Genomic DNA, 56548 nt, shown 5'->3' with positions numbered 1-56548 from the left:
CCTCCCCTCGACCCAGGTCGCCTTTCACCAATATCTGATAGCCCTGGTCTGCCTGCTGCCCTGGCTGGTGCGCCACGGTCTGCGCCAGTCCCTGATGACGAACCAGCTGCGCCTGCACCTGCTGCGGGTCGCCCTTGCGGTGACCGGCATCCAGTTCTGGCTCTGGGCACTGGCGGTCCCCGTCCCCATCTGGCAGGGGATCGCGCTCTTGATGACCTCCCCCCTGTTTGCCACCCTGGGATCAGCCCTCTTTCTCAAAGAGCAGGTGAGCCGGGCCCGCATCCTGGCCACCCTGGCCGGCTTTGTCGGCGCCATGCTGATCCTGGCCCCCTGGACCGACGACTTCACCCTGGCCTCCCTGCTGCCGGTGGCGGCCGCCCTCTTCTGGGCAGGCTACTCCTTGCTGGTGCGCTATCAGGCGGCCAGCGAGTCGTCCCACACCATCGTCGTCTACCTGCTCGTCTTCAGCACCCCGTTCAACGCCATGCTGGCGATCCCTGAATGGCAGTGGCCGAGCGAAACCCAGTGGCTGCTGGTGGCCGCCTCGGGCGTACTGTCGGCACTGGCCCAGATGTCCATCGCCCGCGCCTACAGCGTGGCGGAGGCCTCCTTCGTGCAACCTTTTGATTTTGCCAAGCTGCCCATTAACGTGCTGGCCGGCTGGCTGGTATTTGGCTGGGCGCCCCCCGGTCGCTTGTGGCTGGGGGCGGCCATCATCATCGGCGCCATCACCCTGCTCACCCATCTGGAGCAGCGCGCCCACCCACCCACTTCCTGAGGTACGCCATGCGTGCCTCTTTTTTTGCTCACCCGGATCAGCCCTGCTGACCACCGACCTCAGGAGAGATCAGATGTTTGGAACCGCCACCCGCCCCACTGCGACCCGCGCCCTGCTGCTGGGATCAGGCGAACTCGGCAAGGAGGTCGCCATCGAGCTGCAGCGGCTCGGTATCGAGGTGATCGCCGCCGACCGCTATGCCAACGCCCCCGCCATGCAGGTGGCCCACCAGGCCCGCGTGCTGGACATGCTGGATGGTGCCGCCCTGCGCGCCCTGGTGGCCGAGGTCAAGCCCGACCTCATCATCCCCGAGATTGAAGCCATCGCCACCGACACCCTGGCCGCCCTCGAGCAGGAAGGGGTCAAGGTGGTGCCCAATGCCCGCGCCACCCAGCTCACCATGAACCGGGAGGGGATCCGTCGCCTCGCCGCCGAAACCCTGGGACTGCCCACCTCTGCCTACCGCTTTGCCCAGAGCAAGGAGGAGTTTGTGGCCTCCGTCGAGGCCATCGGCTTGCCCTGCGTGGTAAAACCGGTGATGAGCTCCTCCGGCAAGGGGCAGAGCCTGCTGCGCGACCTCGCCAGGCTGGATGAAAGCTGGACCTATGCCCAGGAGGGGGGCCGTGCCGGTCGTGGCAAGGTGATTGTCGAAGGCTTCGTTCCTTTCGAGTACGAGATCACCCTGCTCACGGTGCGCGCCGCCGATGGCATCCACTTCTGCGAGCCTATCGGCCATCGTCAGGAGGATGGCGACTACCGCGAATCCTGGCAGCCCCAGGCCATGAGCGAGCTGGCCCTGGCCCGCTCCAAGGAGGTGGCGGCCAAGGTGGTCGAAGCCCTTGGCGGCTACGGTCTGTTCGGGGTCGAGCTCTTCATCAGGGGTGACGAGGTGTGGTTCAGCGAAGTCTCCCCCCGCCCCCACGACACCGGCATGGTGACCCTGATCTCCCAGGATCTCTCCGAGTTCGCCCTGCACGTGCGCGCCATCCTGGGGCTGCCCGTCGGCACCATCACCCAGTACGGTCCGAGCGCCTCTGCCGTGGTGCTGCGGGAAGGCCACAGCCAGGATATCCGCTATCAGGGGATTGGCGAGGCACTGGCCCTGGTGCCGGGTGCCCAGTTGCGTCTCTTTGGCAAGCCGGAGATCGCCGGTCGTCGTCGCCTCGGGGTGGCGCTCGCCCGTGGACAGGATTGCCAGGAAGCCGTGGAGCAGGCCAAGACGGTGGCAGCCCGGGTAGAAGTACTGTTCTAGGCAATCCGCTTTACCACGCAAAAACAAACGTTTATCTGCGTGATCCGGCGCAAGGGGCAGGTGACTGCCCCTTTCCCATTGAAGCACCGGGCTTATAATCCCCCCTTCACCTATGTCAGGAGTACAAGATGTTAACTGCCGTGATCTTCGATATGGATGGTGTTCTGATCGACTCGGAACCCTTCTGGCAACGGGCACAGATGGCCGTCTTCGCCGAACTGGGCCACTTCCACACCGAGGAGGACTGCAACTCCACCATAGGGGTGCGCATCGATCAGCTGGTGGCCCACTGGTACCGGATCCGCCCCTGGAGCAGCCCCAGCCAGGAAGAGGTAGTACAGCGCATCCTGGATCAGGTGATCGCGCTCATCCTGCAAGAGGGGCAGCCCAAGGCCGGGGTGCTGGAAGCCCTCGACCTCATCGAGGCCCAAGGGCTCAAGATCGGGCTCGCCACCTCCTCCCCGTTTGCCATGGTCGAGGCGGTGCTCGGCAAACTCGGCATCCAGGACCGTTTCATGGCGGTCCACTCCGCCGAGGTGGAGCGCTTTGGCAAACCCCACCCGGATGTCTATATCCACGCCGCCGAGAAGCTCGGCGTCGAGCCTGTGCACTGTCTCGCCATCGAGGACAGCTTCACCGGCCTGCTGGCAGCCAAGGCAGCCTCCATGACGGCGCTGATCGTGCCGGACCCGGCGCTGGTCGGCGATCCCCGTCTGGCCATCGCCAACCACGAGCTGCGCTCTCTTGCCGAGCTGAACGCAGAGATGCTGGCCGGCTGGGTCAAGTAGGCAACACTGACTGACCTCCTGCCTCCCTTGAGCCCGCTCATAAACGTGCGCTTGCTCGCGGTTGCGCCGCCTTGTGGCGACTAGAATCAGCAGGAGCACAGAGACGGCCCACGGGCCCGAGGAGGTCACCATGATCGAGTACACCAGCAAGCGTATCGTCTGCCCCCACTGCGGCCACCACACCCGGGTCGAGCTGGATGCCAGCCAGGGGGATCAGGAGTTCTACGAGGATTGCATGGCCTGCTGCAACCCCATCCACCTGCGGCTGCACCGGGATGAAGCCCGCGACTGCCTGCAACTCTTCGTGGATGCCGACGACGAGCAGCTGTTCTGAATTCCCCTGTCCAGACACAGACAAAAACAAACGGGACCCTGTGGGTCCCGTTTGTTCTGGTGCCATCGTCAGGCTGGATCACGCCTCCCTCAAGCACGCCGCCTTCGCCGACGTCATGGTCGGAACAAACTCCACCACCTGATAATCGGCCGCCTCTGCCTGCTTGAAGGGATCCTCTGCCAGCATCGCCTCCAAGGCGTCTCGGCTCACGCCCTGCGCCAGTATGACGCCCCCGACTCGGGGTACCCGACGCCCGGACGCCAGAAAATGGCCTGCGGCATATTGCCGCTCCAGCCACGCAATGTGGGCCGGGATCAGGGCATCGATCTCCGCCAGCGGTTTCACATAGGTCAATGTCACGACAAACATAGAGAAGTCTCCAAGGCTCTGGGGCGGCGCCTCTTCCACAAGAGGGCGCCTTTCCCGTGATGCCGCCCTCCTCTTCGAACCCTGGGGGCAGCGCTCAGGTGGTTACTGGCGCGCCGCCAGCACCCGCTCCACCGTGTCGACGATGGCCTGGGTCTGGGGGTCAATCTCGATGTTGGTCTGCCAGCCGGCCTTGACCCAGCCCAGGTTGGTCCGGGCCAGGGTCTCGGGGATCAGGTTGACGCAGAACTCCCTGGCGCGTACCTCGCCCACGGTGAGGCTGATGCCGTCGATGCCGATGTAGCCCTTGGTCAGCACGTACTTCATGAGCGCAGGATCGAGGCGATACCACACCTGGCGGTTGTTGGGGGTGTCGATGACCGAGGTCACCTCGGCCGTCCCCATGATGTGGCCGGACATGGCATGGCCGCCAATCTCGTCCCCAAAGCGGGCGGCCCGCTCCACGTTGACCTTGTCACCCACCACCAGTTGCCCAAGGTTGGTGAGGCGCAGAGTCTCTTGCATCAGATCGAAGCTGACCAGATCCCCCTCCACCCGGGTGACGGTCAGGCAGCAGCCGTTGTGGGCCACCGAGGCCCCCAGGGCCAGCCCCTCGCCCCAGGCCGGGCTCGGCATGCGGATCACGTGGGTGCGAAAATTGGGCAGTGAATCGATGGCCACCAGTTCGGCGGTCCCTTGTACGATGCCGGTGAACATGAGTCTCTCCAGGCTGTGAAAATTGTCGGCAGGTTACCCCCGGCCACCTTGCAAGACAAGGGTGCCGGCTGACAAGGAGAAGCGCGATCGCTATAGTGACCCCAATCAATCCAGACTGAACGAGGAAACAAAAATGCAGGTATATCAATGCTGTGAAGCCATTCGCATCGCCTACAACCAGATTGGCTCCGGCGAGCAGGGTTATGTGCCCCAGGCCATCGCCGCCAGCATACGGGCGCTTAACGCCGTGGCCTCCGACGAGCGGGTACCGGCGGATCTGCGCGAGCAGGCGGCCTATGCCGCGGCCAACCTGCTGATCAGCGATCACGAAGACGCCTGATCCCGGCTACAAATCTGCCGCCGACCTTCCCCGTTGGCGGTTTTTCAGGCTAGAATGACACCCCCGCATTTTGTCTCCTCAGGACGAGGAGGCAAAAGCCCATCTCTCTTGCCCGCTCTTTCTCTTTTATCTGATCCACTCGGAGGTGTCAGTGCAACGTTATTGGTCCGAGGCGAAGCAGCTCGTTCGTCTAGCCAGCCCCATTCTGGTCGCCCAGGTGGCCCAGATCGCCATGAACTTCGTCGATACCGTGATGGCGGGACAGGTGAGCGCCGTGGATCTTGCCGCCGTGTCGGTGGCGTCCAGCTTCTGGTTGCCGATCATCTTGCTGGTGCAGGGCATCATCATGGCCCTCACCCCCATCGTTTCCCAGCTCAACGGCGCCCGCAAGCAGGACGAGGTGCGCCCCGCCGTGCACCAGGGCTTCTGGCTCGCCCTCATCGTCACGCCCATCGCCATGGTGGCACTCTACTTCAGCCCCCTGGCACTGCAATTCATGGACGTGGATCCCGTCATGGCGGCCAAGACTGCCGGCTACCTGCACGCCATCCTGTGGGGCCTGCCCGCCTTCGTGATGTTCCAGGTGCTGCGCAACTTCAGTGAGGGGCTCTCCCACACCATGCCGACCATGGTGATCGGTTTCGTGGGGCTCGCGGTCAACATCCCCGCCAACTACATCTTCATTCACGGCCACTTCGGCATGCCGAAACTCGGCGGCGTCGGCTGCGGCGTGGCCACTGCCATCGTGCTCTGGGCCATGCTGCTGGCGATGATCGTCTATGTGAAGTGCTCTGCCCACTTCAAGCGCATCAACCTGTTCGCCCAACTGGCACGCCCCAACGGCAGCCGGATCTGGCGCCTGTTCCGCCTGGGGTTTCCCATCGCCATGGCCATCTTCTGCGAGGTGACCCTGTTTACCGTGGTGGCCCTGATGCTGGCACCCTTCGGCGCGGAGACGGTGGCGAGTCACCAGATTGCGCTCAACTTCTCCAGCCTGGTCTTCATGCTGCCCCTGTCCATTGGTGTCGGCGTGACCATCCGGGTCGGTCACAACATAGGGGAAGGTCAACCGGATCAGGCCAGGGTCGCCGCCCGCACCGGCCTGATGCTGGGCATGGGAGTCGCCGCCGCAACCGCCGCCCTCACCGTGCTGCTGCGCGACCCCATCGCGGGGATCTACACCGACGACCTGCAGGTGATCGGCCTCGCCGCCACCCTGCTCTTCTTCGCCGCCATCTACCAGATCTCCGATTCTGTACAGGTGGTGGCCGCGGCGGCCCTGCGCGGTTACAAGGATACCCAGGCCATCTTCTACGTCACCATCGTCGCCTATTGGGGGCTGGGTCTGCCCACCGGCATGATCCTGGGGCTGACCGACTGGGTGGTACCGCGCATGGGCCCGCAGGGCTTCTGGATAGGCTTCATCGTCGGTCTCACCTCCGCCGCCCTGATGCTGGGCGCACGGCTGCGCGTCATCTACGGCCGCTTCGCCAGCCCCGCAGCCTGCACCGCCCTCTCCCGGGCGCAATAGGGCGCGGCCAGGGGCACGGGGAGCCGCACTTTTGGGGCGGCTCGCCTGTAAAATCAACAGGCTGCACAAGAACTGGGCAAACAGTCTCCTTTGTGCATGTCCCTTGTTGACAGCCTTGGGGGCCATGGGTAGTATGCCGACCACGCCAGCAGTGCTGGCGGGATAAAACGGGTTTTCAACCCGGTTTATGAAGTGGGTTTATAGCTCAGTTGGTTAGAGCACTACCTTGACATGGTAGGGGTCGTTGGTTCGAATCCAATTAAACCCACCACTTTTCGTGATGCGTCCTTAGCTCAGCTGGTTAGAGCACCACCTTGACATGGTGGGGGTCGGTGGTTCGAATCCACTAGGACTCACCATCACGAAACCCTGTTATGCGTCCTTAGCTCAGCTGGTTAGAGCACCACCTTGACATGGTGGGGGTCGGTGGTTCGAATCCACTAGGACGCACCATAACAGTTTGAATAAATTGCAGATATGAATTTGATGTGGGTCTAAAGCTCAGTCGGTTAGAACAGTACTTTGACATGGCGTAGGCAATGTCGTTGGTTCGAATCCGGTTGAACACAGATGTGGGTTTATAGCTCAGTTGGTTAGAGCACTACCTTGACATGGTAGGGGTCGTTGGTTCGAATCCAATTAAACCCACCACTCCCCTGCAATGACACACAAAGTCGCCTTGCGCACCCTGCGTCCTTAGCTCAGCTGGTTAGAGCATCACCTTGACATGGTGGGGGTCGGTGGTTCGAATCCACTAGGACGCACCAGATTTGAAAAGCCCGCTTGATAGCGGGCTTTTTGCATTGGTCGGCTCTGACATCCGCTCTCCCCCGTCATCTGCCTCCTGTCCCCTCTGGCCCACGGGCCGCCATTGTCGTGCCATGGCCGCCGCGTTTACCTCGCTTCGTCAGAAGAGATCGAGCTGCTGGCCGCAGATCCGCTCGAACGACTCCCCCACAAAGGGAAGGATGGCGTCGGCGATGGGCCTGAGCTGCTTGTCGATGTAGTGCTCGTAGTCGACGGCGCTGCGCCGGTACTCCAAAGGCTCGGGGCCGTTCAGGGTCATCAGGTAGGCGATGGTGCCCCTGTGCTGATAACGCTGGGGCAGGCCGCGGCGCAGATTCTCCTCATCCGCCAGGCGCGCCGCCCGCACATGGGGCGGCACGTTCTTCTGATACTCCTCGAGTTTCTGGCGCAGCCGCTTGCGGTAGATGAGCAGATCGTCGTGACGGCCGGCCCGGGTCTCGTCCACCATGGTGCGCACATAACTGCTGGGATCCTGGTCGTGGAACACCATTTCGTAGAGCCGGGTCTGGAATGCCTTGGCAAGGGGTGTCCAGTCGGTGCGCACCGTCTCCAGCCCCTTGAACACCAGGTGCTCCCCTTCCCCTTCGCCCACCAGTCCCGCATAGCGTTTCTTGCTCCCCTTCTCCAGCCCGCGAATGGTGGGCATCAGGAAACGGCGGTAGTGGGTCTCGTACTGGATCTCCAGATGGCTCGGCAGGTCGAACTCCCGCCTTATCAGCGCGGCCCAGTTGTCGTTGATCATCTTCGCCAGTCGCTGGCCAATCTCGTCCGCCTGTTCGAGACGGATATCGCTCCCCAGGTGCACGAAGGTGGAGTCGGTGTCCCCATAGATCACCTCGAACCCTTCTGCCTCTATCCACTCCCGGGTCTGCTGCATGATGCCGTGGCCCCGCAAGGTGATGGAGGAGGCGAGCCTCGGGTCATAGAAGCGGCAGCCCCCCGACCCCAGCACCCCGTAGAAGGAGTTCATGATGATCTTGATGGCCTGGGAGAGGGCCTTGTTACTGGCGGCCTTGGCCCGATCCCGCGCCGCCCAGAGGGTGGCGATGAGATCCGGCAGGAAGTGGCGGGTTCGGGAGAACAGGGCGCCGCGAAAGCCTGGAATGGCGTTATCCGGGTGTTTGAGCCCCTCCACCAGCCCCATGGGGTCGATGCAGAAGGTGCGGATGATGCTGGGATAGAGGCTCTTGAAGTCGAGCACCAGCACGTGGCGATAGAGCCCCGGCTTGGAGTCCATCACATAGCCGCCGGGGCTTGCGAGCCCGCCGTCTGCCGGCAGGTTGGGCGCCACATAGCCACCGCGGTGCAGCCGTGGCAGATAGAGGTTGGTGAACGCCGCCACCGACCCGCCCACCCGGTCGAGCTCAAGACCGGTGAGGGAGGCGCGCTCGATGGCGAAGGGGATGAGGTGGCAGAAATCGAAGATCTCCCACACCAGCCTGCAATCTTCCAGGTTGTAGCGGGCCAGCGCCTCCTTGTCGGAGTGGAACAGCTCGGTGATCTTCTCCCCCCGGTTGGCCACGTCCTCGATGTCCTTGCCCCGCCCGAGCAGCTCGCTCGCCACCGCATCCAGGCTGTAGCTCGGGAACTGCCAGGTGGCGCTCTTGAGGGTATCGATGCCGTCCAGCACCATGCGCCCCGGGATGATGACGTTGCCGCTCTGGGGGTCGTTTCGGGACGAGCGCCAGAAGCAGAGCTCCCGCCCGCGCCCGAGCCGCAGCCGCCGCTTGTGGAGTTCGGCGCGGCGCAGCAGCAGGCGAAAGTCGAAATTCACCACGTTCCAGCCGATGACGAGATCGGGATCGTGCAGGCTGAACCAGCCCTCCAGGGCACCGAGCAGGGCTGGCTCGTCCGCCACCCACTCGACGGGGGTCTCCCAGTCCTGCGAGTCCGGCTCCGGGGCACCAATCATGATGACCCGCGCGTCCTCTTCGCTATGAAGCCCCACCGAGAAGAGAGTGCCATCCATGGCGCACTCCACGTCCAGGGAGACCCAGGAGAGGGTCGGCGTCACCGCCTGCGGCGCACAGCGCGCCTCGTTTACCTCCCAGTAACCCTGCCTGCCCCCCTTTCGCCTCGCCTTGCCGTCAAAGCGCATCCCGGCGGTGATGAAGCGCTCCATGAGAAAGCGCTCGGGCAGGCGGACATCCGCCTCGAAGTGCTCCAATCCGCGGATGAGCAGCAGCTCGATGGCGCGGTGGAAGGCGCTCAGGGTGGCAAAGTAGCAGCCCACCACCCGGCTCCCCTCGAAGGTGTGCATGGGGAGGCGGCGAAAACGCCCCCTCACCCCGGCCCCCTTGAAAAGCTCTGCCGCCTCCTCCAGGTGGCGTTCCGGGAGGAAGAAGACCGGCTCCTGCCCCGGCACCACCACCCGTACCGGTCCCTGTGCGCTCCAGAGCCACATCACGATCTCGGTACGCCCCTGCACATCCCGACCATGGCGGGTCAGGATGAAGCCGTCGAGCGGCGGGGTCACGGGAGGGAGGGGCTGGATGTCGGTCATGCAGGTGGTCGGGCTCAAGAGTGGGATGGGACTATTGTACGTTCATACAGTACCCGGCTGCAATTGCCGGGCTGGGCCCTCAGGGCAGGCGCTGTGCCCCGTCTTTGCCATCCGGCGCCGGATTGGGGCATAGTAACCTCGGCATCACTCACAGGCACCGGGCGAGACGGCATGTCCAACTTCCGGCAGACGCTGCGGCCTGCGCGCGCCAACCTTTTCCTCGACAAGGAGCACCCCATGACACAACAGTGGCAACGCATTGCCTCCCGCCTCACCGATGTGGGCGGCATCCCGGTGGCTCGCGCCATCCCGGTCAAGGAGCGGCGCACCATCGGGCCCTGGTGTTTTCTCGATCATATCGGCCCGACCCGCTTTGCCCCCGGCGCCCCCGGCATGGATGTGGGGCCCCACCCCCACATCGCCCTGCAGACCTTCACCTGGATGCTGGAGGGGGAGATCCTCCACCGGGACAGCCTGGGCAGCAAGCAGGTGATCCGTCCGGGCCAGGTGAACCTGATGACCGCAGGACGGGGCATCGCCCACACGGAGGAGTCGGTCCCGAACCAGCCCGATCTGCACGCCGCCCAGCTCTGGATAGCCCTGCCAGAGGCGGATCAGCATACCCCGCCCCGCTTCGATCACTACCCGACGCTCCCCCGCTGGCAGCAAGGGGAGATCACCCTCACTCTGCTCATCGGCGAGCACGGCAGCCGGCGCGCCCCCACCCTGCACTTCTCCCCCATTCTGGGGCTGGATCTGCACGCCCCCGAGGGAGGCGAGATCACCCTTCCCCTGGATCCCGCCTTCGAGCACGGCCTCTTTCCCCTCGCGGGGGAGACCATCGTCGCAGGGGAGGCCCTGGCCCCGGAGCAGCTGCTCTACCTGCCCCCCGGCAACCGGGAGGTGGCGCTGACCCTGCGCCCGGGCGCCCGGCTGCTGCTCATCGGCGGCGAGCCCCTGCCCAAACCGCTGCAGATCTGGTGGAACTTCGTGAGCGTCGACAAGGAGGCCATTCGCACCGCCGCCGCCGACTGGGAGAGCGGTCATCCGCGCTTTGGCGAGGTGACGGGTTACCAGGGGCCCCGTCTCAAGGCGCCACCCCTGACCGGGCTCTGAGCCAGGGTCCAAAACAAAAGAGCGCCCATGGCGCTCTTTTTGATTGGAATGAAGGCCCGTCAGGACTCCTCTTCCTGCTCCGCCTGCAACCTGGCCCGGCGGGCCATGGCCTCCTCCTGGGCACTCTCTATCTCGTGCAGCACGCCATCCAGATCGATGGCCTCCCGGCTCTCTTCGAACAGGCCGGTGAGCTCGGTCTCGGGGCCCAGCTTGCCATCCTCGAACAAGGACCACATCTCCCGGGCATACCGGGTCTTGAGCAGCTCGGGGGCATACATGCCGTAGTAGTTGCGCATGTTGTCGACATCCCGCTCCAGCATGGCCCTGGCCTGGTTGTTGGCGGCGGCATCCACCACCTGGGGCAGGTCGATGATGACGGGCCCCTCTTCGTCCACCAGCACGTTGAACTCCGAGAGATCCCCGTGAATGAGCCCGGCGCAGAGCATGCGCACCACGTAGCGGATCACCTTGCCATGATCCACCAGAGCCTGCTCACGGGTCAGGGCCACGTCGTTGAGACGGGGAGCGACGTTGCCGTCGGCGTCGGTGATGAGCTCCATCAGCAGCACGCCATCGAGGCAGACATAGGGCCTGGGCACCCGCACCCCGGCCGCCGCCAGCTTGAACAGGGCATCCACCTCGGTGTTCTGCCACACCTCTTCGTGCTGCTTGCGACCGTACTTGGAGCCCTTCTCCATGGCGCGGGCATCGCGGCTGCTGCGTACCCGCCGCCCTTCCTGATAGACCACGGCCTGCTTGAAGCTGCGCTTTGACGCCTCTTTGTAGACCTTGGCGCAGCGGATCTCGTCGCCGCAGCGCACCACATAGACGTCGGCCTCTTTGCCGCTCATCAGCCGGCTGATGACATCGTCCACCAGGCCGTCATCAACCAGAGGTTGGATTCGATTTGGAATTTTCATGACCGCCCTTTTACCCTATTTGCACCTTGTTTGCACCTGTTTGCTGGTGGCCTGCCACCCCTGTCAGAAACGGCCCGCAAGGGGGCCGTGTCGATCAAGGTTCCGGTGGCAGCCCCTGGCGGATGCGGCGGATCCCCGCCTCGTAGAGACCGTCCTCGCCCTGATCGTGCTCCTGGGTTTCGAAGATCTTGAGAAACCACATGTACTGCTCGGGGAAGCGGCCAAGCTGCTGCTCCACCATGCGGTTCATCTGGTTGACGTCCGCCACCAGATCCGCGGTGGGATAAGGATCGAACGGCGCCTCGATCTCCAGCCGGTAGCACCCCTCGTCCTCGTCGTAGCAGGCCAGAATGGGCACGGCGCGGGCACCGGTCAGCTTCACCAGCTTGGGCAGGGCCGGCAGGGTCGCCTTGGGGTGGTTGAAGAAGGGCACGAAGAGGCTCGCCTCCCGGCCGTGATCCTGATCCGGCAGATAGAAAAAGCTGTCGCCGCTGCGCAGGGCCTTGATGGCGGGCTTGATGCCGACGCTGCGCTCGTAGATACGCCCACCCTTGCTGCGCTCGCGGTTGATGTACCAGTCGAACACCGCATCCTTGGGGCTTTTCATCATGGTGCACATCTTGATCCCCTGGAGGGGGAAGTAGCGGCCAATCATGTCCACCGCCCAGGTGTGGGGCACCACGAAGATCATGGGGCGACCGGCTGCCCGCTCCGCCTCCACGTGCTCCCAGCCGCTCACCTTGACGCGCCCCTTGAGGAAGTCGGGGCTGCGCCAGGTCAGCTCGCCAAAGCCCAGGAAGGTCTTGAGCCCCACCCGGATGGATTTCAGCAGCAGGGCCTGACGGCCCGCCTCGTCGAGATGGGGGAAGCAGATCTTGAGGTTGGTGTCGGCGATGTAGGCCTGCTTCCTGGAGACGCGCAGCAGCAGGGGGGCCAGGTAGTCGGCCAGCTTGTCCCGTGCCCTTGCCGGCACCCAGGCCAGCAGGGAGAGCAGAGCGACGGCCAGCCAGCTGCCCCACAGACGGGGGTGCAGCAGGCGCGGATGAAAAGAGGTGTCAAACACCGGATCTTGTGCGGACATGGTCGCCATCGAATCATCAAAACAGAGCGTCATTTTAGTGATCCTGACAACTTTTTCTACCCTGCCCTGCACAGCGCCCCCGCGCCAAGTCACTGATCAGACAAGTTAGAAATAAAAAGTGGCCCGCTTGGGGCCACATTTTTGCACCGGGTGAGCGCAAGGCTCAGGGGTGAGGAGCAAGGCCCCGGCGGATGCGCCGGATCCCCTCTTCGTAGAGGCCATCCGGCCCCACCTGATCCTCACGGGTGTCGAAGATCTTGAGGAACCACATGTACTGGCCCGGGTGGCGGCAGAGCTGGCGCTCCACGCTGTCGTTCATGCGGCAGGTATCCGCCATCAGATCCCCGCTCGGGTAGTCGGCGTAGGGAGCCTCGACCTCCAACCGGTAGCCGTGCGCCTGCTCGTCATAGCAGGCCAGCACCGGCAGGGCCCGGGCGCCGGTCAGCTTCACCAGCCGTGGCAGGGCCGGCAACGTCGCCTTGGGGTGGTTGAAGAAGGGGGCGAACAGGCTTGCCTCCCGGCCGTGATCCTGATCCGGCAGATAGAAGAAGCTCAGACCGGATTTCACCGCCTTGATCACCGGCTTGATGCCGGCGCTGCGCTCATAGACGCGGCAGCCGTGCCGGGCCCGCGCGCCGTTGATGTGCCAGTCGAACACCGGGTTGCGGGCGCTCTTCATCATGGTGCACATGGGCAGGCCCCGCTGGGCAAAGTAGTAGCCCGCCGCGTCGATGGGCCAGCTGTGGGGCACCACCAGGATCACCGGTCGGCCAGCGGCCTGCTCCGCCTCGATATGTTCCCAGCCGCTGACCTGGATCCGCCCCATCACGTGGGCGGGGCTGCGCCAGGTGAACTCGCCAAAGCCCAGCAGGCTCTTGAGGCCGACCCGGATGGAGGTCATCAGGATGGCCTCCCGCTCGGCCTCGCTCTTCTCCTTGAAGCAGATGGCGAGGTTGGTCCTGGCGATGTAGATCTGCTTCTTCGAGATGGCGCATACCAGGGGCGTCAGAGCATCGGCCAGGCGATCCCGCCAGCGCGGGGGCACGAAGGCGAGCACACCGATGGCGCCGAGGGCGAGCCAGCTCAACCAGTAACGGGGGTGCAGCAGACGAGGCTGGAATCGGGCGTCAAACACGGGATCAGATGAGGACATGGGGCACGACAAAACAATGGGAAGATAAAGTGGCGCGCATCGTGACAGGTATTACCAGTTAACGCCAACTGAATGTCGCCTGTATGGGCAACTATTTAAGCCACTTCACGGATTGACAAAATTAATCTGCTTCATTTGATTCCCCTCTGTGTCACTGCATCACGAACGGCAGACCCCGCACGGGCGGGGTCGATGACGAGGGGGGATGAAAACCTTGTGCCTAGCGGCGTGCGGGCTGCCCCGGCAGGTCATCCTGCACCGCCGGCAGGAAGAACATCAGGTAACGCAGGGCCACGTAACCCACCACCAGGGTGGCCACCCCCAGCTCCAGATAGGCCAGCTGATGGAGCTGCTCGGCATAGCGGGCCGCCTCCGGCCACTGCGACAGCAGGTGACTCACCTTGAACAGGGCGGTGGCCCCGATCACCAGGGGGAAGGTGAAAGCGGCGTAACCCGGCGAGAACGGCAGGCGCAGCAGCTTGATGAAGGCCAGGTAGATGATGCCGGTCATCAGCACGGCGATCCCGAGCAGCACCGCCACCAGCAGCAGGGAGGGATCCTGGCTCACGGTGAGGTAGCCGGCCAGCGACAGGCTCGCCGGGGCGGCCAGGATGGCGATAGTGGGCTTGGCGGCATCCGGCACCTCGTGGCTGAAGATGAGGCGATAGAGCATCAGCGGCAGCATCAGGCCGTAGCAGGCCATGCCGAACCAGAGCAGGCCGGTGGCCAGGGATGCGAAGGGACCGCCCGGGTAGGCCACGTCAGCCACGATGATCCCCACCGGCGGCACAAACCAGCTCGGCACCATGTGATGGATTTCGAACGCTCTGGCCCTGTGCCAGACGAAAGTGGCGAGGAAGACGAGGTGGATGATGACCGCAAACAGCCAGAGCCCCTGCCCCAGGGTCGGGGCGAGCAGGCCGACCGCCTTGGAGACCACCATGGTCCCCATGGCGTAGGTGGGCACCACGCTGCCCACCACGGGATGGGCGAGATCCTGCCACAGCAGGCGCGGGTGGATCAGAAACTTGAAGGTCAGGACGAGGAGCAGCACGGCGGCGATGGCGGCCCCCAGCAGTTGCAGACGGCCATCGAACTGACCGGCATTTTCCCAGCACCAGCCGAGGCTGGCGATCCCCAGAGCCAGACCGGCCATGGGGGTCGGGGCGGCGGCCAGGGAGCGGCGGGTTCTTGCGATCATGGCGAATACCCTCTTGATGATGACGATGGGCATAGGATAAAGGGGGTCTATCGTTTACGATATCTAAATGAATTGAACTTAGCGTTTAGGAAAATCAAACGATATGAAGCTCACCCTGCAACAACTCAAGGTGTTTGCCACCATCGCCCGCCACGGCAACCTGGGGGGCGCCGCCAATGAACTTTGCCTGAGCAAGGGGGCCGTCTCCCAGTCGCTGCAGGAGCTGGAGCGCCAGCTCGCCACGCCCCTGTTCGACCGGGTGCACCCGAGGCTTCAGCTCAACAGCGAGGGGCGCCTGCTGCAACCGGCCGCCGAGGAGCTGCTGACCCGGATGCAGGAGATAGAGCAGCTCTTCAGCCCCGATGCCGAGCCGAGCGGCCAGCTGCACCTCGGGGCCAGCCAGACCATCGGCAACTACCTGCTGCCCGCCCTGCTGGCGGAGGGGGCCCAGGAGCTGGGAGCCGCCCCCAGGGTCACCATCGCCAACACCCACCTCCTGTGCCATGCCCTCGCCCACTTCGAGCTGGATCTCGCCCTCATCGAGGGGGAGAACCACCACCCGGACCTGGTGAGCGAACCCTGGCTGGAGGACGAGATGCTCATCATCGCCGCCCCCGGTCACCCCCTGGCGGATCAGCTCGAGCTGCCCCTGCGCCGGCTTGCCGGGGAAACCTGGGTGCTGCGCGAGGCGCAATCCGGCAGCCGCGAGCAGTTCGAGCAGCAGCTCCAGCCCCACCTGCCCCGCTGGCAGGCGGGGATAGAGCTCAATACCCTGGAGGCGGTGATGCTGGCGGTGGAGAAGGGGCTCGGCATCTCCTTCATCTCCCGCCTCGCGGTGGCGGACCGGCTGGCACAGGGGCGCCTGGTGGCCCTCACCCCGAGTCGCCGCTTCCCCCGCCAGCTCTCCCTCGTCTGGCACAAGCAGAAGTTCCACTCCGTCGCCCTGCGCCGCTTCCTGGCCTTCTGCCGCGCCCAGACCCTGGCGTGAGAACCCCTTCGGATACGACAAGGGCGCCATTGGCGCCCTTGTCGTTCAGCCGATGCTCCCCTCGACCCTCAGCCCTTCCCCGGCCTCAGCCGGCGAGTCCCCCTTCAATCCAGCCGAGCACCTGCCGGGTCACGGCCTGGGGCACCCAGGGGGAGTCCAGCAGCCGGTGGCGCAGGCAATCGGCGAAGTGATCCGCCTCGTGCTGCATGCCGCCCCCCTCCACCGGCAGATAGATGTCCGCCGGCCAGATGACGGGGGCAGGCCCCCCTTGCCAGCGAATGTGCTGGGGATTCCACCACTTGCCCTCGATGACCAGGCGCCACCCCTCCCCGGACAAGGACGCTTCCCGCTCGAGATCCTCGATGATGGAGGCCCCGAGCTCGGCCCGAAACGGCTCATCGAACGTGAAGCTGGCGGTGAGATCCACCTCCCCCGGAGCCCGCGTCAGCGTCACCTCGGGGGCGGGGCAGCCCAGCCCCAGCCGATGGCAGAGGGCGGCATGGAGCCAGAGGGGATAGACCCCCACGTCCCAGGCGGCGCCGCCGTCGAGGGCAGGATCGAACAGCTTGCCCACCCTGGGCTGGGTCGAACCGAACGCCGCCCGCAGCTCGCGCGGCGGCGGCAGCAGGGGCAGGCGCTGCAACAGGGCGCGCATGGCGGGGAAGCACATCACCTTCATGGCCTCGAGCAGCAGCAGGCCCCGTGCGTGGGCGAGCGCCACCAGGGCGTCCCAATCCGCCACCCGGGTCACCGCCGGTTTTTCCACCAGTACGTGCTTGCCCGCCAGCAGCATCTGCCTCACCAGGCCCGCGTGCTCCGGGTGGATGACCGCCACATAGACGGCCTCCACCTCGGGGCTGGCGGCCAGGGCCTCATAGCTGCCATAGGCGTGGGGCAGCCCCAGATCCCGGGCGAACTCGTCCGCCCGTCCCTGGTCCCGGGCGGCGATGGCCACCACCTCGGCTCCCCTGGCGTGCCCGTTCACATCGCGGCAAAAACGCCGGGCGATGGCCCCCGCCCCGGCAATGCCAAAGCGCAGGGGCGCCCTTGTCTCGTCGTGCATCGTCTCTCCTTGCTACCCAATGGTGGACCCCGGCATCACGCCGGGCGCGGGCTCCCGGCCAGGCTGCGCAGCCAGCTTAACTCCTCGCCCCAGATGGACTCGTCGATGGTCTCGAGGATAAGCGGGATGCCGTCGAAACGGTCGTCGTTCATGATGTGGTGGAACACCGCCTCGCCGAGGTTGCCCTCCCGCAGGCTGTGGTGACGGTCGACCCGACTACCGAAGGTACACTTGGCGCCGTTGATATGCATCCCCTTGAGGTACTCGAACCCCACGATGCGGTCGAAGTCGGCAAACACCGCCTCGCACCCCTCGGGGGTACGCAGATCGTAACCGGCGGCGAAGGCGTGGCAGGTGTCAAAGCAGACGCCGACCCGACTCTTGTCCTCTACCCCGTCGATGAGGGTGGCCAGGTGCTCGAACGACCAGCCGAGGTTGGTGCCCTGGCCGGCGGTATTCTCGATCACCGCCGTCACCCCTTCGCTGCGCTCCAGCGCCCAGTTGATGGACTCGCTCACGAGCTTGAGGCTCACCGCCTCGGGGATCTGCTTGAGATGGCTGCCCGGGTGGAAGTTCAGGTAGCACAGCCCCAGTTGCTCGCAGCGCTTCATCTCGTCCAGAAACGCATCCCGGGACTTGGCGAGGGCGTCGGGGTCGGGATGACCCAGGTTGATGAGGTAGCTGTCGTGGGGCAGGATCTGCTCGGGACGAAAGCCCTCCTTCTCGCAGGCGGCCTTGAAGGCGCGAATACTGGCCTCGGAGAGGGGCGCCGCCTGCCACTGGCGCTGATTCTTGGTAAACAGGGCGAAGGCGTTGGCCCCGATGGCTTTGGCCCGGGCGATGGTGTTTTCCACCCCGCCCGCCGCACTGACGTGGGCTCCGATAAATTTCATCTCATCTCCTGTGCACTGTGACCGGGTGCCTGCCACACTGGCCACCGCACCCGTTGCCGGGGCGCCATTATGCCCAAGCCAACCCCTTGCGCCAAACCGGGATTGTCGATGGGGGCAATGGAAAAGGCGCCCGAAGGCGCCTTGATGAGAGACAGAACATCCCTGTCCGTCAATAGGCCAGACCGGCCCCGTAGGGATAGAGCGGGCTTTGTGAGTCCTTGGCCACGTCCGGGGACTGGGCCAGCACCGCCTGCCAGCTCGAGGGCAGCTCGAAGGGGAGCTTGCCACGTGCCTTCTGGGTGCCGCTCATGACATCGAACAGGGCCTGATCCAGGGCGCCGAAGTTGGCGAGCAGCACCCGGGCCGCCGGGGCCACCTCGGTCAGGATGGCGGGCCTGTCCAGATAGACGGAGAGCACCAGGGGCACCCCGGCCTGCTCGATGGCCTGGATGGCGGCATAGTCATCCGCGCCGCGGTAGACCCCTTCGTGGGCCGTCTCCTGCACCACCTGAGCATTGCTGGCAAAGCCGAGCTGGCCGAAGTGGATGCTGCCAAACGGGAAGCGGGGGTCCTGCTCGCCCGGGGCGTTGACCCGCACGATGGCAAGCTCCGCGTCGGCCAGGTTCGTCACCACCGTATAGCCGTTGGCCCTGGCCACCTCGGCGTTGACATTGTGCAGATAGACCCGCTTGCCGTCCGCCTTCAGCGGCAGCAGGGCCCCCTCGTTCTTCAGCAGCACGTGAGACGCCGCCTGGGCGGCCTGGGCCTCCTGCTGGAACTCGGCCTTGCCCACCAGGGCCACCGCGGCCTCGGCATCCACATAGGGATTCTCGAAGAGCCCGAGGGCAAACTTCTGGGCCAGGATCCGCTCGGCCGAAGTGGTGATGGCCGCCTCGGTCACCAGACCGCTCTGCACCGCCGCCAGCAGGGGAGCCGGATCTTCCACGCCACCGAACTGATCCACCCCGGCGTCGATGGCCTTGGCATAACGCTCGGCCTTGGTGAGCTTCTCCACGCCCCAGGACATGCCAAAGGGCACGGTCCAGGGGCTCACCCCGGCATTGACTTCATCCTGGGTCAGCCCCTGCTCGCAGCGGCTGTCACAGTCATTGACGATGCCCCAGTCGCTCAGCACCACGCCGTCAAACTTGAAGTGGCCCCGCAACAGATCCGTGATGATCTGGCGGTTGAAACCAAACCCCACCTCCTCGACGGGCTGCCCATCCTGGGTCAGGCCCAGGGGCATGGCGTAATAGGGCATCACGGCGGCCACCCTGGCCTCGAAGGCACCCTCGAAGGGCACCAGGTGGTAAGCAAACTGGCCGCCGGGGTAGACCTGCTCCTTGCCCCAGGGGTTGTGGGCATCCAGCCCGTCCTTCTGGGGACCGGCCCCGGCGAAGTGCTTGACCACGGTGACCACGCTCTCCTTGCCTATCCCCTCGCTCCCCTGCTGGAAGCCCTCGATGTAGGCCTTGACCAGGGACTTGGCGAGCAGGTTGTCTTCCCCGAAGGTGCCGTTGATGCGGCCCCAGCGCGGCTCGGTCGCGAGATCCGCCTGGGGCGAGAGGGCCTCGTGGATGCCGACGGCACGGTACTCCTGACGGGCGATGTCGCCAAAGCGCTGCACCAGGGCAGCATCGCCGATGGCGGCCAGCCCCAGGGTCTCGGGCCACTGGGAGAAGGCCCCGGCACCGATGCTGGTGGCGTTCGGATCATGGGTGAAGTGGTTGCGGGGATCCGTGCTCACCGTCATGGGGATGCCGAATCCCACCCCTTCCAGCAGGGCCTGCAGGGTGTTGTTGTCTGCGGCGATGGCCGCCGGATCACCGGCCATGCGGGTGATGAAGGTGTTGACCCCGTCCTCGCGCAGCATCTTGTCCATGGCCGCGAGGTTCACCCGCCCCGCCCCGTCCAGCACCAGGGTGCCGTGCATCATCAGCCCTGCCTTCTGGGCCAGGGTGAGCCTGCCCACCAGATCCCGGGCCCGCTCGGCGGCGCCGAGGCGCCAGTCCTCGTAGGGGGTCAGGGTGCCGCTGCCATCGAGATCCTTGAATTGCAGGCCGTCCTGCTCGATGAGGGTGACGGTGCGGTGGCCCAGAACGGGCTGCTCGGGCTTGGGGGTGGAATCGTTGTCGTTGCACCCTGCCAGCAGCAGGGCCCCGATGGCGAGGGCGACACGGGTTCGGGAGAGCGAGTGGTGTTTCATTGTTGTTATCTTCCTTGTGTGTGTAGGAGTCGCCACTCTATGCAAAAGCGGCCCCTCTCACTTGCCCGTCGGGTGCAGGAAGTTGCCGGTTGGGAGCAGGATTGAAAAGTGTGAAAAGGGTTGCAGGGTTACCCTTGGTTACAAATCTGAAACATGAAAGCGGCGCTGGCTCACGGCAATCCGCCGCCGTTGGCCGATGATGGTGGGCCACCGCTGACAAGGATTTTTGCCGTGAAGACCGTCTCCAACCGGATTGCCCTGCACTGCCTCAACCACTGGCAGGCCCGCGGGCGGGATCCTGCTGCCCTCCTGCACCCCTGCGGCATCGCTCACGAAGAGCTGCTGATCCCCCAGGGGCGGCTCGACACCGGGCGCCACTTCCGGCTGCTGGCCGGGGCAGCCCCCCACGTGGATCTGGCCCTCGACTGGACGCCCCCCGCCCTCCCTGGCCTCTTTGCCGACTTCATGTCGCTGGCGAGCCTGTGCTGCAACGCCGCCACCCTTCGCCAGGCCCTGCACTTCTTCCTCGCCTACCGCCCCCTCATCGGCGAGAGCGACGAGATCCGCCTGCAAGAAGAAGAGGGGCAGGCCAGGATCAGCTACCACTCGGAGTCCGATCACCCGGACGTCATCGCCCTGAGCAGCCTGGCCAACCTCTGCCACCTCTATGCCCTGCTCCAGTTCTACCACCCGGGCCAGGGGCTGCTGGTGCTGCCCACCCCGGTACGCCCCAGGCTGTGGCGTGAGCTGGCAGGCTGGCTGGAAGGGCGGTTGCAACAGGGGGCGGACTTCGAGCTGCGCTTTCCCGCCGCCTTGCTCGATCTCGCCCACGGGCAGTGCAACCTGCCCCTGCAACCCCTGCTGCTCGGGGAGCTCGACCGGCAGATGGCCCAGCTTCGCCCAAGCAGCCGCTACCGGGACAGGGTGATGACACTCATCCGCCAGCAGCTGTGGCAAGAGAGCGCCGAGGCCTCCTCTCTGCTCGATGGGGTGTGCGAGCACCTCAAACTGACCCGCTGGACCCTCAACCGCCATCTGCGGGAGGAAGGGTGCCACTTCTCGGGCCTGCTGGAGCGGGTGCGCCGGGAGGAGGCCTGCCGCCTGTTGCAGGATCCCGCCCTCCCCCTGCAGACAGTGGGGGAGCGCCTGGGTTTTGCCCGCCAGAGCAGCTTTACCCGCTTCTTTCGCGAGGAGTTTGCCCTCTCGCCGAGGGAGTTTCGCTCAAGGCGCAGCCGCCTCTGAGGCGCCCCCGAGATGGGCGGCGAGCAACCCCGCCAGCCAGTGGATGAAGAGCTGGACCCTGGGGGCCAGTTGGCGGCGATGGGCATAGAGGGCGTGGATGGGGAGCGGCGGCGGCTGCCACTGGGGCAGGATGCTCACCAGCTCGCCCCCCGCGAGCAGGGATTCGACCCCCACCCGCGGCATCTGGATGATGCCAAGCCCCGCCAGCGCCGCCGCCAGGTAGGTCTCGCTGTCATTGACCATGAGGGCCCCCGCCATGGGCAGCAGGGCGCGGTGGCCATCTTCCGCCAGGTATTCAAAGCCGGGCTCGCTGCGCCCCTGCCCGGCACCAAACCCGGAACCATAGTGCACCAGCCGGTGGCCCGCCAGATCCCCAAGGGTGCGGGGCACCCCGTGGCGAGCCAGGTAGCCTGCGCTGGCACAGTTGATCTGGCGATAGTGACCAAGGGGCCTGGCCACCAGGCTGGAGGGCTCAAGCGCCCCGACCCGCACCACGCAGTCAAACCCCTCGCGCACCAGATCCACCCGCCTGTCCGTGCTGCTCAGCATCAGTTGCAGGGCGGGATGCTGCGCCAGAAAGTCCGGCAGGGCCGGGATCACCAGGTGACGGGCCATCCGGCTTGGCATGTCGACCCGCAGTTGTCCCGAGATCTGCCCCCCCTGGCGAAACAGGCCGTCAAACTCCTCCATGTCCGCCAAAAGCTCCCGGCATCTGGCATAGCAGAGCTGGCCGTCCGTGGTGAGCTGCACCCGCCGCGTGGTACGCAGCAGGAGCCGGGTCCCCATGCGCTCCTCCAGCCGACGGATGGCGGCAGAGAGGGTCGCCTTGGGGATGCCCGTCTGCTCGGCGCAGCGGGTAAAACTCTCCAGCTCGGCAACCCGCACGAAGGCTCTCATCGCATCCAGTTGATCCATGGCCTGATTGTCTCGATTAACGGAACAGTGATTCTATTATCACGCTATTTATCCAGTTTAAAAGGAACAATACAGTGATCCGGTCGGCTCGTATCGAGCCTGTGTCCGCCACCCTGACAGGAGTCATACCATGACCAGACCCATCGCCCTCATCACCGGGGCCAGCCGCGGCCTTGGCAAGCACGGGGCCCTGGCCCTCGCCGCCAAAGGCGTCGACCTCATCATCACCTATCGCAGCCAGGCCGCAGAGGCGGAGGCGGTGGTGACCCAGGCCCGCGCCCTCGGCGTTCGGGCCCATGCCCTGGCTCTGGACGTGGGCGAGAGCGCCACCTTCGCGGCCTTTGCAGAGGAGGTGACGCAACTGCTCGCCCGGGAGTGGCAGCGCACCCATTTCAACTTCCTGGTCAACAACGCCGGGATCGGCATTCATGCCAGCTTCGAGCAGACCACGGAGCAGCAGTTCGACACCCTGCTAAACATCCACCTCAAGGGGACCTTCTTCCTGACCCAGGCGCTCCTGCCCCTCCTGGCAGACGGCGGTCGCATCCTCAACCTCTCCACCGGCCTCACCCGCTTCGCCATGCCGGGTTATGCCGCCTACGCCGCCATGAAGGGGGGCGTCGAGGTGCTCACCCAGTATCTGGCCAAGGAGCTGGGCCCCAGGGGCATCGCGGTCAACGTGCTGGCCCCCGGCGCCATCGAGACCGATTTTGGCGGCGGCGTGGTGCGCGACAACAAGGGGGTCAACGACTTTCTCGCGAGCCAGACCGCCCTTGGCCGGGTGGGTCAGCCCGACGACATCGGTGGCGCCATCGCCGCCCTGCTCTCCGATGACTGCCGCTGGATCACAGCCCAGCGCATCGAAGCCTCGGGCGGCATGTTTATCTAGGCGGTCATGATTGCCTGCTGCACAAACAAGGAAGGCCCCCTCCGATGAGGGGGCCTTCCGGCATTGGGCAGACGAGGTGCGGCGCACCGGGCCCGTTACAGGGTCTTGCCACCGCTTGCAATGACCTGGCTGTACCAGTGGAAGCTCTCTTTCTTGATGCGACGAAGAGACCCTCCCTGCTCGTCCCTGTCCACGTAGACAAAGCCGTAGCGCTTCTGGTAGCCGTTGAGCCAGCTCAGGATGTCGGTGAAGGACCAGGCGCAATATCCAATCAGCTCGACCCCGTCCTGCATCGCCTCCTGGCACGCCTTGAGGTGGCTGTGCAGATAGGCGATACGGTAGTCGTCGTTCACCCTGTCCCCGGCTTCCAGCTTGTCGAACTCCCCCAGGCCGTTCTCGGTGATCATCAGCGGCAGGGCGTAGCGGGAGGAGAGCCGACGCAGGGCGATGCGCATCCCGGTGGGATCGATGGCCCAGTCCCAGTTGCTGGTCTCAAGGTGCGGATTGGGGGCCGTCTTGTAGAGGCCGGGAATGCCGCTGGAGGGCGTAGTGCCCTTCTTGCCCGTGGTGTTGATGCGCTGCATCGTCTGGCCGCCGAGGGGGTTGTCGGTGAAGGTCAGGGTGTAGTAGTAGTTGACCCCGATGTAGTCGGGGGTGCCTTCGCGCAAGAGCTCGAGATCGCCCGGCAGGATCTCCGGCGCCTCGCCGGTCTCCCGCAGATAGGCGAGCGCCGCCTGGGGGTAACGGCCGAAGCAGTAGGCATCCAGCCACCAGAGGTTGGTGAACTCCTCGGCATTCTCGAACGCCAGCATGTCGCTCGGGGCGCAGGAGGCCGGATAGGCGGGGGAGTATGCAAAGCTCGGCCCGATCAGGCCGTTTGGCACGTGCTGGCGAAACGCCTTGATGACCCGGGCATTGGCGAGAAACGCGATGTGGTTGGCGGCGAAGAAACGCTTCCTGTCCTGCACCGCGGGAGGATGGGTGCCAAGCTGGTAGGCGTTGGTCAGGTTGTAGTTCTGCTCGTTGAGCGACACCCAGTACTTCACCTTGCCGGCGAAGCGCTGATAGAGAGTCACGCAATAGCGCTCGAAGTCGTCGATGATGCGCCTGTCTTCCCAGCCGCCGTACTCATCCTGCAGGGCCTGGGGGAGATCCCAGTGATAGAGGGTCAGCACCGGCTCGATGCCGTGGGCCAGCAGGGCGTCGATGAGCCTGTCGTAGAAGGCGAGCCCCGCCTCGTTCACCTCGCCACGCCCCGTCGGGTAGATGCGCGGCCAGCTCACCGAGAAGCGATAGGCCTTGAGCCCCATCTCGGCCATCAGCGCCACGTCCTCTTCCACCCTGTGGTAGTGATCCACCGCCACGTCTCCGTTGCTCCCTTCAAAGGTCTTGCCCGGCAATTTGGTAAAGCTGTCCCATACCGAGGGGCCCTTGCCCTCCTCGTTCCAGGCCCCTTCCACCTGATAGGCGGCGGAGGCGGCGCCCCAGAGGAAACCGTTCGGGAAGTCGTTGAACTTGTGATGATGCATCTGGTGTTGCTCCTTCTGCGCGGATGGCGGGGGCCATCCCGTGATACGTCGACCCCGTACAGGGGCCCGAAATGAGTTGGCACCAGCATCCAACACTTCTAGAATTCCGTCCAATGACAAATATGGCCACCTATCATTCCTATCTGGAATCAAGCGAGGCACCATGGAGTTGAGAGACCTGAAAGCCTTCGTCACCCTGGGGGAGGTATTGCACTTTGGTCAGGCGGCGGCGCGCCAGCACGTCACCCAGTCGGCCCTGAGCAAGCAGATCCGCCGGCTGGAGGCGGACCTTGGCGGCGAGCTGTTCGAGCGCAACGCCGGCAGCACCCGGCTGACGGTGCTCGGGCGCGCCCTCTACGCCGACGCCTGCACCCTGGTGGCCCAGAGCGAGCAGCTCGCCCGCAGCGCCCGCGACGTGCTGGCGGGCCACGCGGGTACCCTGCGCATCGGCTTCGGGGTCGCCACCAAGCTGCTGGTGCCCGCCGCCATCGCCCGCTTTCGGGCCAGCCGCCCCGGGGTCGCCATCGAGCTCAACGATCTCTCCACCCATCACCAGTTGCTGGCACTGGCGGAGGGTCGCCTGGATCTTGGCTTCTGCCGCCTGCCCGCACCCAAGGGCTGGCCGGTGCTGCCCGTGGTGCGCGCCCATTTCGTCGCCGTGCTGCCCGCAGGCTATCAGGGGGTGGCAGGGCTCGCCGATCTGCAGGAGAAGCCGCTCGCCATCCTGCGCCGGGACAAGGCCCCCTCTTTTTACGATCAGTTCATCCATTACCTCGCCCAGAGCGGCCTGCGCTTTCAGGACATCCAGTACGTGAACGACTTCGCTGCCGGCATCGCCACCGCGGCGGCCGGCATCGCCTGGACCCTGGTCCCCTCCTCCACCACCATTGAGCATCCCGATGTGCTGACCCTGCCCCTCGGGGAGGCCGACGCGAGCTGGATCATCGGGCTCATTCGCCCGCCGGGCAACGACAATCCCCTCGTCGCCCCCTTCTGGCAGACGGTGGCGGAGCTGGCGGATCCGGCCCTCACCGGCCTCATGACGACAGGGGACGGGGCTCCCACCTGGGACACCCCATGAAAGGGAATCATTCGAAAATCACATTAACGATGGCATTAGGCAGTCCGCCCCCCTTAAAATGCCCTCCTAACCCGACACCATGACAAGGATCCGTTTCGTTCATGCACTCTCACTGGCTGCTGAGGTTTGATCTGCATCGCCTCATCCTTGCGCTGGCCGTCATAGGTGTGCTGGCTACCTTTGGCAACAGCTTTTACGCCATCTATCAGGCACAACGGCAACTGCTCATCGACAACACGCTAGAGGCGAACCGGGTCTATGCCGCCAAGCTCGCCGCCTCCGCCGAGACCATGCTGCACTCAGCCCAGGAACAACTGGCTTACAGCGCTAGCCAACTTGCCCCCCTGCTGCAGACCGATGACATCGCAGGGCTCGAGGAGGAGGTAACCCAACTGCGTAGACGTACCAATACCTTCAACTCAGTGGTCGTGGTCAACACCGAGGCAACCATTGTTGCTGTCTCCCCCGAGACTCTGAATGTGAAAGGGGCCAAACTGACCTCGGCCCATGCGAGAAACACCCTGAAGAAGCAGAAGCCGATCATCTCAGATCCTTTTGTCTCCCTCTCCGGCAACTACCTCATCAGCCTCTCCCACCCCATCTTCTCGGCAGACAAGCGCTACCTCGGCTATGTCGCCGGCACCATCTATCTGGGGTCCGCCAGCGTGCTCTCCAGCCTGCTGGGGCAGCACTACTACCAGGATGGTTCTTATCTTTATGTGGTGGACCGCCAGCGCACCCTCATCTACCACCCGGATCCTGAACTTATTGGCCATAAAGTGGCGTCCAACCGGATAGTAGACGAGGTGTTACAGGGCAACGGGGGAGCACAAACCATGTACAACACCGATGGAAACGAGATGCTCTCGGGCTTCGCTCCGGTGGCGGACGCAGGCTGGGGGATAGTGGCCCAGCGCCCCAGCAGCGCCACTCTAGCGAGACTCGATCAACAGATGAGCGACATTCTCAAGGGGATGATCCCGGTCACCCTCTTCATTCTCTTCGTCATCTGGCTCTCGGCCACCATCATCGCCAGACCCCTGCGACAACTGGCCAACCGGGCCGGACTCATGGATCAGCAGGGGGCCGCCACCAGCATCTCGGGGATCCGCGCCTGGTATTTCGAAGCGGCCCAGTTGAAGCAGGCCATCCTCAAGGGGCTGGGGCTGCTCAACACCAAGATCGACAAGCTGCACACCGACAGCCACACCGACCCCATGACGGGCCTGTTCAACCGCCGGGCCATGCAGCAGATGCTGGACGAGTACGAGGCCGAACGTCAGCCCCTGACGGTGATTGCCCTGGACATCGATCACTTCAAGGCCATCAACGACCGCTTCGGTCACGACGTGGGGGATGCCGTCATCGTCTCCCTCGCCACCCTGATGCAGCAGGATCTGCGTTCCGATGCCGCCTTGTGTCGAAGCGGCGGCGAAGAGTTCCTGCTGCTGCTGCCCGGGGTCTCCCTTGCACAGGCGCAGAAGATCGCCGAGCGCCTGCGTACCCGGGTGGCGAGCCACGACATGGAGGTAGCAGGCCACATCACCATCTCCCTCGGCGTCGCCCACTGGGGGGCGGATGCCACCAGCATCGCCGCCGTGCTCAAGGAGGCGGACAAGGCGCTCTATGATGCCAAGAGCCAGGGCCGAAACTGCGTGGTGGTGGCCCTGGGCTGATCGGCCCAGGCTTTGCCGGACACCGTTCGGCCATAAAAAAAACCCTGCCATGGCAGGGGTCGGACGGTATCCATGTCAGGAGATCAGAGCGTGACGGCCAGGCTCTCGACCGAGGCGGCGCTCGGGGTCACCAGTACGGGCACCGATTTGGAGGTGGGGGTGAAAGAGCCCTCCCCTATGCTCTCGATGGCCACCAGGGGGTTGGTCTCCGGGTAGTAGGCGGCGATGTTGCCTTTCGGGATCTCGTAGAAGATGACGCTAAAGCCCCGCACCACCCGCTCGCGCCCGTCGTTGCACACCGCACTCATGTCTACCCGCTGCTCCTCGGCGAGCCCCAGCCTCCTGGCATCCTCCTCGTTCATGAAGACCACGTTGCGTCGCCCCTTGATGCCGCGATAGCGGTCATCCATGCCATAGATGGTGGTGTTGTACTGATCGTGGGAGCGCAGGCTCTGAAGCAGCAGCACGGGCTGGTCCACCATCTGCTCCGCGTGGCTGGTGCACTCGGGCAGGATGGAGTCCGGCAAACGGCTCGCCCTGAATTCGGCGCGCCCGCTCGCGGTGTTCCAGCGCAGCAGGGCGGCGCTGTTCTCCAGATGGAAGCCGCAGGGCTCCTCGATGCGGCGGTTGAAGTCGCCAAAGCCCGCGATGGTCTCCTCGATGAGATCCCGCAGCAGCCCGTAGTCATCCCGCAGCGCCAGCCAGTCCACCCGATCGCTGCCAAGCGTTGCCTCGGCCATGCGAGCCACGATGTCTATCTCGGAGAGACAGAGCGGCGAGACCGGCTCGTTCATCCCGGTGGAGGCGTGCACCATGCTGAAGGTGTCCTCCACGGTGATCTTCTGCACCCCGGAGCGCTGCTGATCGAGCTCGGTACGGCCCAGGCAGGGGAGGATCAGGGCATCTTTTGACACCATGAGGTGGCTGCGGTTGAGCTTGGTGCTGATCTGCACGTTGAGCTCGCTCCTTCGCATCGCTTCATAGGTGAACTCGGTATCCGGCGCGGCGGCTGCCAGGTTGCCCCCAAGGCAGATGAGCACCTTGCTCTTGCCGCCATGAAGGGCTTTGAGGGCCTCGTAGACGTTGTGCCCCGGCGTGCGCTTGAAGCCCACCGGGAAGCGGCGCTCCAGGCGATCGAGGAAGGCGGCATTGGGTTTCTCGTTGATCCCCATGGTGCGGTTGCCCTGCACGTTGCTGTGACCGCGCACCGGACAGAGTCCGGCCCCCGGCTTGCCAATCTGGCCGCACATCAGGTGCAGGTTGACGATTTCGCGAATGGTGTCGACCGAATGCTTGTGCTGGGTGATCCCCATGGCCCAGCAGCTGATCACGCTCTCGCTGCTTGCGAAGATCTGCGCCGCCCGGGTGATCGCCTCCCGACCGAGGCCGGATTGCGCCTCGATCTGCGTCCACTCCGTGGCCTTCACCTGGGCCAGGTAGTCGTCAAAGTGCGCGGTGTGCTGCTCGATGAAGGCGAGATCGATGCGCCCCCCCTCCTCTTCCAGGATGTATTTCGCCATGCCGCGAATGGCCGCCATGTCACCGCCCAGCTTTGGCGTGAGGTACTGGTGGCTGATGGTGGTTGCCGCCGGGGTCAGTAGCTCCGCCGGGCTCTGGGGGCTTGCGAAGCGCTCGAGGGCCACCTCTTTGAGGTTGTTGAAGGTGACGATCTGGCACCCCTGGCGTGCCGCCTTGCGCAGGGCGTTCATCATGCGCGGGTGGTTGGTGCCCGGGTTCTGGCCAAAGACGAAGATGGCTTTGGCGGCGTCGAAATCATCGAGCACCACGGTGCCCTTGCCCACCCCGACGGACTGGATAAGCCCCACCCCGCTCGCCTCGTGACACATGTTGGAGCAGTCGGGGAAGTTGTTGGTGCCATAGAGACGGCCAAACAGCTGATAGAGGTAGGAGGCTTCGTTGCTGGCGCGTCCCGAGGTGTAGAACTCCACCTCGTCGGGGCTGGCCAGGCTCTTGAGTTTGTCGGCGATGAGGGCAAACGCCTGATCCCAGCTCACCGGCTCGTAGTGATCGGTGGCCGGGTTGTAGCGCAGGGGCTCCGTCAGTCGCCCCTGATATTCGAGCCAGTAGTCGCTCTGGGTGGCGAGACGGCGCACCGAATGCTCAGCGAAGAAATCGGCCCCCACCGTCTTGCCGGTGGATTCCCAGGCCACCGCCTTGGCGCCGTTCTCGCAAAACTGGAAGGCCCCCTGCTTGTTGTCACCCCAGGCGCAGCCGGGACAGTCAAAGCCGTCGGTCTGGTTGACCCGCAGCAGGTTCTTGATGTTCTGGCGGGTCTTCTGGCTGCGCAGCACCTGCTTGAAGGTGGACTGCAGGGAGGAAAAGCCGCCGGCCTTGGCCGGTTTTTCAATATGACTGGACATGGGAGTCTCCAACGTGATCCTGGGCGCGGGGGCTGGCATAGCAGACCGGGGCATCGGATCGGGGCACATGGATCAGGGTCAGGTTGTACTTCAGGGCCAGTCGCACCGCGAGCTGACTGGGGGAAGCAAGGCTGATGAGGTGAGCGGCGCCAAATTGCACCGCCTTGTGAATGAGTTCGCTGCCGCAGCGGCTGGTGATCACCAGGGTGGCGGCCTGCACCGGCTGGCGCAGCTGCATGCCGATGAGCTTGTCCAGGGCGTTGTGCCGCCCTATGTCCTCCCGGCAGGCCAGGATCTCGCCGCGATCATCCAGCGCCAGGGCGGCATGAAGGGCGCCGCTCTGGCGGGCCTTGCTCTGCCAGGGGACGATGCGCTCCCGCAGATCCTGCAAAGAGGCGGTGTCGAAGGGGGCACCCGGGGTCAGCGGGGTGAGCACGGGCAACGCATGTTCGATGGCCTCCACCCCGCAGATGCCACAGCCGCTGGCACCGGCCAGGCGGCGCTTGCGCTGGCCAAGCATTGCCAGACAGCGGTTGGCGATGGTGACATCGAGCACGATGCCGTGCTCGGACGGGGTGCTCTGGATATCGTGTACATCGTGGTTGCCCCCGATGATCCCCTCGCCAAACAGAAAACCGATGGCGAAATCGTCGAGATCGTCCGGGGTGGCCATCATGACGGCATGGTTGATGCCGTTGATGTTGACTGACACGGCCACCTCCTCCACCAGCTCATCCAGACTGGGCAACCGTGAATTGAAAGGGATCATGCGAGACGCTTATAAGCTGTATTCGGGCCTCAAGTTTAGATAAGCCGCCGCGCCAAAACCAATGAAACAAATCTATTCACCAATAGATAACTTCTATTGCTATCGGGATGTCGATTGATTAAATTTGTCGCTCATTGCCTTTGCCTGCTGCCATTACCACGATGAATATCAAGCAGTTGCACTATTTCTACGAGCTGGCCCAGCACCGTCACTTCGCCAAGGCGGCCAAGGCTTGCTTCATCACCCAGCCGACCCTGTCAGCCAGCATCACCGCCCTGGAGAAGTCACTTGGCACCGAACTGGTGGTGCGCAACAGCCAGTTCGTGGCCCTGACCCAGGCGGGGGAAGTGGTGCTGCACCACGCCGAGCGGATGCTGCAGGAGCAGGATGCCATGCGCCAAGAGCTCAGCCTCTTTCGGGGCGGGCTGTCGGGGGCGCTACGCATCGGCGTCGTGCCCCAGTCGAGCATCGACATCATGCCGCTGCTTAAGGGGTTCAACGACGCCTACCCCAAGGTGGGCCTGCACCTCTGCGTGATGACCCATGCCACCCTGATGGAGCAGCTGGATCTGCATCGCATCGACATCGGGCTCGGCTTTGACGAGTTGCTCACCGAGCATCAGCGCAGGGCCCTCGACGTCCAGCTTCGCCACCCCAACCCCATGGCCCTGCTGGGCCCCCTGCCTGCCCACTGCGCCCCGACCGGGCCGCTGACCCTGGCGGACCTGCAAGATCTCCCCCTGATCCTGCCAAGCACCACCATGCAGTTTCGCCGCTACCTGGACGAGGCCGCCGCCCGCCAGCAGATCAGCCTGCGGGTGGTGCTGGAGACAGACTCCCTGTTCCACCTGGTCAACGGGGTGAGCCACGGCCTGGGCTGCGCCGTGGTCAGCGCCGGCATCGCCGCCACCGCCCAGCAGCTCTTCAAACTGCCCTGCCACCACCTGAGCGATGCAAGCGCAGGCACCATCGCCTTCATCACCCGAAAACACAGTGTCACCCCCGCCATGAAGGCGTTTCTCGCCAAGGCAGGGGCATGAAAAAGGCAGCCCATGGGGGCTGCCTGCACTGATCAAGGGGGGAACTTGCGCCTCTCCTGGCGTCAGTCTGCCCCTTGCTGTTTGTCCAGCGCCGCGATGAAGGCGCTCGCCAGGGCGTGGTCGGAGAAGGGATTCTGGCCTGTGATGAGCTCGCGATCGATCACAACGCCAGGCTGCCAGGGTGCCACGAACTGCATGCTGCCGCCGGCCTGGGCCATGGCCTTCGCCGGGTAGTAGCGCAGCTTGTCACCCCCAAGGGAGCCTTCAAACACCGCCTCTTCCTTGTCGGAGAAGATGGTCATCCTGTAACCGTCGTAGATCCACTCTCTGGCGCCGTCTGCCTTGCCTGCAATGACCGACTGCTCGAACCCGGCCGGATCCGCCTGCGCCGCCAGCAGCGCGATGGGGCCATGGCAGATGGCGGCCGTGGGTTTGTGGTTGTCATGGAAGTGGCGAAGCAGGGTCCCCACCTCGGGATCCTTGGCAAGATCGATGAGGGGTGCGTGGCCGCCGGGAATGAAGAGGCCGGCATAGCGCTCGGGACCGGATGCCAGCACCTCCCTCAGGGAGAGCACCTTGCCGGCGCCAAGCAGCCCCTCCACGACGGCGCCGATGCGCACCATCTCCTGCGGGTTGCCACCAAAGTACTGGGGATCGACGGAGTGTTTGTCGACAACGGGCCGGTTCCCTCTCGGGGTCACCGGGGTCAGGGTATAACCGGCCTCCAGCAGGGCGGCGGCAGGCACCCCCAGTTCATTCTGGTAGAAGCCGGTGGTCAGGCTCTTGCCCCCTTGCAGCGGCAGTTCGGTCTCGCTCGAGAGCAGCACCAGGATCTCGCCTTTCGGGGAGGCGCTGGCCGCAGCGGAGGTCGCCAGCAGCAGTGAGGCCAGCACGGCCTTGAGGGTGTTCTTCATCGTGATCTTCCTTTTGATGGCAGTGATCGATCGGGCGGCCACCGGGCCGCCCTCGATGAGCAATTTACTGATTACACACGGACGAATAAACTCACACCATTGAACTTGATTATTTACATGGATGAACATATGTCCCGTGCCTTCGACCCCGTCCAGCTCGGCACCATAGAGCTCTTTTGCAAGGCAGCCGAACTTGGTAGCTTTACCGCCACGGCTCAGGTACTGGGGGTAACGCCCGCCTCGGTGAGCCGCTCCATCCAGCGTCTCGAGGCCAGGCTCGGCGTCAAACTCTTCCATCGCACCACCCGCAGCGTGCGCCTCACCCATGACGGGGAGCTCTATCGGGAACAGTGCCAGCAGGCGCTCGAGCAGATCGCCGAGGCCGAGCGGGCCATCACCGGCCGCCAGCGCCACCCCAGAGGAGTGCTGCGCATCAGCGTGGGCACCGTCTATGCCCACCACCGTCTGGTGCCCCTGCTGCCAGGCTTCATGGCGGCCTATCCCGAGGTCGAGCTGGAGCTCAATGTCTCCAACAGGAACATCGACTTCGTGGAGGATGGTTACGATCTGGCCATCCGGCTGGGGGAGCCGCGCGATGGGCGGATCATCGCCCGCAAGCTGGAGGATGCCAGCCTCGGGGTCTTCTGCACCCCCGATTATGCCGCCCGCCGCCCCGCGCCAACCTCCCTGGAGATGCTGTCGCAACATGATCTGATCCAGTTCATCACCCCGAGCACGGGTCGCCCCTTCCCCTGGCAGTTCGTGAACGAGCAGGGGGACCCTGTCGACCTTCATGTCCAGAGCAGACAGCGGGTGCTTGACGATGTGCTGGCGGGCCTGGGCTGGGCGGTGGCTGGGGGCGGTCTGTTCCAGATCTACCATTTCGTGGCAGCCGAGGCGCTGTTGCAAGGCAAGCTGATCGAGGTGATGACCCCCTTTGCGGGGCGATCCCGCCCCTTCTACGCCCTCTATCCACAGCACCGTCACCTCTCGGCCCGGGTCCGGGCCTTCGTGGATTATCTGCTGGCAGCGGTGCACCCAGAGGGGTCGCCTGTGCCAGGGGAATATCCCCCTCTTCGTTGACGAGGGCCCCTCATCTGCGTGCCTGCGCCCCCGATACCGGGGGCAAAAAGCAGGTGGCACTCTGGACACAATGGTTGCCTAATTAAATAAATATGCATAAAAATCAATACAGGCAGGGCTCGATATATGAACTCTTCTGCTGTTTGTATGAAGCATCGTGCTGCTAAAAATTTTCTGTGAGCCACCTCCCGCCGTTTAATTCAAGAGCCTATAACCTTGACCCGTACAATAAAAACCTGACGTGTTCCGGTTTATTTCACCATGCATCACAAAGGAGTGTCATATGTATAAAAAAGTGAAACTGGCGAGCATTATCAGCACCCTTATTCTCTCGGCCACTGCATATTCTGCAGAGATGACCGTGGGCTTCTCGCAAATTGGTTCTGAATCCGGGTGGCGAGCTGCAGAAACATCGGTCGCCAAGAGCGAAGCCCAAAAACGCGGCATCATCCTGAAAATTGCCGATGCCCAGCAGAAACAGGAGAACCAGATCAAGGCCATTCGCTCCTTTATTGCCCAGGGGGTGGATGCCATCTTTATTGCCCCCGTGGTACAGACTGGTTGGGAGCCAGTATTGCAGGAGGCGAAAGAGGCCGAGATCCCGGTCTTCCTGCTGGATCGCAATATCACGGTAAAAGATGACGGTCTCTTCATGACCGGGGTCGCCGCCGACAGCGTCCACGAAGGGGAAGTGGCAGCCCAGTGGCTCATCAAGCAGCAGGATGGCAAACCGTGCAACGTGGTGGAATTGCAGGGCACGGTGGGTGCCAGCGTGGCGCTGGATCGCAAGAAGGGCTTCCTCGACACCGTCTCGGCCGTGCCCACCATCAAGATCATCCGCACGCAGTCCGGCGACTTCACCCGCAGCAAGGGCAAGGAGGTGATGGAGAGCTTCATCAAGGCGGAAAATAGCGGCAAGAATATTTGCGCCGTCTACGCCCATAACGATGACATGGCCATCGGCGCCATCCAGGCCATTAAAGAGGCCGGGCTGAAACCGGGCAAGGATATCAAGATCATCTCCATCGATGGCGTGCCGGATATTTTCAAGGCGATGATCGCAGGCGAAGCCAATGCCTCGGTGGAGCTCACGCCGAATATGGCGGGACCGGCCTTCGATGCCCTGCTGGCCTATAAGAAAGATGGCACCCTGCCCCCCAAACATATCAAGACGGAGTCCAAACTGTTTGAGCCCGGGAGTGCCGAGGCGCAGCTCGAGCTGAAAAAAGACATGGGTTATTAATCCCGCTCCCCCGCCAGACTGTCACATAGCGCGCCATATAAGTGATTGAACTTGTATGGCGCGCTATATCGGAGAGCCAATGTTCATGTCAGAGAACACTCACGATGTCGTATTGAATGCCCGCGGAATATGCAAGGCGTTTCCCGGAGTACGAGCCCTGCATCAGGTGGACTTCTCCCTGCGCCGGGGAGAGATCATGGCGCTGCTCGGCGAGAACGGGGCCGGCAAGTCCACGTTGATCAAGACCCTCACCGGTGTCTATCAGCGAGACGCTGGCCGTATCGAACTCGATGGCGTCCCCATCTCCCCGACGGACACCGCCCATGCCCAGCGTCTGGGGATAGGCACCGTCTATCAGGAGGTCAACCTGCTGCCGAACATGTCGGTGGCGGACAACCTCTTCATCGGCCACGAGCCACGCCGTTTCGGCTTCATCGACCGGGGCGCCATGACCCGGCAGGCCAGCGCCATCATGGCCAGCCACGGCTTCGAGATGGATGTCACCCTGCCCCTCGACCACTACTCGGTCGCCATGCAGCAGATCGTGGCCATCGCCCGGGCGGTGTCACTCTCCGCCAGGATCCTGATCCTGGACGAGCCCACCGCGAGCCTGGATGCCAGCGAAGTCCAGATGCTCTTCTCCCTGATGACGCGCCTGCGGGATCAGGGGGTGAGCCTCATCTTCATCACCCATTTTCTCGATCAGGTCTACGCCATCAGCGATCGCATCACAGTGCTGCGCAACGGCGAGCTGGTCGGCACCCGCGACACCCAGGCACTGCCACAACTGGAGCTGGTCAAGATGATGCTGGGACGCGAGCTGGACGACAATGCCCTCAAGCGGGCGGGCAAAACACTGCGCAGCAACCAGCCCATGGTGTCGTTCAGGGACTATGGCAAGCGGGGAGTCATCACCCCTTTCAGTCTCGACGTCATGCCCGGGGAGATAGTGGGCCTCGCCGGCCTGCTCGGGTCCGGTCGTACCGAGACCGCCGAGCTGATGTTCGGCATAGTCCCGAGCGATAGCGGCGAGTGCCGGGTGCGGGACAAGCCGGTGACCATCCGCTCTGCACGCCAGGCGGCCGCCAACGGCTTTGGTTTCTGCCCGGAGGATCGCAAGAGCGCCGGCATCATCGCCTCGGCCTCGGTGCGGGAGAACATGGTGCTGGCCCTGCAAGCCCAGCGGGGCTGGTTGCATCCCCTGTCTCGCAAGGAGCAGGACGAGATCACCGCCCGCCTCATCGAGCAGTTGGCCATCAAGACCCCGGGACCAGAGCAGCCCATCCAGTTTCTCTCCGGGGGCAACCAGCAAAAGGTGCTGCTCGCCCGCTGGCTGCTCACCAAACCCCAGTTCCTGATCCTGGACGAGCCTACCCGGGGCATCGACGTGGGGGCCCACGCCGAGATCATCCGCCTCATCGAATCCCTCTGCGCCAACGGGCTGGCCCTGCTGGTCATCTCCTCCGAGCTCGAGGAGCTGGTGGGCTATGCCGATCGGGTGATCGTCCTTCGTGACAGAAAACAGGTGGCAGAGCTTGCGACGGACGCCCTGAGCGTCCCTGCCATCATGAACGCCATTGCATGTGAGGCCTGATATGACGTCATCCATTCTCCCCCTCGCCAAGGGGTCGCGCGCCCGCAGGGAGTGGCCCACGGGCTCGGCCCAGTGCGCCGCCCTGGTGTGCGTGCTGCTCATCAATGCCCTGGTCGCCGACAACTTCTTCGCCATCCACATCCAGGATGGGCGGCTGTTTGGCAGCCTCATCGACATCCTCAACCGCTGTGCCCCGGTGGCCCTGCTCTCCCTCGGCATGACGCTGGTGATCGCCACCGGCGGCATCGACCTGTCGGTGGGAGCCGTCATGGCCATCAGCGGGGCCACCATGGCCAGCCTGGCCACCGGCGGTCACAGCCTGCCGGTCATCTTCGCCGCTGTCATCGGGGTGGGCCTTCTGTGCGGCCTGTGGAACGGCCTGCTGGTGGCGGTGTTCAAGATCCAGCCCATCGTCGCCACCCTGATCCTCATGGTGGCGGGCCGGGGCATCGCCCAGCTCATCACCGAGGGGCAGATCATCACCTTCAACAACGACGCACTCGCCTGGATCGGCAGCGGCTCCCTCTTCTATCTGCCCACCCCGGTCATCATCACCCTGGGCATGGCGCTGCTGCTCTGGCTGCTGACCAAGCGCACCGCCCTCGGCCTCTTCATCGAAGCGGTGGGGATCAACATCAAGGCCGCCAAGAACGCCGGGCTCAACACCCCCATGGTGGTGATCGCCACCTACCTGCTGAGCGGCATGATGGCCGCCGTCGCCGGCATGATAGTCGCCGCCGACATCCGGGGTGCCGATGCCAACAACGCCGGACTCTGGCTCGAGATGGACGCCATTCTGGCGGTGGTGATAGGGGGCACCTCCCTGATGGGGGGGCGCTTCAACCTCGCCCTCTCCCTGATCGGCATACTGATCATCCAGGGGGTGAACACCGGGATCCTGCTCTCCGGCTACCAGCCCCAGTGGAACCAGATCGTCAAGGCCCTGGTGGTGCTGGCGGTGCTGGTCATGCAGTCACCGGCCCTCAACCACCTCTTCCAGCGAGGGACTCGCCATGTTTAAACGCAACCTCCCCCTGATGGTGACCATCATGGTCTTCGTGCTGGGCTATCTGCTCTGCCTGGCCTCCTTCCCAGCCTTCATGTCCACCCGCATCATCTGCAACATCCTGACGGACAACGCGTTTCTGGGAATAGTGGCGGTGGGCATGACCTTCGTCATCCTCTCGGGGGGCATCGATCTGTCGGTGGGGGCCGTCATCGCCTTCACCGGCGTGCTGCTGGCAACCCTCATCGGGAAGCTGGGCGTCAGCCCCGTGCTGGCCATCCCTCTGGTGCTGGTGCTCGGGGCAGGCTTTGGCGCCCTCATGGGCTGGCTGATCGACACCCTGAAGATCCCCGCCTTCATCATCACCCTGGCGGGCATGTTCTTCCTGCGGGGGGCCAGTTTTCTCATCTCCGAGCAGTCCCTGCCCATCGATCACCCCACCTTCACCTACCTGTCGAGCCTGTCGTGGAAGATACCGGGGGGCGGTCGCCTGAGCCTGCTGGCCCTCATCATGCTGGCGGTGGTGGTCTTCGGCATCCTGCTCGCCAACCGCACCCGCTTTGGCAACAACGTTTACGCCATCGGCGGCAACGCCACCTCGGCAGCCCTGATGGGGATCTCGGTGCGCCACACCACCATTCGCATCTACCTGCTCTCCACCACCCTGGCGACCCTGGCAGGCATCGTGTTCGCGCTCTATACCTCGGCGGGCTACCCGCTCGCCGCCGTCGGGGTCGAGCTCGATGCCATCGCCGCCGTTGTCATCGGCGGCACCCTGCTGAGCGGCGGGGTGGGCACCGTCTTCGGCTCCCTGTTCGGGGTGCTGATCCAGGGGTTGATCCAGACCTACATCAACTTCGACGGCACCCTCAGCTCCTGGTGGACCAAGATCATCATCGGCCTGCTGCTGTTCAGCTTCATCGCCCTGCAGCGCCTGCTGATCCTGGTTTCGGAACACCGCAAGGCCAACAAGCCAGGTCCCTTCAAGCGCCAGGTTGCCGCCCAGCCCGAGTGAGGTATCAGCAAGACTCTGGTGGCAGAAGATAACGCGGCAAGGCGCTCCCGTGCGCCCTCCCCGCCTGGCCGTCGCGGGTCCGGCGCAGAGGATGGGGAGGCAGCGGGGGCGCTCACAGGGCCCGGCCCCAACCTCCCGCACGCCCCTTTGAGGGGTGACACCGTCTTTGGAAGGCACTCAGGTCAATCGCGCCACCAGGGGCTACCCTCATGGGGGCTCAGCACCTCCAGAGGCTCCCCCATGACAGGCGTGGTCAGGGGGATCTGTTGCTCGGCAGCCAGTCGGGCAATCTGTTCAAGCGGGTCGTTCCAGCGGTGCATGGCCAGATCGAAGGTGCCGTTGTGCACCGGATAGAGCCATTTCCCCCCGAGATCGTGAAACGCCTGCGCCGTCTGCGCCGGGAGCATGTGCACCAGCTCCCAGCGCTTGTCGTAGGCCCCGGTCTCGAGGAAGGTCACGTCGAACGGACCGTAGCGCCTGCCAATCTCCTTGAAACCGTCGAAGTAGCCGCTGTCACCGCTGAAGAAGAGGTTGACCCCCTCGCCGCGAATGACCCAGGAGGCCCAGAGGGTCTGGTTGCCGTCCCCGAGGCCACGGCCGGAGAAATGCTGGGCCGGGGTCGCTACCAGGGTGACACCGCCCACCCGGGTCTGCTGCCACCAGTCCAGTTCGCGGATCTTCTCCTTCGCAATCCCCCAGGCCATGAGGCGCGCCCCCACCCCGAGGGGCGTGATGAAGTGGTCGACCTTCTCCTGCAGCGCCAGTATGGCCCCGTGATCGAGATGGTCGTAGTGATCATGGGAGAGGATCACCCCCTCGATGGGGGGCAGCGCCTCCAGGGTGATGGGCGGTTGATGCCAGCGCTTGGGGCCGAACCACTGCACCGGCGAGGCCCGCTCGCTGAACACGGGATCCGTCAGCCAGAACGTGCCCTGCAACTTCAGCAGCAGAGTGGAGTGGCCGAAGCGCCACACGCTGTTGTCCGGCGCCGCGATGAGCCCCTCCCGGGTCATGACCTGTACCGGAATGGCGCGATCCGGCACCGTGCCCTCAGGCTTGGCGAACAGAAAGTCCCACCAGAGCCTGGCCCCTTCCCACAGACTTCGCGCCTGGGGTGTCACGGCATTGTTGAACCGGCCCCCATGATATTGCGAGGAGTCCGGGTGTTCGGGCAGGCCCGGTTTGAGTAGAGATGCGATCATGCCAATCATCAGGGCTCCTTTGAGCAACCACAGAAAACGGCGCCCCTCAGGGGCGCGAAAAGAGGCTGACGGGGTCTGCATTCATGCCACGCCTGTCAGCCTGGTCTCTGGTGAGTCGAGAGCAGCCCCTGCACGGGGCCTCACCATCCATAAAACAGAACGGGAGAGTCGCACGGTATGAAACCGGTTCCCGGCGTCTCCAGTAACGGCAAGATAGCCTGCCCGGGCTCCCGCCACCAGAGGGGTTCGCGTTGCCGCGTGGCCCCGGCATGGTGTCGCATCAAGCGCATGGCCTCACCTGCTCTGCCGGCGCCAACAAAAGGAGGCGTCAGATGGCGTACTGCAAGAGCTTGCAGTGCTGAAAGTCAGAAGATGGCTGGGCCATAGAGGCCACGGGAGGTGACTGAGGGAAAGCATGATCTCAAGGGGACAGTGCTGAAGATCAAGAGGAAGTTTGAGCCAGGCGCGGTCTGAAGCCTGATGAACGCCCATAGGGCACAGGCTCACCTTGCGGTAGAGCAAATAGCATGTGAAGAGAGCTGAAAATGCACTTTGAAGACTCCTGATTCATCCACATGAAGTGGATTACCAAGAGGTCTGAAGGGGGTATTAGCTGTAACTTGTTGAATGGCAGAAACAGGTGGTGGCCCTACCAGCCACATCCCGGCACTCGAGTCCCCCGCCTTGGCTGCTACCTTCCGGTCCTGACCAGGTCGACGGGTTATCAATGCGAGCCCAAATAAATCAGGCACTTGGGGATGGAACTGAGCGCCATCAACAAGATTTCTAAAGTCAAAATGTAACAACTAACCCGACCAAAGTAATCCACATGAAGTGGAGTAGCTATAGGGGCAATTGAGGAGCCCATGATAACTGCCCTCCCCTGTGGTCTCAAGCTCTGGGACAAACCACGTAGTAAATCAACGGAAAGGAACGCAGCAAAAACGTGGAGAGCCTTGTTACCAAGTGCTGATCTCTTTGCATGCATAGCTCTTATGACTATTCGGGATCCGCCACTGGTAACCTTGGCACCTGCCTCTGAGGCTATGTCGTTTCTTTGATACCTAATCAGAACGGCTTCAAGAGTACAGGCCCTTCCACCACGCCAAAGCCATACTCATCGGCATCACGCCTAGGACCTCTTTTCTCATACAGGTCCAATACCTGCACCGCTAGGGGACGCAGAGACACTCCCGCTCTGTTGATGACAACCCAGGTATAGATCTCCAAATTCAGATTAATGGCGGATCCACCGCTGATCTCAACCATCGGCATGATTGGCTGGCACTTGGCGTCGAACTGGGGAACGGTGATCTCGATTACCTTCTTGTCCTTCTTGCGGGTAATCTGGGCTTTGCGCTTGGTCTTGAAGGTAATGGTGCCGTCATAGTTCTCTACCCACGGCAGGTCGGCTGACAGGCGCGGCTTCTTGCCGGTGTCCTTGTGGACTTGAGCGGCGTATTCCTTCAGGTCGGACTCGCACCTCTCAATGACACCGCGCCAGTAGTCATTGTCTTCGACGGTGAAGTTGCACTTCAGGTCGCCTTCGGCGTTGAACTTAGTGTCGGGGTCCAGCAGGTACGGGGACTGGGCGATCACACTCGAAGTGTTGAAGGTGTTGTAGCCATACTTCTTGGTAAAAGTTGGGGTCACAGGGTTCCTCTTGGATTTAGTAGAAAAAAGAAAACCCGCCGGACCTTAGGAGGCGCAGCGGGCTTAGAGACTAGCTTAAGGCAGAGTTAGTGGCTGGGGATGCCTTCCCTGGGGCCAAGGATTTCATCCAAGGCAGCATCGGGCTCATAGCGCGCGGCCATGGCCTCGATCACTTTAATGTCTGCCCCGAAGAGAACAGCGAGTAATTCAAGCGGGAAATCCTCGTTCTCTTCAAGATACGAATGGACAGCTTCCTCAAGGGTAGTGAAGCCAACCCGGACATCCTCTAACATGCCACCAAGACGCACAAGGGCGTACATGTAGGGATCTTTGTCAAAGTCAGGCAAAGGGATTCGCATAGCGGTCTCCTTACGTAAGTCATAAACGTACGGGCTCTAATGATACCGCTGGTTCACGCAGATTCAAGAGCCTGTCTTCAGGCAAATCCTCATTGAGGAAGACCTGAAGTCCACCATTGATGGCTTTATCTTCGGGGGACTGATTAATCGAAGTAATCCACGTTCTTGGTGGTTTCTACGTTGAGCATGGCGGCGACCTTGTGATAATTCAGACCGACCTTCAGGCCCATGGTGATCGTCTCCATCGCGGCGATCAAGGCGGCCATACACTCGGGATGTTCCGCGGCCACCAGGTAATCTTTGACTGTCCCATTCTTCCCTGTGAGTACAGTAGGCACATAACCAGTGGCAGCCTTACAGGCCAACCGATAGAAGTTCCCATAGGCATGGCCTCCCATAGAGATACCCTTTTCTTGGAGCATGTCATTCATCGCTTGCCGCGTGTTGTCATGTTTCTCGATCAGCTCGGGGGATACCGCAACAGACCCGGCTATTGCTGCTGCTTTGAAGGTATCCCCTTCGGTCAATTCAGTGAAAGCATCCACAACTGCAAGTTGAAAGGCTACTGAGCAATAAGAGGCATAGAGGATGACTGCTCGTTTACAACCCCAGGTCTCCGCATTCCGGCCACGGGTTGTAGTCTTCTGAATTTCAGAGGACATCCTTTTGTAATCATCGCTCGTTAACCAGTTCCTGAGCTGGCCACCCGAACCACCAGAATCACGCCAGGCTTTCTCGATGTCGGTAAGAGATAGCAATCCTTCGGCATTATGGCGAATAACATAGGTATTGGCGTTAAATGTAATTTGCATTTTATTACTCCTCAGCGTGAATCTCCCTGGCCCTCTCTCCAACACGTCAGAACAGTCTTCAGATACACGAAACATGCCCGAGCATTGACCGAGAGATGGCCAGATGTATTGCTAAGGTCAGGGATTTTTCACCGGATGGGAGTAACAGAAAGGAAGGAGGCTGAGTTACCGGATTTGCCCCTTGGGCATTTTCGGTAAGGCCACAGACCTCCAAGTTTTCATCGGGTAGTGGATAGACATCTCCAACCAATACCGAGACTCGCAAGGCCCTCATTTGTTATTAGTAGCTGTAGTTTTTGGAAAGGCACTATGACTTGGCTGAACGCTCTGCTCGCCTCAATTCCCACAGAGCTCTTGCAGCGATAATCTCGTCAGGCGACATCTTAGATTCAATCTCTTTATGTTTGGCTTGGGCTACTTCAAGTTGGGCTTGAAGAGCATCGATGTTAGCTTTTAGAGCCCTATACTCGGCATGTGCAACCTTCAGTTCTTCTTCGTACATTGCTGGATTTGTTTCGCGAAGATCTGCCAAATTGGCGTAGTACTCGACGCCCGTCATCGGAGTGGTGAAGATGGAGCCAGGACGGATCTTTGGCTCATCATTGCGCTCATCTTCGATAATCTCACGAATAACATCTGATACTGTGGATTGCCCAATTTGCAGTTCCTTAGCAATAGCATTCCCACTCATCCCCTGCTTGTATCTCTTCACGATTGCAACCCAGCGCTTCGATTTCAGCTCTGAATTTTTGGGGTCAACTGCAAGGCGAGCCTGCTTTTTAGTGAGCTGGAGTGCAGCCATAACTTCGTCAATGTTCACCAGAAACGGGTTCTTCATGAACCGCTTTTCATCCATCTGGATTAACTTGTCCACCATTCGTACACGATCTGCTGTGGTGTTCTTGTTACCGTGTGCAGCATTGGCCCGCATGGACAACATGATCACTTCATTCATAGTCTCGCATTCGACGATCTCGTACTGGCCGGCAGGGATCTCAGCGTACCCTGCTGCCTCATACGCTTCGACACGGTGGAAGCCGTCGGTGAGGAACAAGACACCATCGACTCGGGCCACCTGGATTGGGGTCTTCCACTGAACGCCACGTTCGATTAGATCGGTCAGCCCTTCCACTTGTTCCTTGCTCATTTCTGTACGGAACTGTGTGTCGGATGTCCGATTGATGGACGCGATGTTCAACGCAGAAGTTATCATTTTGTCGTTCTCCTATTATCAATCGAGCCACTTTGTGCCTCGTCTGGCAAAGGAAACCCAAACCCACTAACACAAGGTCTGGGCAATGGTCTTGGGGATGGTTCAGATTGGATCGGGATTATAGCGGTACTGATGTGGGTGAAAAAGCCATGGGTCTCAAGGGAAAAGCTAATCCCAGTATTCCCATTACTGTTGATAGGTCTGACAGACGCTAGTGCGTCGATGTTCATCCCCATTGGTCATCTGTCTGGAGGATGCCTAAATGGGCTCACTTGGTTGTCCTAGGAATGATCAGGGGAAGGGCTGTAAGAGGCGACAACAGGACAGCCAATGGGCCATCCTGAAGATACCTGACGTAAGTAAGGTAAGAGAGGTGTTATTTGGGGTGTCTTAAAGGTGTCTTTCAGTATTGGTCTTTTCGTATCCCCCCCTATGGTCAGGGAAAAGTAACGAGCTCCAATTGCCCCTGCTCTGGAGGTCTCTAGAAGGTGTTTTATTGGTGTCTTCGGGATAATCGTCGGGAGTACAGACCTCGGGACAGCCCCACGGACAACAAACAGGGGCATTCAGACGAACAAGCGCAGATTCGGCCCCAGGCTCCCCCTCTGGACCCTTCCAGATAGCCCCTCAGACGCTCTCTCTGATCACCATACGCATTCCCCCATGTTACCCCACACGATCACCCCTGCACGATCTCGCGGGTCCACAGAGAAAGCCTGAAGACAGCAGGGACACGGATGGAAGGGAGAAGGGAGGCAATGAGAAAGGTCCAGAGGGACAGGCGCAGGGTCATCGTCGAGTCCTCCCAAACGACAACCCCCCAAGGTGTCGCGGTGAACAGCCTTGGGGGTCGATTGAAAAACTCGATCAAAGTTGGTCACTCGATCAGCTCTTTCTATTGGTCAGGGTAAATCAGCTTTCTCTAATGTACGTTGGGACAGCCCCAGTGATTGCTCCTTTCGATGGTCCCAGGCTCAACCGATAGACACACTCGATCAACTCAGCTCCCCATCCTCTCGCATCCTTGTTGATAGGCGATGGACCGTCGCTCGGCTGACTCCATGAAGCGTAGCGATTTCCCGCAGGGACTTACCGCCTTCCAACAGGGTCGCCTTGATTGCATCCTCGTCGATACTCTTTGGCCTGCCTGTGTACTTCCCCGCAGCCTTAGCTTTGGCGATACCTTCCATCTGACGCTCCTTGCGTAGAGCCGTCTCGAACTCAGCAAAGGCACCCAGCATGGTGAACATCAGCTTCCCTTGGGCTGTCATCGTCTCTAAGTTCTGGTCCAGTACACGCAGGGTCACGCCCTTGGCTTCCAGTTGTTCCGTAATGTCCAGCAGGTCAGCGAGAGAACGGCCCAGACGGTCCAGCTTGGTGATCACCACATCGTCCCCCTCTCGGACATACCGCAGGAGTTCGGCTAGTTGCTCACGGCCATCTGTGCTGGTCCCTGATACCTTCTCTTGGTACACACGCTCACAACCGGCCTTTGTCAGCTTATCCAGTTGAACATCCAACGATTGACCGACAGACGACACACGTGCATAACCGATAACCTGTCCCATCACTCTCTCCTACTCAATCAACCAATGCCCAAGCTGTCATAGGGACTTTCCCCGCATCAAAATGCCTTCCAGCAGCTATCTCTGCTTGCCGGTGGTCAATCGCTGCGATGACCTTCAGCTCCTCTTGGAGGCCCGTAGCAGCAGCCTTATCAAGCATCCTTGGGGCAACTCTATCCAGTGACTTCCTGTCCTTGAATCGGCGAAGCCTGATAACCAAGTCATTCATGCGGAAATCTCCTTCATCTTCTTCCTATTGCTTCAACGTGAGTCCTTGTCGGTGTTACGCTGTCACATTAAGGTCTTGATCCAATGGGACTTAGATTATGAAACAGAAATGAGACGGTCAATCCCCCACGTGAAAAATCGTCTCACTGGGTATACCAATTGGGACGGTCGGAATGATAGAAGATAGAGTTGGACAAATCTGTAGATAAACCCAGAGTGAAGGTGGCAGATCATTAGAGTCACATGACAGGGAAGAGAGCTGGAAGTTTCATGGATGACCCGCCAGCATACCCCCAAGGGGGGAATGAAGATGCTGGTGATTCCTTGAAAGGGCCTATAAATTTTTTTCAAAAATCACCAACATTGTCTTTTCAATGGTTATTTAATTTTGAGATGCTCAAGACCATTAAAAAGAACAGAGAAGTTGTTATTTGCCATACTAAAAATCGGAACCAACCATTCGAGGATCATGATGTGATAGTACAATTCTTGAGCACAATAAACCCCTTTCCCTCTCTCATGTTCTGCAAGCCGATAGAATGCCATGGGAAACGTATGGACTTGAGATGATAGAAATCGGTAGATCGCTCTAAATGATGGAGTTGAGATGCCTATTTTTGTTACAAGATCATCTTGGGACATGTTGAATGCTTCAACCCCACGTAAATAGTGATTTCTCTTCTTCTCAGGTAACGCGGAAAAAATTGGATTAGCATTTAACTCATCCTTACAGATTAACAGAACTTCATTATCCTTTAATAATTCTGCTTTTTTCTCTTCATTTGCTTCCAAGTCACATGTGAATTTAATCCGTGAAACATGGTCGTGCAGATTAAGAAGTCGCCATCTGAAATCCCACTCGTCCTTTGATACATCATCAATGCACAAGTAGAAAAACATCAGGTAGTTCTCAAGAAACACTCTACTTAGGGATGCAACAGATGCAAAATCCCAATGCTGTATTTCGAGCTTACGATTTGAGTTTGGAAGAATTTTTTGCATTGACTTGCCTGTCACACATAACTTCGTGAACAATGCTGATGCGTACCAATGCTTCCCCTCAGGCGCAGGGATTCTGCTGTATTTTACAGACAGAGCAATTGCTGTATTTAATAATGCAGAAAACTCGTCATAAAAATCTTTATACATTGGCCCGTTATAACTAATGTTTAATTTTTCCATTTTCTCTACACTATTTTAGTGAAAATTAAATTGGCATTATGTCCTCGCCATGGAATGCCGCGCAATTAAAATGAAAGGATCCTGTGAATCTTGCCAGCTAAACCTCAGGCCATCCTTCCAGCCCTGCATACGGTCAGCCTTCCTGTACTCACCGACCAGTAGGCTCTCTCACACATTCTCATCTCCCCCTTCCTCAGATGTTTTTGTGACGTACTAGGGGGTAAACATGGCGAGCTTATTGACCATTATTCCACTTTCGGCGATTGGATAATACTGGTGTTTCCCCTATTATCAGCAGGCTCGCCAGGTAAGAGTCCGGATAGTAATAAATGCTCTCCATCAGGGGAGCTCATAAACTCTATCAGTTCACTCTTGGCTTTTTCGGCGACAGTCAGGAGAGAATGTAACGCCTCTCTATTGTCCTTGATGATGCTGGCTGCAATCGCCAAATAGCGGATTGCCTCTTGGCAATTGGCCTCCGAGTTCAACGTAAATTGTGACAGGAAATGATGCACCAGCTCATTTCGTAACCCGACCAGCTGTTTGAGTTTTTCATTCATCCACTCCCCGCCTTCCAGGCCAAAACTGAAGCGGAAGTAAACTCGGCCGTTCAGAGCGTCATCATCAATTTCTTGCTCATTCTCCAACGTCGTTCTTTGGTTCCACTGACCAACCAAATACCCCAATGTTTTTCCGCCTAGAAGCTGACGGTCACGTTCTACGTTACGAGCCAACTCATCGGAGAACCCGCTCACCTTTAGAGTGGGCAGGGCTGCTTTGAGCATCAATTCAAACTGTTGCAACTGGAGGAGACATCGCCCGTACTCCAACGCAATTTGCTCTTTCAGGTCATTCAAACCAGATTGAGCCGTGTCAGGCCTATGGTGTTCCAATGGAGCTCTTCCTTGTGCTCATTAGCATCCAGCTAATAGTGGCTATTTGAGTTGAAGTACCTACTAGATGTTCACCAATGTAGCGCGTTCATAGTGCGACTTCGATAGCTGCCTGTAGCTTCTCGACTGCTATTCCACCACCATACCTGTCGTAGCTGATGGCACCATTGGTATGCCCCAAGATTGCCGCTGCATACTGTAACGGCACCCCATGATCCTTCAACACTGTTGCCACAGTATGCCGCAAGCTGTGGAAGTCTTTGTCTACAGGACGATGACGACTGAACCACTGCCCCCAAAGATGGCTGTAACCGTCTTGTCGATGAGGTAGCTCAGGGAACAACCGTCCCCCTTCCCTTTCCTGCACAAAGTCGATAAAGCCACCAGCAATCAGCGAGGAGTGAATAGGGATCAGGCGGGCACTGTTGGCCGTCTTGAGCTTCTGGTCTGGGCGGTTGTCTCTGATGTTCAGGCACCACACCCTGTCGACCTGCTGCACATCGTCCGCGTACAACTGGCAGATCTCATTGGCTCTCGCTCCGGTATACAGGCCGAGCAGCGCAATCCACTTGCGGTATGGCTCCTGCTGCTTCGCCCATTGGATCAACCGTTGCTTCTCCGCAGATGTATAGCTACTTCGAGCATTGACCTCTTTGACCCGTTGTAGCTTGAGCCCAGCGAAGTGATTAACGATGCCTTCGTGGTGATTGCCGAGCCAAACGAACAACAGAGAGAGCTTCTGGAGGTACTTGTTGATAGTCGTCGGGCTCTTGCCTGAGTTCAGCAATTCGTCCTTGAACTTGACCACATCGGCCTTGCTGTAAGCGGTGGGAGATCTATCCCCCAGCGACTTGATGAAGTAACCGATGTAGTTCTTCTGGTTACTAAGCTCTTTTGGTGCCCAGGAGAGCGCCTTCTCTTTCAGATAACGGTCACTCAGTTCTGAGAGTACTGGAGATGCAATGGCAGAGGGACCCACAGGGGCAGAACTGGCCGCTGAGGGTGTCTGTTGCTGTAGTCGCTGAGGCTCCGGCAGGGAGCTTGGCTGAGGTTCTGGCTGGACAGTCTCAGGCTTTACCCGAGAACGCGCACAGGCGAGCAACTGAGCCACCTTGTCACGTGCGACCAGCTTGTCCCGAGTACGGAGAGATTTCTTGATGTCCTTGCGGCGTCCACACGAAAGAACGGTCACCTTGCGGTAGTACCAGATACCTTGCGGAGAGAGCCAGAGATTCACGATGAAGACTCCTGATTCATCCACACAAAGTGGATTACCAAGAGGTCTTAAGGGGGCTATTAGCTGTAACTTATTGAATTGCAGAAACAAGTGGTGGCCCTACCAGCCACATCCCGGCACTCGAGTCCCCCGCCTTGGCTGCTACCTTCCGGTCCTGACCAGGTCGACGGGTTATCAATGCGAGAGGACCAATAGGACCACCGGCGAGGAGAATAGGCAAACTGGCCCCTCAATGCAATGGCTTTCTACCGCATCGCGAGCCGTTCGCCTTATTTTTCAACAATCTGGCCAAGGGTTCAGCTAAAGAGCATGAATTTGGCACCCACCAGCAACATGAGCAGGGCAAAGGCCTGCTTGAGCCGCCGGGGTGACATACTGTGTGCCAGTCTGGCGCCCAGACGGGCAAACTGGGTGCTGGTGAGCACGATGCCAAGCAGGGCCGGCAGATAGATGAATCCGACGCTCCACTCGGGCAGATCGGCGTCTCCCCAACCGGCATAGAGGTAGCTGAGGCTGCCTGCCAGGGCGATGGGCATGCTGCAGGCGGCGGAGGCGGCCACGGCGTTGCGCATGGGCACCGAGTTCCAGGTGAGGTAAGGCACGGTCAGCGAGCCGCCACCGATGCCGAACAAGGCCGACATCCAGCCGATGACGGTGCCGGCGATCCCGGTACCAAGGGGGCCCGGCATGTGTCGCTCCGCTTTTGGCCTCAAATTGAGCCCCATCTGCAGGGCCATGGTCCAGGCGAAGCAGCCGATGATGATGTTGAGGGTGCTGGCGCTCAGCAGATTGGCGGTCATGCCGCCGAGCCAGGCACCGACCAGCATGCCGGCGCCCAGGCGCCGAATCATCCCCCAGTCCACCGCTCCTGCCTCCTGGTGCGCACGCAGGGAGCTGAAACCGGTGAAGATCATGGTGGGCAGCGAGGTGCCGAGGGCCAGATGGGTGATGATCTCCGGCGCCACGCCCTGTGCGTGAAAACTCAGGACCAGCACGGGGACGATGATGAGGCCGCCGCCGATACCGAACAGCCCGGCCAGCATGCCCGCGAAGGCCCCCAACACCAGATAGCCCACAAACAGCATAAACATTCCTTCAATAACGAAACAGCGGTCAACTTGACCGCCATTGCCCATAAAAAAAGAGATGGCATCTTGCCATCCCTTTATTGTGCCGATTAATGCAGGGGAATGGTACCGTCCATCACCTTGTAGAACGCCAGCACGGCGCAACCGAGCAGGGCTGCCGTCATCCCCTGCTCCAGCCGGTTGAGGCTGCGCAGGCCGTGGTGCTGGCGCGCCTTCCAGTAGATGAAGATCCCCGGGCTGTAGAGCAGCGCCACCAGCAAGAGGTACTCCACCCCGGCGGCATAGACCAGCCAGCAGCCATAGACGGTGGCCACCAGGGCCAACAGCAGGTCGCGCTTGCGCTGATGGGGCTGGCCCGCGTAGGTCTCCCCTTTCAACGCCAGCTTGAGGCCGTAAGCACCGGAGAAGACATAGGGCACCAGGGCCGCCGAGGTGGCGATGTTCACCAACGCCAGATAGGTGCTGTTCTGGAAGTAGATGATGATGAGGAAGATCTGCACCAGGCAGGTGGAGCACCAGAGCGACACCTTGGGGGAGCCGTTCTTGTTCTCCTTGGCGAACCAGGCCGGGAAGACCCCGGTCTTGCCCGCGATGTAGGGCACTTCCGCCGCCAGCACGGTCCAGCTCAGCAGGGCCCCCATCACCGAGATCACCAGGCCGATGTTGATGAGCCAGGCACCCCAGGGGCCGACCACGGCTTCCAGGATCATGGCGGTGGAGGGGTTCTTGAGGGCCGCCAGTTGCGGCTGGTTCATGACCCCCAGGGAGAACAGGGTCACCATGACGTAGAGCGCCAGGGCCCCCAGCAGCGCCAGCACGGTGGCGCGGCCCACGTCCTTGCGATGGCGGGCACGGGCGGAGACCACCACGGCCCCCTCGATGCCGATGAAGACCCAGAGGGTCACCTTCATGGTGGACTTCACCTGATCCATCACGGAGCCGAGCTCGGGACTCCCCTGCCCCCAGAGATCCAGGGTGAAGGTCTCCATGTTGAAAGCGAGCAGGATGGCCACGCAGAAGACGATGAGGGGCACCATCTTGGCGATGGTGGTGACGATGTTCACCAGCGCCGCCACCTGGATGCCGCGCAGCACCAGGGCATGCACCGACCAGATGAGCAGGGAAGCGAGCGTGATGGCGACCGGGGTGTTGCCGTCACCGAAGATGACATTGTCCGGCGTGTCGAAGAAGTAGCTCAGCGCACTGAACACCACGATGGCGTAGGAGACGTTGGCCAGCAGCTGGCACAGCCAGTAACCCCAGGCGGCGTTGAAGCCGACGAAATCCCCGAACCCCGCCTTGGCGTAGCTGAAGATGCCGCCATCGAGATCCGGTCGACGCATGGAGAGATTCTGGTAGACCAGGGCGAGGCAGATCATGCCGATCCCCGTGATGGCCCATCCCAGGGCGACTGCCCCGGCACTGGCGTGCGCTGCGATGTTTTGCGGCAGACTGAAAACCCCGGCACCGACCATGGAGCCGATCACCAGCGAAATGAGGGCACCCAGCCCCAGTTTCTTGTCCATCTCAAACCTGTTTTATTAGGCGGCGGCTGAGCATCCGTATTCATACAGCGCGCGACATGGGAGGGGCTAGAAATCCGTACCCCGTGAAAAAGGCGGCAACTATATTGCATGACTATTCCGGCCGCAATCCCTCTTGCCGTCAATCATGAGCCGCCTTGACCGCGCGCAATTTTACAGCACTGACCCGGGGTGCCTGTGAGCTGGTTCAAATTAAGAAAGACCCGTTGATATTTCACGACTTTTCATGATGTCGCCCCGCTTTTCAAAAGCCGGACCTGCATGGCTATGCACCCTTGCACTGGGGCCTTTCCCCTGCAAAAACGCCCCTGCAGGAGGGGCGTCAGAGAGGGTATATGCAGGGGGGACTAGAGCCTCAAGCCGCCGTCCAGCTCGATCATCCGCCCGGACAGATAGTCGTTGGCAAGGATGAACTGCACCGTCTGGGCCAGCTGCGCCGCCTGCCCCAGGGTGCCCACCGGGATGGCCTGTTGCATGCGGGCCATGGCTTCGGGCTTCATCGCCGCCGTCATGTCGGTGGCAAAGACGCCGGGGGCGATGCCCATCACCCGGATGCCGTGACGGGCCAGCTCCTTCCCCCAGGTGACCACCAGAGAGGCCACCCCCGCCTTGCTGGCGGCATAGTTGCTCTGGCCCATGTTGCCGGCCCGGGCGATGGAGGAGATGTTGATGATGACGCCCCCCTCCCCGCCGGTGGCCATCAGCGCCGCCCCCTCGCGCCCGCACAGGAAAGTGCCGGTGAGATTGACGTCGATGACGCTCTGCCACTGGGCCAGGCTCATCTTCTCCGTCAGTGCCCCCTCCTTCACCTTGATCAGCATGCCGTCGCGCAGGATGCCGGCACAGTTGACGAGGCCGTGCAGCGCACCGAACTGATCCTTGATGGCGGCGAAGGTCGCCTCGACCTCTGGCTCGCTTGCCACGTTGCAGACGAACAGGGCGCAGCGGCCGTCACGGCTGCGCACTTCTGCCTCGGTCACCTCCAGATCGGTGCGGTTGACATCGATGAGCGCAAGCACGGCCCCCTGCTCCGCCAGACTCAGAGCGATGGCGCGGCCCAGCCCCCTACCCGCCCCCGTGATGGCGATGACTTTCCGTGTGATATCCATAAATGCTCCTGGTGAGATGGCCGGTGACTGTCGAGTCAAAGACTATCGGGTAAATAGGTAGATAGCGGCCCTTAACCCGGCGCTGTCTTGTCCCGATAGAGCTCGAGGATGCTGGAAAAATCCTTGTTCTCCTGGCCCAGGCTCGCGTGCAGGTTGAAGAGGTTGCGGGCCAGGGCCCCCATGGGCACGGCGCTGTGGGCATGTTCCGCCAACGCCATGGCGAGCCCCAAATCCTTGACCATCAGCCGGGTCATAAAGCCCCCTGCATACCCACGGGACGCCGGCACGTTCTCCATCACACCGGGCCAGGGGTTGTAGCGCTCCAGGCTCCAGTTGTTGCCCGAACTCTTGCCCATGATGGTGGAGAGCACGACGGGATCCAGCCCCTCCTTGACCCCGAGCGCCAGCGCCTCGGCGGTGCCCGCCATGTGGATGGCGAGCAGCATGTTGTTGCACATCTTGGCGATCTGGCCGGCGCCAAGCGCCCCGGCGTGAAACAGGTTCTGCCCCATGCAGGCGAGCACGGGTCTGGCCGCTTCATAATCCGCTTGTTCGCCGCCGACGATGAAAGTGAGCGTGCCCGCCGCCGCACCGGCCACCCCTCCCGAGACGGGGGCATCGAGAAAACGGATGCCGCTCGCCTTCGCCGCCGCCCCCACCTGACGGGTCGAGGCCACGTCTATGGTGGAGCAGTCGATGACCAAGGTGCCGGGCGACAGGGCCGCCAGCAGATCCTGGCCACCCCGCTCACCGACACTCTCCCCCAGCCAGAGGCTGCGCACGTGCTCCCCCGCTGGCAGCATGCTGATGACCAGCTCGCAGCCGCTCACCGCTTCCCGGGCATTCCCGGCGGCAATGCAGCCAGCCTCGATGGCCCGGCTCAGGCTCTCGGGCACCAGATCAAACACCTGCATCCTGTGCCCCGCCCTGGCCAGGTTGGCGGCCATGGGGCCCCCCATGTTGCCAAGCCCGATAAACCCAATCCTTGTCATGGTGTGCTCCTTGTGTGTGATCCCGCGTCAGCGGAGGCGCAAGGGGTTGTCCCCCTCGGGCCAGCGATAGAAGGCATCCAGCCAGGCCTCGCCCGCCTGCGGGGCCTGCCAGCGAGGGGATTTGTCCTTGTCGATGAGCAGAGCCCGCACCCCTTCCACGAAGTCCCCTCTGAGCACGCAATTGACCGAGAGGGTCAGCTCGTCGGCAAACACCTCGGCCAGGGACTGGCGCCGTGCCTGCCAGAACTGGCGCCAGAGGATGGCGCGGCTGATGGGGCTGCCGCGAAGGCAGGTCTCCCGCCCCTGAGTCAGCGCCGGTTCGTCCAGCTCGGCGCCCTCGAGGCGTGCCAGCACCCCTTGCAGAGAGCGGCCAGCCAACAGCGCATCGATGCGGGCCTGGTGGGGCAGCAGTACGGGAGGGGGCAATGCCTGACCAGGGACCTCCTGCAAATCGGTGAGCAGCACCTCGATCTGCTCGCAGGGGTCGCCTGCGGACCAGTCGAGGGCGGCGAGGCGCGCCGGCAGCTCCACCCGCTCGCGGCTCCCCATGGCGTGATCCGCGAGCCCCAGGCCGATGGCGTCCGCCCCGTTGAAGCGGGCACCGGTGAGGCCGAGCCAGAGTCCGAGCCGCCCCGGCATCCGGCTCAAAAACCAGCTGGCCCCCACATCCGGATAGAGGCCTATGGTCACCTCCGGCATGGCGAACAGACTCTTCTCTGTCACCACCCGAAAAGCGGCCCCGGCAAAGAGGCCGATGCCGCCCCCCATGCAGATGCCGTCCGCCACGCAGACAAGGGGCTTGCCGTAGCAGTGGATGTGATGATCGAGCCGGTACTCCTGCAGGAAGAAGTCGCGGGCATAGCCGAACAATTCAGAGTGGCTCGCCTCCTGCTTGCGGTAATAAAAGGAGCGGATGTCACCACCGGCGCAGAATGCCTTCTCGCCGGCCCCTTGCAACAACACGCAGACGATGGCCGGATCCTGCTCCCAGCGGGTCAACGCCCCCTGCAACAACTGGATCATCTCAAGGCTCAGGGCGTTGAGGGAGGCGGGGCTGTCCAGAGTCAGCATGCCGATGTGGCGGCCATCCGCCGTGGGGTGGGTCTCGATGAGCACGGGCTCACTCATGGGCAGCCCCCGTAGACCGGGTATCTGCCCCTGCGACATGGCGGGTCGCCATCAATACCTCATTCATCCTTCGCTCCCTCACTCTTTCGGTTTGGATTGGTCGTAACGCCAGCGCGGGGCCCGCTTCTCCAGGAAGGCCGCCACCCCTTCGCGCTGATTGGCATCGTCAAACAGGGCGAGAAAGAGGCTGCGCTCGAGTGGCAGCGCCGCGTCCCTGTGGGTGCTTCGCCCCTGATTGATGAGCTGTTTGCAGGCGCGCAGGGCGCTCGGGCTCTGGCGCTCCACCAGCTGGGCCATCTGCTGCGCCGCCTCCCAAGCGTGCCCCTCGGTCACCACCTCCTCCACCAGCCCCATCTCGTAGGCCAGGGTGGCGCTCACCTTCTCGCCGCAGAGGATCATCCGCTTGGCCCAGCCCGGCCCCACCAGCTCGGTGAGGCGCTGGGTGCCGCCGGCGCAGGGCAACAAACCCACCGAGGCCTCTGGCAACCCCAGCTTGGCCTGCTGCTCGGCGATGCGGATGTCGCAGGCCAGCGCAACTTCGAGCCCCCCTCCCATGGCATAGCCGTTGATGGCGGCGATGCTGACCCCGTGAAAGCGGGCCAGCGCCTCGAAGGCGTGGCCAAAGGCCTCGGCCACCTCGCGGGCATGCGCCAGGCTGCCGTCGGCGAACATCTTGAGATCGGCGCCGGCGCAGAAGAATTTCTCTCCAGCACCGCGGATCACCAGGGCCACCACGTCGGGGCGACCATCCAGCTCCACCATCATCTGTAAGAAGGCTTTCAGGCTGGCGAGCGTCCAGGTGTTGGCGGGTGGGTGATCGAGGGTGATGTAGGCCACGTGGCCGTGATATTCGAGCCTGATCCTTGTCATTGCGTTGTCCTTGTCAAAAAACCTGCCCCATGATGACAGGGTTGAATGGAGCCAACCTGCACCTGGCTCACAAAGCCTGAGGACGCGCCGACTGCGTCCTCAGAGCAGGCCCCTCCCGCTACTCCAGCGACAGGCCAGGGTCGGCCAGCAGGCGGCGGGCGATGATGAGCCGCATCACTTCATTCGTCCCTTCCAGAATGCGGTGCACCCGGGTGTCGCGCAGATAGCGCTCGAGCGGATACTCGCGGATATAACCATAGCCGCCAAAGAGTTGCAGGGCGTCGTCGCAGATGCGGTGACCCACGTCGGTGGCAAAACGCTTGGCCATGGCGCACCAGGCGCTCTTGTCCGGGCTGCCCCCATCGAGTTTGGCGGCCGCCTGGCGCACCAGCAGGCGGGCGGCGGCGAGCTCGGTGGCCATGTCGGCCAGGCGAAACTGCACGCTCTGGAATTCGCTGATCGGGTGTCCAAATTGCTGGCGCTGCTGCACATGGGCCAGGGCATCGTTGAGAGCCTGCTGGGCTGTGCCCAGCGAACAGCTGGCGATGTTGATGCGCCCCCCATCGAGCGCCTGCATGGCGAACTTGAACCCTTCCCCCTCCTCCCCCAGCCGGAAGCGAGCGGGAATGCGCACGGCATTGAAGTTCACCTCCCGGGTCGGCTGGCTGTTCCAGCCCATCTTTTCCTCCGCCTTGCCGTAACTCACGCCAGGGGTCTGGGCCGGTACCATGAAGGCAGAGATCCCCTTGGCCCCCTCGCCACCGGTGCGGGCCATCACCACCAGCACGTCGGTGCTGCCGGCGCCCGAGATGAACACCTTGCTGCCGTCGAGGAGGTAATCTTCGCCATCGCGCACGGCGCGGGTCTTGAGGGCCGCAGCGTCGGAGCCCGCCCCCGGCTCGGTGAGGCAGTAGGAGCCCAGCAGCTCGCCGCTGGCGAGCCTGGGTACCCACTCCTCGGCCACCTCGGCAGGCAGCCAGCTGCCCAGCATCCAGCTCACCATGTTGTGGATGGTGAGATAGGCGGTGGTGGAGGTGCAGCCCATGGCGAGGCGCTCGA

50 protein-coding genes, 5 tRNA genes and 2 other RNA genes (2 of these 57 cut by a window edge) are annotated in these 56548 nt (G+C 62.2%); 23 read left to right on the top strand and 34 right to left on the bottom strand.

Features of this window, described 5'->3' with window-relative positions:
- From C2U47_RS20655 to C2U47_RS20640, 4 genes are all read left to right on the top strand, one after another.
- On the top strand, window positions 1-778 hold the 3' portion of the coding sequence (locus tag C2U47_RS20655) for a DMT family transporter (protein ID WP_010674634.1). The gene continues 113 nt to the left of window position 1, outside the view; the window shows 778 of its 891 coding nt (coding positions 114-891); the start codon falls outside the window, past its left edge; the stop codon is at window positions 776-778.
- A gap of 73 nt (window positions 779-851) precedes the next feature.
- Window positions 852-2030, top strand: coding sequence for a formate-dependent phosphoribosylglycinamide formyltransferase (purT, locus tag C2U47_RS20650; protein ID WP_010674633.1), 1179 nt, complete (start codon window positions 852-854; stop codon window positions 2028-2030).
- A 128-nt stretch (window positions 2031-2158) separates the two neighbouring features.
- Window positions 2159-2818 carry a hexitol phosphatase HxpB gene (gene hxpB, locus C2U47_RS20645; RefSeq protein WP_010674632.1) on the top strand — a complete coding sequence of 220 codons (660 nt, stop codon included), beginning with the start codon at window positions 2159-2161 and terminating at the stop codon, window positions 2816-2818.
- 130 nt (window positions 2819-2948) lie between these two features.
- Window positions 2949-3152: a CPXCG motif-containing cysteine-rich protein gene (locus tag C2U47_RS20640; protein ID WP_005336871.1), complete on the top strand. Its 204-nt coding sequence runs from the start codon at window positions 2949-2951 to the stop codon at window positions 3150-3152.
- Window positions 3153-3230: 78 nt separating this feature from the next.
- On the opposite strand, the gene C2U47_RS20635 is transcribed toward C2U47_RS20640, so the two are convergent.
- Entirely contained in the window at window positions 3231-3521 is a 291-nt protein-coding gene (locus tag C2U47_RS20635; RefSeq protein WP_029314482.1) for a YciI family protein, read from the bottom strand.
- Between the two features lie 102 nt (window positions 3522-3623).
- On the bottom strand, window positions 3624-4235 hold the full coding sequence (locus tag C2U47_RS20630) for a riboflavin synthase (protein ID WP_010674630.1): 612 nt from the start codon (window positions 4233-4235) through the stop codon (window positions 3624-3626).
- Between the two features lie 133 nt (window positions 4236-4368).
- Here C2U47_RS20630 and C2U47_RS20625 point away from each other — a divergent pair, with 133 nt between their 5' ends.
- From C2U47_RS20625 to C2U47_RS20595, 7 genes are all read left to right on the top strand, one after another.
- Entirely contained in the window at window positions 4369-4575 is a 207-nt protein-coding gene (locus C2U47_RS20625; RefSeq protein ID WP_010674629.1) for a YaeP family protein, read from the top strand.
- Between the two features lie 151 nt (window positions 4576-4726).
- Window positions 4727-6106, top strand: a complete 1380-nt coding sequence (locus tag C2U47_RS20620) for an MATE family efflux transporter (protein WP_029314480.1) — start codon at window positions 4727-4729, stop codon at window positions 6104-6106.
- A 194-nt stretch (window positions 6107-6300) separates the two neighbouring features.
- A tRNA-Val gene (locus C2U47_RS20615) sits at window positions 6301-6377 on the top strand.
- Window positions 6378-6388: 11 nt separating this feature from the next.
- Window positions 6389-6465: transfer RNA gene (locus tag C2U47_RS20610), tRNA-Val, on the top strand.
- 17 nt (window positions 6466-6482) lie between these two features.
- A tRNA-Val gene (locus tag C2U47_RS20605) sits at window positions 6483-6559 on the top strand.
- Between the two features lie 121 nt (window positions 6560-6680).
- Window positions 6681-6757, top strand: a tRNA-Val gene (locus C2U47_RS20600).
- A 39-nt stretch (window positions 6758-6796) separates the two neighbouring features.
- Window positions 6797-6873: transfer RNA gene (locus C2U47_RS20595), tRNA-Val, on the top strand.
- A 140-nt stretch (window positions 6874-7013) separates the two neighbouring features.
- Here C2U47_RS20595 and C2U47_RS20590 read toward each other — a convergent pair.
- Complete coding sequence (locus C2U47_RS20590) at window positions 7014-9416, bottom strand: DNA polymerase II (RefSeq protein WP_010674627.1); 2403 nt, start codon at window positions 9414-9416, stop codon at window positions 7014-7016.
- 237 nt (window positions 9417-9653) lie between these two features.
- Here C2U47_RS20590 and C2U47_RS20585 point away from each other — a divergent pair, with 237 nt between their 5' ends.
- Window positions 9654-10532: a pirin family protein gene (locus tag C2U47_RS20585; RefSeq protein ID WP_010674626.1), complete on the top strand. Its 879-nt coding sequence runs from the start codon at window positions 9654-9656 to the stop codon at window positions 10530-10532.
- Between the two features lie 59 nt (window positions 10533-10591).
- On the opposite strand, the gene C2U47_RS20580 is transcribed toward C2U47_RS20585, so the two are convergent.
- From C2U47_RS20580 to C2U47_RS20565, 4 genes are all read right to left on the bottom strand, one after another.
- Entirely contained in the window at window positions 10592-11452 is an 861-nt protein-coding gene (locus tag C2U47_RS20580; RefSeq protein ID WP_029314478.1) for a PA4780 family RIO1-like protein kinase, read from the bottom strand.
- A 94-nt stretch (window positions 11453-11546) separates the two neighbouring features.
- A complete protein-coding gene (locus C2U47_RS20575) occupies window positions 11547-12542 on the bottom strand; it encodes an LpxL/LpxP family acyltransferase (RefSeq protein WP_029314477.1) in 996 nt (331 codons plus the stop codon).
- 154 nt (window positions 12543-12696) lie between these two features.
- On the bottom strand, window positions 12697-13686 hold the full coding sequence (locus C2U47_RS20570) for a lipid A biosynthesis (KDO)2-(lauroyl)-lipid IVA acyltransferase (protein ID WP_010674623.1): 990 nt from the start codon (window positions 13684-13686) through the stop codon (window positions 12697-12699).
- Window positions 13687-13906: 220 nt separating this feature from the next.
- Window positions 13907-14887, bottom strand: coding sequence for a TDT family transporter (locus tag C2U47_RS20565; protein WP_029314475.1), 981 nt, complete (start codon window positions 14885-14887; stop codon window positions 13907-13909).
- Window positions 14888-14990: 103 nt separating this feature from the next.
- On the opposite strand from C2U47_RS20565, the gene C2U47_RS20560 reads away from it, so the two are divergent.
- Entirely contained in the window at window positions 14991-15875 is an 885-nt protein-coding gene (locus tag C2U47_RS20560; RefSeq protein WP_010674621.1) for a LysR substrate-binding domain-containing protein, read from the top strand.
- A gap of 85 nt (window positions 15876-15960) precedes the next feature.
- Here the strand turns inward: C2U47_RS20560 and C2U47_RS20555 are convergent, their stop codons facing one another.
- The 3 genes from C2U47_RS20555 to C2U47_RS20545 all read right to left on the bottom strand — a co-directional run bounded on the left by C2U47_RS20555 (window position 15961) and on the right by C2U47_RS20545 (window position 20037).
- Window positions 15961-16938, bottom strand: coding sequence for a Gfo/Idh/MocA family protein (locus C2U47_RS20555; protein ID WP_010674620.1), 978 nt, complete (start codon window positions 16936-16938; stop codon window positions 15961-15963).
- Between the two features lie 35 nt (window positions 16939-16973).
- Complete coding sequence (gene nfo, locus C2U47_RS20550) at window positions 16974-17831, bottom strand: deoxyribonuclease IV (protein WP_010674619.1); 858 nt, start codon at window positions 17829-17831, stop codon at window positions 16974-16976.
- A gap of 169 nt (window positions 17832-18000) precedes the next feature.
- A complete protein-coding gene (locus C2U47_RS20545) occupies window positions 18001-20037 on the bottom strand; it encodes a glycoside hydrolase family 3 protein (RefSeq protein WP_010674618.1) in 2037 nt (678 codons plus the stop codon).
- Window positions 20038-20268: 231 nt separating this feature from the next.
- Between C2U47_RS20545 and C2U47_RS20540 the strand changes: the two genes are divergently transcribed.
- Window positions 20269-21279 carry a helix-turn-helix transcriptional regulator gene (locus C2U47_RS20540; RefSeq protein WP_010674617.1) on the top strand — a complete coding sequence of 337 codons (1011 nt, stop codon included), beginning with the start codon at window positions 20269-20271 and terminating at the stop codon, window positions 21277-21279.
- Here the strand turns inward: C2U47_RS20540 and C2U47_RS20535 are convergent.
- Window positions 21259-22194, bottom strand: a complete 936-nt coding sequence (locus C2U47_RS20535; RefSeq protein WP_010674616.1) for a LysR family transcriptional regulator — start codon at window positions 22192-22194, stop codon at window positions 21259-21261. The genes C2U47_RS20540 and C2U47_RS20535 overlap by 21 nt on opposite strands.
- A 130-nt stretch (window positions 22195-22324) precedes the next feature.
- On the opposite strand from C2U47_RS20535, the gene C2U47_RS20530 reads away from it, so the two are divergent.
- Window positions 22325-23083, top strand: a complete 759-nt coding sequence (locus C2U47_RS20530; protein ID WP_010674615.1) for an SDR family NAD(P)-dependent oxidoreductase — start codon at window positions 22325-22327, stop codon at window positions 23081-23083.
- A gap of 95 nt (window positions 23084-23178) precedes the next feature.
- On the opposite strand, the gene C2U47_RS20525 is transcribed toward C2U47_RS20530, so the two are convergent.
- Window positions 23179-24612, bottom strand: a complete 1434-nt coding sequence (locus C2U47_RS20525; RefSeq protein ID WP_010674614.1) for a glycoside hydrolase family 1 protein — start codon at window positions 24610-24612, stop codon at window positions 23179-23181.
- 163 nt (window positions 24613-24775) lie between these two features.
- Between C2U47_RS20525 and C2U47_RS20520 the strand changes: the two genes are divergently transcribed.
- Both C2U47_RS20520 and C2U47_RS20515 read left to right on the top strand, forming a co-directional pair.
- Window positions 24776-25693, top strand: a complete 918-nt coding sequence (locus C2U47_RS20520) for a LysR family transcriptional regulator (RefSeq protein ID WP_010674613.1) — start codon at window positions 24776-24778, stop codon at window positions 25691-25693.
- 101 nt (window positions 25694-25794) lie between these two features.
- Window positions 25795-27369: a sensor domain-containing diguanylate cyclase gene (locus C2U47_RS20515; protein WP_010674612.1), complete on the top strand. Its 1575-nt coding sequence runs from the start codon at window positions 25795-25797 to the stop codon at window positions 27367-27369.
- Between the two features lie 83 nt (window positions 27370-27452).
- On the opposite strand, the gene C2U47_RS20510 is transcribed toward C2U47_RS20515, so the two are convergent.
- The gene (locus tag C2U47_RS20510) at window positions 27453-29750 is read right to left on the bottom strand and encodes an FdhF/YdeP family oxidoreductase (RefSeq protein WP_010674611.1); all 2298 of its coding nucleotides are present in this window, start codon (window positions 29748-29750) and stop codon (window positions 27453-27455) included.
- A complete protein-coding gene (fdhD, locus tag C2U47_RS20505) occupies window positions 29734-30519 on the bottom strand; it encodes a formate dehydrogenase accessory sulfurtransferase FdhD (RefSeq protein WP_029314473.1) in 786 nt (261 codons plus the stop codon). The genes C2U47_RS20510 and fdhD overlap by 17 nt, the downstream gene beginning before the upstream one ends.
- 161 nt (window positions 30520-30680) lie before the next feature.
- Here fdhD and C2U47_RS20500 point away from each other — a divergent pair, with 161 nt between their 5' ends.
- A complete protein-coding gene (locus C2U47_RS20500) occupies window positions 30681-31559 on the top strand; it encodes a LysR family transcriptional regulator (RefSeq protein ID WP_010674609.1) in 879 nt (292 codons plus the stop codon).
- A 62-nt stretch (window positions 31560-31621) separates the two neighbouring features.
- Here the strand turns inward: C2U47_RS20500 and C2U47_RS20495 are convergent, their stop codons facing one another.
- Window positions 31622-32473: a type 1 glutamine amidotransferase domain-containing protein gene (locus C2U47_RS20495; protein ID WP_041211380.1), complete on the bottom strand. Its 852-nt coding sequence runs from the start codon at window positions 32471-32473 to the stop codon at window positions 31622-31624.
- Between the two features lie 117 nt (window positions 32474-32590).
- Between C2U47_RS20495 and C2U47_RS20490 the strand changes: the two genes are divergently transcribed.
- The 5 genes from C2U47_RS20490 to yjfF all read left to right on the top strand — a co-directional run bounded on the left by C2U47_RS20490 (window position 32591) and on the right by yjfF (window position 38414).
- Window positions 32591-33556, top strand: coding sequence for a LysR family transcriptional regulator (locus tag C2U47_RS20490; protein WP_197975637.1), 966 nt, complete (start codon window positions 32591-32593; stop codon window positions 33554-33556).
- A 283-nt stretch (window positions 33557-33839) separates the two neighbouring features.
- A complete protein-coding gene (ytfQ, locus tag C2U47_RS20485; protein WP_010674607.1) occupies window positions 33840-34799 on the top strand; it encodes a galactofuranose ABC transporter, galactofuranose-binding protein YtfQ in 960 nt (319 codons plus the stop codon).
- A gap of 85 nt (window positions 34800-34884) precedes the next feature.
- Entirely contained in the window at window positions 34885-36393 is a 1509-nt protein-coding gene (ytfR, locus tag C2U47_RS20480; protein ID WP_010674606.1) for a galactofuranose ABC transporter, ATP-binding protein YtfR, read from the top strand.
- Window position 36394: 1 nt separating this feature from the next.
- Window positions 36395-37414 carry a galactofuranose ABC transporter, ATP-binding protein YtfT gene (gene ytfT / locus C2U47_RS20475; protein WP_010674605.1) on the top strand — a complete coding sequence of 340 codons (1020 nt, stop codon included), beginning with the start codon at window positions 36395-36397 and terminating at the stop codon, window positions 37412-37414.
- Window positions 37407-38414 (top strand): galactofuranose ABC transporter, permease protein YjfF, encoded by a 1008-nt coding sequence (gene yjfF / locus C2U47_RS20470; RefSeq protein WP_010674604.1) that lies wholly within the window; start codon window positions 37407-37409, stop codon window positions 38412-38414. The genes ytfT and yjfF overlap by 8 nt, the downstream gene beginning before the upstream one ends.
- Window positions 38415-38596: 182 nt before the next feature.
- On the opposite strand, the gene C2U47_RS20465 is transcribed toward yjfF, so the two are convergent.
- The 19 genes from C2U47_RS20465 to C2U47_RS20370 all read right to left on the bottom strand — a co-directional run.
- Window positions 38597-39616, bottom strand: a complete 1020-nt coding sequence (locus C2U47_RS20465) for an MBL fold metallo-hydrolase (RefSeq protein WP_223953079.1) — start codon at window positions 39614-39616, stop codon at window positions 38597-38599.
- A 647-nt stretch (window positions 39617-40263) separates the two neighbouring features.
- An RNA gene (gene ffs, locus C2U47_RS20460) (signal recognition particle sRNA small type) lies at window positions 40264-40357 on the bottom strand.
- 327 nt (window positions 40358-40684) lie between these two features.
- Entirely contained in the window at window positions 40685-41269 is a 585-nt protein-coding gene (locus tag C2U47_RS20455) for a phage single-stranded DNA-binding protein (protein WP_010673877.1), read from the bottom strand.
- Between the two features lie 86 nt (window positions 41270-41355).
- On the bottom strand, window positions 41356-41628 hold the full coding sequence (locus C2U47_RS20450) for a hypothetical protein (protein WP_010673876.1): 273 nt from the start codon (window positions 41626-41628) through the stop codon (window positions 41356-41358).
- 143 nt (window positions 41629-41771) lie between these two features.
- Window positions 41772-42440 carry a KilA-N domain-containing protein gene (locus C2U47_RS20445; RefSeq protein WP_010673875.1) on the bottom strand — a complete coding sequence of 223 codons (669 nt, stop codon included), beginning with the start codon at window positions 42438-42440 and terminating at the stop codon, window positions 41772-41774.
- 307 nt (window positions 42441-42747) lie between these two features.
- On the bottom strand, window positions 42748-43653 hold the full coding sequence (locus C2U47_RS20440; protein ID WP_010673874.1) for a ParB N-terminal domain-containing protein: 906 nt from the start codon (window positions 43651-43653) through the stop codon (window positions 42748-42750).
- Between the two features lie 995 nt (window positions 43654-44648).
- The gene (locus C2U47_RS20430; protein WP_010673872.1) at window positions 44649-45221 is read right to left on the bottom strand and encodes a recombinase family protein; all 573 of its coding nucleotides are present in this window, start codon (window positions 45219-45221) and stop codon (window positions 44649-44651) included.
- A gap of 13 nt (window positions 45222-45234) precedes the next feature.
- On the bottom strand, window positions 45235-45447 hold the full coding sequence (locus C2U47_RS20425; RefSeq protein WP_010673871.1) for an Hha/YmoA family nucleoid-associated regulatory protein: 213 nt from the start codon (window positions 45445-45447) through the stop codon (window positions 45235-45237).
- Between the two features lie 377 nt (window positions 45448-45824).
- The gene (locus C2U47_RS23010) at window positions 45825-46628 is read right to left on the bottom strand and encodes a DUF5677 domain-containing protein (RefSeq protein WP_127904506.1); all 804 of its coding nucleotides are present in this window, start codon (window positions 46626-46628) and stop codon (window positions 45825-45827) included.
- A 245-nt stretch (window positions 46629-46873) separates the two neighbouring features.
- A complete protein-coding gene (locus C2U47_RS20415; RefSeq protein WP_010676217.1) occupies window positions 46874-47521 on the bottom strand; it encodes a hypothetical protein in 648 nt (215 codons plus the stop codon).
- 88 nt (window positions 47522-47609) lie between these two features.
- Window positions 47610-48758, bottom strand: coding sequence for a site-specific integrase (locus tag C2U47_RS20410; protein WP_010674959.1), 1149 nt, complete (start codon window positions 48756-48758; stop codon window positions 47610-47612).
- Between the two features lie 97 nt (window positions 48759-48855).
- Window positions 48856-48952, bottom strand: an RNA gene (gene ffs / locus C2U47_RS20405) — signal recognition particle sRNA small type.
- A 102-nt stretch (window positions 48953-49054) separates the two neighbouring features.
- Complete coding sequence (locus tag C2U47_RS20400; protein WP_010674601.1) at window positions 49055-49843, bottom strand: sulfite exporter TauE/SafE family protein; 789 nt, start codon at window positions 49841-49843, stop codon at window positions 49055-49057.
- A gap of 92 nt (window positions 49844-49935) precedes the next feature.
- On the bottom strand, window positions 49936-51372 hold the full coding sequence (gene arcD, locus C2U47_RS20395) for an arginine-ornithine antiporter (protein WP_010674600.1): 1437 nt from the start codon (window positions 51370-51372) through the stop codon (window positions 49936-49938).
- Between the two features lie 365 nt (window positions 51373-51737).
- Window positions 51738-52499, bottom strand: a complete 762-nt coding sequence (locus C2U47_RS20390) for an SDR family oxidoreductase (protein ID WP_010674599.1) — start codon at window positions 52497-52499, stop codon at window positions 51738-51740.
- A 71-nt stretch (window positions 52500-52570) separates the two neighbouring features.
- The gene (gene mmsB / locus C2U47_RS20385) at window positions 52571-53491 is read right to left on the bottom strand and encodes a 3-hydroxyisobutyrate dehydrogenase (RefSeq protein ID WP_010674598.1); all 921 of its coding nucleotides are present in this window, start codon (window positions 53489-53491) and stop codon (window positions 52571-52573) included.
- A 27-nt stretch (window positions 53492-53518) separates the two neighbouring features.
- A complete protein-coding gene (locus tag C2U47_RS20380) occupies window positions 53519-54619 on the bottom strand; it encodes an enoyl-CoA hydratase/isomerase family protein (protein WP_029314467.1) in 1101 nt (366 codons plus the stop codon).
- Window positions 54620-54697: 78 nt separating this feature from the next.
- Window positions 54698-55489 carry an enoyl-CoA hydratase gene (locus tag C2U47_RS20375; RefSeq protein ID WP_010674596.1) on the bottom strand — a complete coding sequence of 264 codons (792 nt, stop codon included), beginning with the start codon at window positions 55487-55489 and terminating at the stop codon, window positions 54698-54700.
- A 118-nt stretch (window positions 55490-55607) separates the two neighbouring features.
- Window positions 55608-56548, bottom strand: partial view of an acyl-CoA dehydrogenase family protein gene (locus C2U47_RS20370; protein ID WP_010674595.1) — the 3' portion only. 217 nt of this gene lie beyond the right edge of the window; the window shows 941 of its 1158 coding nt (coding positions 218-1158); the start codon falls outside the window, past its right edge; its stop codon occupies window positions 55608-55610.

The sequence above is a fragment of the Aeromonas sp. ASNIH7 genome (assembly GCF_002903485.1).
Classification (GTDB): domain Bacteria; phylum Pseudomonadota; class Gammaproteobacteria; order Enterobacterales; family Aeromonadaceae; genus Aeromonas; species Aeromonas caviae.
This window is presented reverse-complemented; position numbering and strand designations above follow the sequence as displayed.

Bases quoted from the DNA above. Each gene is read 5' to 3' on its own strand.
- C2U47_RS20510 (WP_010674611.1), bottom strand. From the start codon at position 29,750: ATGTCCAGTCATATTGAAAAACCGGCCAAGGCCGGCGGCTTTTCCTCC.
- C2U47_RS20490 (WP_197975637.1), top strand. From the start codon at position 32,591: ATGGATGAACATATGTCCCGTGCCTTCGACCCCGTCCAGCTCGGCACC.
- purT (WP_010674633.1), top strand. From the start codon at position 852: ATGTTTGGAACCGCCACCCGCCCCACTGCGACCCGCGCCCTGCTGCTG.
- nfo (WP_010674619.1), bottom strand. From the start codon at position 17,831: ATGAAATTTATCGGAGCCCACGTCAGTGCGGCGGGCGGGGTGGAAAAC.
- C2U47_RS20625 (WP_010674629.1), top strand. From the start codon at position 4,369: ATGCAGGTATATCAATGCTGTGAAGCCATTCGCATCGCCTACAACCAG.
- C2U47_RS20430 (WP_010673872.1), bottom strand. From the start codon at position 45,221: ATGGGACAGGTTATCGGTTATGCACGTGTGTCGTCTGTCGGTCAATCG.
- ytfQ (WP_010674607.1), top strand. From the start codon at position 33,840: ATGTATAAAAAAGTGAAACTGGCGAGCATTATCAGCACCCTTATTCTC.
- C2U47_RS20560 (WP_010674621.1), top strand. From the start codon at position 14,991: ATGAAGCTCACCCTGCAACAACTCAAGGTGTTTGCCACCATCGCCCGC.
- C2U47_RS20630 (WP_010674630.1), bottom strand. From the start codon at position 4,235: ATGTTCACCGGCATCGTACAAGGGACCGCCGAACTGGTGGCCATCGAT.
- C2U47_RS20500 (WP_010674609.1), top strand. From the start codon at position 30,681: ATGAATATCAAGCAGTTGCACTATTTCTACGAGCTGGCCCAGCACCGT.
- C2U47_RS20465 (WP_223953079.1), bottom strand. From the start codon at position 39,616: ATGATCGCATCTCTACTCAAACCGGGCCTGCCCGAACACCCGGACTCC.
- ytfR (WP_010674606.1), top strand. From the start codon at position 34,885: ATGTCAGAGAACACTCACGATGTCGTATTGAATGCCCGCGGAATATGC.
- C2U47_RS20440 (WP_010673874.1), bottom strand. From the start codon at position 43,653: ATGATAACTTCTGCGTTGAACATCGCGTCCATCAATCGGACATCCGAC.
- C2U47_RS20400 (WP_010674601.1), bottom strand. From the start codon at position 49,843: ATGCTGTTTGTGGGCTATCTGGTGTTGGGGGCCTTCGCGGGCATGCTG.
- C2U47_RS20495 (WP_041211380.1), bottom strand. From the start codon at position 32,473: ATGAAGAACACCCTCAAGGCCGTGCTGGCCTCACTGCTGCTGGCGACC.
- C2U47_RS20590 (WP_010674627.1), bottom strand. From the start codon at position 9,416: ATGACCGACATCCAGCCCCTCCCTCCCGTGACCCCGCCGCTCGACGGC.
- C2U47_RS20640 (WP_005336871.1), top strand. From the start codon at position 2,949: ATGATCGAGTACACCAGCAAGCGTATCGTCTGCCCCCACTGCGGCCAC.
- hxpB (WP_010674632.1), top strand. From the start codon at position 2,159: ATGTTAACTGCCGTGATCTTCGATATGGATGGTGTTCTGATCGACTCG.
- C2U47_RS20445 (WP_010673875.1), bottom strand. From the start codon at position 42,440: ATGCAAATTACATTTAACGCCAATACCTATGTTATTCGCCATAATGCC.
- C2U47_RS23010 (WP_127904506.1), bottom strand. From the start codon at position 46,628: ATGGAAAAATTAAACATTAGTTATAACGGGCCAATGTATAAAGATTTT.
- ytfT (WP_010674605.1), top strand. From the start codon at position 36,395: ATGACGTCATCCATTCTCCCCCTCGCCAAGGGGTCGCGCGCCCGCAGG.
- arcD (WP_010674600.1), bottom strand. From the start codon at position 51,372: ATGGACAAGAAACTGGGGCTGGGTGCCCTCATTTCGCTGGTGATCGGC.
- C2U47_RS20535 (WP_010674616.1), bottom strand. From the start codon at position 22,194: ATGGATCAACTGGATGCGATGAGAGCCTTCGTGCGGGTTGCCGAGCTG.
- C2U47_RS20525 (WP_010674614.1), bottom strand. From the start codon at position 24,612: ATGCATCATCACAAGTTCAACGACTTCCCGAACGGTTTCCTCTGGGGC.
- fdhD (WP_029314473.1), bottom strand. From the start codon at position 30,519: ATGATCCCTTTCAATTCACGGTTGCCCAGTCTGGATGAGCTGGTGGAG.
- C2U47_RS20375 (WP_010674596.1), bottom strand. From the start codon at position 55,489: ATGACAAGGATCAGGCTCGAATATCACGGCCACGTGGCCTACATCACC.
- C2U47_RS20555 (WP_010674620.1), bottom strand. From the start codon at position 16,938: ATGCACGACGAGACAAGGGCGCCCCTGCGCTTTGGCATTGCCGGGGCG.
- C2U47_RS20380 (WP_029314467.1), bottom strand. From the start codon at position 54,619: ATGAGTGAGCCCGTGCTCATCGAGACCCACCCCACGGCGGATGGCCGC.
- C2U47_RS20390 (WP_010674599.1), bottom strand. From the start codon at position 52,499: ATGGATATCACACGGAAAGTCATCGCCATCACGGGGGCGGGTAGGGGG.
- C2U47_RS20570 (WP_010674623.1), bottom strand. From the start codon at position 13,686: ATGTCCTCATCTGATCCCGTGTTTGACGCCCGATTCCAGCCTCGTCTG.
- mmsB (WP_010674598.1), bottom strand. From the start codon at position 53,491: ATGACAAGGATTGGGTTTATCGGGCTTGGCAACATGGGGGGCCCCATG.
- C2U47_RS20425 (WP_010673871.1), bottom strand. From the start codon at position 45,447: ATGAATGACTTGGTTATCAGGCTTCGCCGATTCAAGGACAGGAAGTCA.
- C2U47_RS20520 (WP_010674613.1), top strand. From the start codon at position 24,776: ATGGAGTTGAGAGACCTGAAAGCCTTCGTCACCCTGGGGGAGGTATTG.
- C2U47_RS20545 (WP_010674618.1), bottom strand. From the start codon at position 20,037: ATGAAACACCACTCGCTCTCCCGAACCCGTGTCGCCCTCGCCATCGGG.
- C2U47_RS20565 (WP_029314475.1), bottom strand. From the start codon at position 14,887: ATGATCGCAAGAACCCGCCGCTCCCTGGCCGCCGCCCCGACCCCCATG.
- C2U47_RS20450 (WP_010673876.1), bottom strand. From the start codon at position 41,628: ATGCGAATCCCTTTGCCTGACTTTGACAAAGATCCCTACATGTACGCC.
- C2U47_RS20575 (WP_029314477.1), bottom strand. From the start codon at position 12,542: ATGGCGACCATGTCCGCACAAGATCCGGTGTTTGACACCTCTTTTCAT.
- C2U47_RS20635 (WP_029314482.1), bottom strand. From the start codon at position 3,521: ATGTTTGTCGTGACATTGACCTATGTGAAACCGCTGGCGGAGATCGAT.
- C2U47_RS20580 (WP_029314478.1), bottom strand. From the start codon at position 11,452: ATGAAAATTCCAAATCGAATCCAACCTCTGGTTGATGACGGCCTGGTG.
- C2U47_RS20585 (WP_010674626.1), top strand. From the start codon at position 9,654: ATGACACAACAGTGGCAACGCATTGCCTCCCGCCTCACCGATGTGGGC.
- yjfF (WP_010674604.1), top strand. From the start codon at position 37,407: ATGTTTAAACGCAACCTCCCCCTGATGGTGACCATCATGGTCTTCGTG.
- C2U47_RS20515 (WP_010674612.1), top strand. From the start codon at position 25,795: ATGCACTCTCACTGGCTGCTGAGGTTTGATCTGCATCGCCTCATCCTT.
- C2U47_RS20530 (WP_010674615.1), top strand. From the start codon at position 22,325: ATGACCAGACCCATCGCCCTCATCACCGGGGCCAGCCGCGGCCTTGGC.